Raw genomic sequence first — 48,191 nt, forward strand, 5'->3', positions numbered from 1 at the left:
CGTCGTCGATATGTTTGCAACCGATGCGAACGGTGCGTTGCAGTCGATGGGCGGTCTCTCGGCGAACACGGCCGGCAAGTTGGCTCTCTCCCAAGGCACAACCTACTACTTCCACGTCGTCTCGACGGGAACGGTTGACCCGGCTGCCAACTACCACCTGCAAGTCAGCCGTCAAACGACGAGAATCGGTCTGAACACGATCGACTCCGATCCGAATATTACCGGCTACGTCAACTATGACAACGGCCCCAGCATGTACAAATGGCGCGTACAGCACTGGATGACCGTCAACGGTTCGATGCGAGATGCGGATGGTCAAGCGATCGCCGGCATGCCGATTACCCTGCTGGTGAACGAGCGCCTCGGACAACAAAGTGCGAACGGCGTCACGGATGCAAGCGGGAACTTCTCGATCTACCTCGCGAACATGAACCCGGCAGTCGGAGACTACTCCTGGTACGGCCCGGTCAGCACGCACTATTACGACATCATCCCGATGGGCCTCGGGTCTCCGATCTCCAATTCCAATGAAACGTACGTCACCACGCTGTACCACTATGCGTACTCGATCTACCACCCGTTTTAAGTTGTAGAAAAACACCGTCCTTCCCGAGCATGTGGAGGACGGTGTTTTTTTGTATTCGACATAAAAAATAGGCATTTCATACTTTTATGTTAATATTTGGAATTAATTAATATGCAAGTTTATGAATTAATTCTTGTCCGAATTTTTGGTGATAGAGTATACTAGGGTTGTTACCAGATGATGAACTTTGTTAAAAGGTAACTTACTTTCTACACCAAACAGATAAAGGGAGGATCACCAAAATGAAAAAAACCAAAGTTCTTGTCCCGACCATGCTGGCGGTTTTCAGTATGGCATTGCTCCCGGCTGCATCCATGGCCGCCCCGGTCTCGAGCAACGCTCACGTTCAACTCAAAGGCAATGAAGCTGTTGCCGCATCCCACGGCACCTTGAAAGCTCACAAAAAATCGACCGACGTCGTCTCCGTCACGCTCGCACTGAACCTGCGCAACGCAGACAAACTCGACGCCTATATTGCAGACCTGTACACCCCGACGTCCTCGAATTACAAGAAATTCCTCACGCCGGACGAATTCCAAGCGAAATTCGGCCCGACGGCTGCTGATGTACAAAAAGTAACCGACTTCGCGACATCCAACGGCCTGACCGTGACCGGCGTTGCGAAAAACAACCAATCCGTCACCGTCTCCGGCTCTGTTCAACAACTGGAAATCGCATTCGGTGTCACGCTCAATGAATACACCAACGCCAAAGGCGAGAACTACTTTGCAAACGCGAACACCCCGTCTGTTCCGTCTGAATTGGCAGGCGTGATCAACTCCGTCACCGGCCTGAACAACGAAGCTCTGCACCACAACAACGCGGGCAAACCGGATCTGCAAACTCCGCATGTCGGCTCCGGCCCGTCCGGTGGATACACCCCGACCGAACTGCGCAGCGCGTATGATGTGGCACCGCTGGCAGGCACGTACAACGGCACGGGTCAAAACGTGGCACTCGTTGAATTCGACGGCTACGTGGGCTCGAACATCACCACTTACTACAACCAATACGGTCTCGGGTCTCCGGCTCCGCAAACGGTTCTCGTCGATGGGTACAGCGGCGCTGCAGGTTCCGGCCAAGGCGAAGTGGAACTCGACATCGAAGTGATCAACGCGATCGCACCGAAAGCACAAGTCTACGTCTACGAAGCTCCGAACAGCGACCAAGGCGAACTGGACATGTACCAAAAAATCGCGAACGACAACACCTCGAAGACCGTCTCGATCTCGTGGGGCCTCTGCGAATCGTCTGCAAACGCTGCGACGATGAACTCTCTGCACAACATCCTCTCGCAGATGGCGGTGCAAGGCCAATCCGTATTTGCAGCGTCCGGTGACGATGGCGCGTACGACTGCGGAACCAAGAAGCTCGACGTTGACAACCCGGCGAACGATCCGTACGTAACCGGCGTTGGCGGCACCAACTTGACGCTGACTTCGGGCAACTACGGTGCAGAAAAAGTATGGTCGAACACCACCCGCAGATACGGCGGCGGCGGCGGTCTGTCCAAAGTCTACACGATGCCGAGCTGGCAAACCGGCCCGGGCGTGCAGAACTCCTACAGCACGGGCTACCGTCAAGTTCCGGACGTCTCGGCTGATGCAGATCCGAACACCGGCTACTCGATCTACTCCGCAGGTTCTTGGACCGTTTACGGCGGCACGTCTTGCGCAGCTCCGCTCTGGGCAGGCATCGCAGCTGTGAACAACCAATACGCAGCAGCTCGCGGCAAAGCAAACCTCGGCCAAGCGAACCCGACCCTCTACAAAATGTTCAACACCACGCAAGCGTACAACGCGTACCACGACATCACCTCCGGTTCCAACTTGTACTACCCGGCAACGGCAGGCTACGACCTGGCGTCCGGCATCGGGACCCCGGATGTGTACAACTTGATCCGCGACATCAACGGCCTGTAAGGCGTGATGGAAAAAAGGAGCTTCCCACGGGAGGCTCCTTTTTTACTGAAGAAATGCTTCACCAAAACTTTCTACCGAAAACCACTTGTACAAGCGTAAGAAATCCTGTATATTAGATTCTGTCACCACGACATTTCATCACTCACGAAACGCTGTCATAGCTCAGTTGGTAGAGCACCACCTTGACATGGTGGGGGTCACAGGTTCGAGTCCTGTTGATAGCACCATACGCGGTCATAGCTCAGTTGGTAGAGCACCACCTTGACATGGTGGGGGTCACAGGTTCGAGTCCTGTTGATCGCACCAATACGCTGTCATAGCTCAGTTGGTAGAGCACCACCTTGACATGGTGGGGGTCACAGGTTCGAGTCCTGTTGATAGCACCAAATAGATTTGGAGAGACGCCGCTCCTTCGCTTTCATGCGAGGGAGAGGCGTTTTTTTGGTCTCCTTCGGTTCCATTCACAGTTTTCTCACAATTTATCGCAATGAAATTCTATTTATGCTATACTTTAGGGGAGGTTTTTGTTGGAAGGGCCCTGACAATGATTCCTCACCTAACAACTGAGACATACATCCTTGGACAATATGATCCTTTAGGAGGTTATTCCAGTGGAAAAAATGTTCGATCTCGACGTTCAAGTAATGTCCGCTGTAAGCGATGTAAGCGATGGTGGAGATCTTTCCGGGTACACGTCGTCCTGTTTTTGCACGATCGCCAGCTGCCGGCCTTAAACGCGTTATTTTGAAAAAAGGGACTCCGTCGAGTCCCTTTTTTTTGCGTCTTCAACACAGTTGGTTGAGCACCACCTAGAATAGGTTGAAGTCATAGCTTCGAATCCTGTTGATAGCACCAAATGGATTTGGAGTAACCGACTCTCCTACGCTTTCATGCGAGGGAGGGGCGTTTTTTTGTGGGGTTAAGGGCAATGATGACGGAAGACGTTAAGGTACTTTATGAGCATTTTCGGGGATAGGTATTCAACTTGCTACTGTTTCCGGTAGAAGCCTGCATGAGCTAGAGTATCATTAAGTTGGTCGTGATGAACTGCTGGTAGTTTCATAATTCGTCCTTGGTGAACTGAATTATGCGAAAAAAGGCGATATAGTACGTGCGGTATGAAGTCCTGCCCAATGTCATACACGAAAAAAAATCGGACAAAAAGTGACATTCAAGCACGCTGATCTTTCGGCGTGTTTTTTGGTCAGCACAGTTTGTTGTGAATGTATCTGCTCTTATGTTAAAACTGTATACACGCTTGTAATCGTTCGGTATAATAATTATTGGAATTACTGATCAATTAGGGTGGGTGTCAGATATGCTAGTAGATAAGTCGCTTTCCATTGGGCAGCGCTTTAAAGAAATACGGATTGAAAAAGGTTTTTCGCAAGAGTCGTTGGCGGATGGACTTTGCCATTTCACTACCGTTAGTAGGATTGAGAACGATCGCAGCTACCCTTCTGCGGCACTTTTGGGTAAACTGGCCGATAAATTAGGCGTTCCTCTACGAGAAATCATGGGTATGCAAGAGCAACAGTTGGAAGCTGACTTTCAGATCGAGATGGTCAGAGTATATATTGAAAAGGCCGATTATAACCATGCCCTCGACCTAATTCAACAATTGGATCAACGCGAAGACCTGTTGGGACATCAACGAGATGGATTAGTAAATTATCGTACAGAATGTCAGTTAAGGGCGGGGATGTTTGAGAAGGCAGTAGAACAACTACTGCCTTTCTTACAAACTCAACAGGTCCAACAAACGATAAGTGATGAGATTTTGTGCGACCTATATAATAAACTCGGGAATGCTCATCATCGTCTAAATGGTTTTGAAAAGGCGTACTCAGCATTTGAACAAGGCTACAGGGTTAGCTTACGTATTGCGGAGTTTGGAGCGATCTCTGCAAGGGTGACGAAAAACTTCGGCTTGGCTTGCGTGCAATTGGGATACAAAGATGACGCCAAAATATATCTTGAGAAGGCTTACTCCTTTTTCGAAAAAGTAGCCGACATGAGGGAAGTTGCAAATACCCTTTTCGATATGGCACGAGCTACGGGAAACACCGAACACATGACACAAGCTCGTTTTTTATTCGAGAGTCTAGAACTGGTGCGAGAGGCAAACCTAGCAAGACAGTACTATGAGTTTCATGTTCGATCCCAAGTTGATTATAAACAAGCAGTTGTGGAGCTTCACCAGATTGCATCGGAGTTTGAAAAAATGGACGATCTCGGTATGAGCTTTTTTACGTTGTCGAAGGCCGTCATGATAGCAATTCAAAATAGAGATCTACCCTTAGCAGGCGAGTGCCTTGCAGAAGCTAATGTAAGAAGAGATGCACTAACCGTGGAGAATCCGAGATATTTAGGTTACTACTACAGAGCTAAATCGGAATACAACTTCATCGTGAATGAATTTGATGAATGCGTAAAGCACTCAATAATGTCAAGTGAGATGTGTGCTATAATGGGCATGTACGCTGAAAGTGCGGAATCATTACGTTTGAGTACAAAGGTGTACCAATTACAGGGCGATTTTCAGAAGGCGTTCGAGGTTTCCATGAAGATGGTAGAAATGCTGGAGAAGGGACAGAGGAGGTAATCAGGGTTGAAGAAGATTCTCGGAATTGCTCTTGTTGCTGCTGTAGTATGTGGCGTGGGGATGTGGGCTAAGAACACAAATTATGTTGCATATGACATTGGGCCTGATCCAACTTTTGCCCACAAGATGGTATCAATTATTGGGACTGGGTCGGACACCATTACTAAAAATGTATAATACATTCGCCGCCTTCTTCGTTGATGGCGGTTTTTCTTTGGAAAAAATACGATAGAACCCCCAATGTAAAGTGCATGATTGCCGGTGAATGTTGCTAATTTTAGCGGGGAGGCAATTCCTGACGATTTGGAAAAACAAATACATCGGGGCCAACAATGGCTCACCGGCTTTAGGGCACAGGGGGTTCATATCGTTTCACCCATTCTGGGGGAGTAGTTGCGGAACCTTACCAGATTCCGCCGGGGTCTTACATCGGGTAGCACCCACATTCAAGTGCCACCATGCTAGTTATGATACGTGTCAATCTATCCTTTCACAGGTCTATTATTTTTAGTTATTTATTCTTGTTTTATGTGAAAGTAGACTAGAAACACAAGGTTTTTTATAGTGTAAGCAAAAGATACAATCATCGGTGTAAGGATTTCCTTGCATCGGTGTTTTTTTATTTTGTTTGACAGGAGGGGTAGGAAATGGACAATTCGAGCGGTGACGATAAAAACATAGTACATGAAGGGTACGTCACGCTAGGTGAACGCATTCGAGATTTGCGAATGACAAAAGGCTTGACCCAAACCCAAGTCGCGGAAGGAATCATCACACCGTCCATGATGTCTCAGATCGAGACGGGAAAAGCGCTCCCAAGCTATGCAACCATCGCGGCCATCGCGAGAAAGTTGGAGACGCCATTGTCCTCGTTGTTCGAGGGCCTTAGTTTCAACAAAATGCAGCTCTTGGGCTATAAGTTAGCCATGTCTCATATGGCAATGGGTTCGTATCGTTCTGCCCTTCCTGTTCTTCAGGAGCTTTTCGAGGCAGAACACCTCGATGATGAGATACAACTCAATGAGTTGAAACTAAACCTTGCAATCTGTTGCCGGGAAACGAAGAACTTCCACGAGGCTATCCGTTTAATCATGAGTCTGGTGGATGAATACTCACGTTCAAGCAAGCGCAGCGATCAGCACAAACTCGTGCATCTTCACCTTCATCTGAGCGAGACCTTCGAAAACAACCTCATGTACTTCGAAGCATTACGATCCGCTCTCAACGCCCGCGATACATACGAACTTCAAAAAAACGATCCATTGCTAGAGGGCAAGATTTTGATGCATCTCGCGGATTTAAACAAGAGGCTTCACCGGTTCGAGGAAGCGAATGCTTACTACAAGCAAGCCTTGGAAGTCTGCAATCAACTGACCGATAACGTCGAGGAACTTGGCATCCTCTATCAGCGAATGGCGGAACTTCAGTACGCAGTAGGGGAGCCGGAACTTTGCATTGACCTTGCAAACAAGGCCATCGGATTGCTTCAAGAGGCGGGTCGGATCACGAATTACCGCGAAACCAAGAGATTGATCGTGATGGAGCAGGCTAACAAGGAGAATTGGCAAGACTCCATCGCAGTCTTGCTCAAAATGGCGACGATGTACGCCGTAGAAGACCCGCAGAAAGAAGCCGGCCTGTACTTGGACGTGGCTCAAATTTACATGATGGTTCAGAACTTTGAGGAATGTCAGGTCTTTTGTTTGAAAGCCTTGGGCTTGCTCACGGACATTGAACAACAGGTACTCACCAAGTACGACATGACCACCAAGCATGAGCGCAAGCAACAAGAGAACTTCCTGTTGATCGGTCGGGCAAACCTCCTCATGGCGTCCGTCTATCTGCACCGTCAAGAGCACGGCAGAGTGATTCACTTGTTAGAAACCGCGATCCCGATCTTCAAGCAACAAGTGAGACTTGACGAGTTGTACACGGCTGCCTCCCTGCTCACGAAAATTGTGAAGAACGGTGAAAAAAATGAGCAAGCCTGGGAGTTGATTACGGGCTGCCATGACTTCCTCTTCGTCCATTTGCGTAGACAGGGGATTCTCTGACGTGACACTCGTTTTCTGGGCAGACGATGACAAGTGGTTCAAGATTTTCGTGAATGGTCACTTTGTCTGCGAAATCTTGGCGGTGAATCTCCAACATGCCTACTTGAAAGCCCACCACGAATGGGCCGTGAAAAAGTTTTTGAAACAAAAGGGGGTTGAGAATACCTTCATGTTGGTTTGTGAGGAGTCCGTTGCAGGAACCGAAACAGAAGATGAATCTGTGTATACGAATCAACTCGCAAGTCGAATTGTTGCTTCGCCGTTGTTAGCACGGATTTTCAAGGGATGGAGGGAGAAGAATCGTGGCGGAACGTGAACTGTACGATAGATGTCCCGGGGAAATCGAAGGATTTGATCTCGTTACAATTGTTTGGTCGGATGAAGACGAGGCGGATTATAAAATTTCAGGTCTGCTCATCACGGATCGGGTGGCCATGACGATTCTCGCGGGTAAAGTAGAAGTTTGCTTTGTGGAGGGCTTAACGAACGGCGAATACGAGATGGTTCAATGCATCGCTCCATTGTTTCATATAGGAGAAAATGCAAAATGTCGCCCAGAAGTTTGCAAGAACTTGAAAAACCTTTCGCTGTTCGAGTTTGTCGGAGGTATCAAAGATTCGATCTGCTGGTAGAAGATGTTGGAACTGAAAAGGGACGTGAGACAGAATGCAAAAACTTGAGGCCATGACTTTCGGAGGGAAAGTCGAAGTGGACTTTGGTAGGGGATTTGTTACGAATCCATATTAACGGTCAGCTACGAAAGACGGTGTCATTTGACGGCCCGGGAACTATCACCAACACGAATTACAGTCCAAACGCAGTTTCCTAGTATCCTTTTGAGGGGTTCCGCTGGCCTCTTGCTGTATTCGAGGGAAGCAGCAGAGGACGGACATTCGAAATTGAGAGAATGGATCGGATCAAATTGTACATGCCTCGGGCCAAGTGTCCGAGGCTTTTTGTATGCTGAAATACGACTACCTATGTGTGCGTTCCTTCAATTAATAATACGCTCTAGCTCCTGCCTAGACCGTATGACCGCTGCATACTTTACGGTGGAGTCCGTTGGAGCACAACACATCCAATCAAGATTTCGATAATCGCAAGTGTTACAAAGCCAATAACGGCGGGTCTTCGCATCTCTTCCAAACGGAGAGGTACCGAAGTGGTCGTAACGGGGCGACCTTGAAAACCGTTAGGGGGCAATCCCACGCAGATTTGAATCCTATCCTCTCCGCCTGTTGATATGTAAGGCTTTCGTGAGCTTTTCCACAGTTTGTGAATAGACCGCAAAAACGGATCAGTCTACGAAGTGATAGTCTTTTGGGGTTGTCGGTCTACTGGGGTCTTGAGTTCGTCAGTGTACGTCACAGGTATTTTTGCCGGTGGTGTTTTTGTTTTTGTCGAGACTCCAACGTACCAGAGTCAATAGGAGGGTTTACGTTGGAAAAGAAGACGAGACGCAAGACGGAAAAGAACGCATCGGGCGTTGGGATTGGATACGCAGGAAGTTTTCATGAACGCGAAGATTTCCGAACGATCCATTCCCTATACGATTCGCGATTACGAGACTCATTTCCGTTATCTGCGAAACTGGCTTGACGAACGTTATAGATTACTCTTCCCTTTATGCAAAAATATGAAATATAGATGACCACCGAAAAGGAGCAGTTTGACGTTCATTCGCAACTTTGAACGAAACGGGGGATTAGTGAATTGTCGATCTATGACGGTCAATAACTGATTTAGAACCATGAGGGAGTTCTTTCTTCAATTGGTGCGAAATAAAAGGGAATTTCAAGAAGCCGTTGTTGCTGACATAATAGCTTATAGGTTGACGATGACCGCATTAGTTTCATATACGAAATCAGCTAATTGGGGGTAGTCTTATCTTCGGTAAAGTAGTGTTTGTGAAACGGCCCCTACAAACAGGCAAAATCGTAAAGGCTAGAGAGTTTAGATAGGTGGCGTGACTTATTTTACAAAATACTAGTATTTGATATATTATAACTAGTAAAACTAGAGTTTTAGGAGGCAAGATCGTATGACCTATAATATATTCCTTAGTCATGCTGTGGCAGATAAGGTCTTAGTACAACGGTTTGTGGAGTTCTTAAAACTAGGGTTAGACTTACGAAGACAGGATATCTATTGCACATCACTAGGAGCTATTCCAACCGGACAAGATTTTATTGAAAATATCCATACGCATGTTTCTGAGTGCAAACTCATTATTATGCTAATTACTGAGAATTTTTTGGAAAGCAAATTTTGTTTGTGCGAACTTGGTGCAACGTGGGCACTTGGTAAATCAATCTACCCGATAATTGTCCCCCCCTTGAATTATGATTGTTTAGATAGCACGCCATTAAGAACAACTAATGCAATTAAATTAGATAACGAAGAGCAATTAGATAAAATGAGTAATGAATTTTTGCAGAGAAATATAATATCTTCTATCGATTCTGTTGAGTTTAATAAGAGTAAGAAGACGTTTCTTCGTGATATACCAACTGTATATAAAAAAAGTATTCGATATGTTCCTATTGAAGAGCACAATGAGCTTTTGTCTAAAGTTAGTAAATTGAGTAATGAATTGTTGGAAAAGGAGAAATTGATCAAAAGTAATAAGCTTACAACATCAAAGCAGAATAGAGACTCTTCAGTAGTTGAATTGGTAACTGGTGGTTCAAAGTCACTACAAGAGGCAACAACAAATATGTTAAACAAGCTGAAAGAAGCGGAGACTTTCAAGACAACTATAGATAGAATTTTAAATCTAAAAAATGCGGAACGGATTTATAGTAACCCTTCATGGACCAATACTCAATCTGATGGCGAAGTGACCGAAACAAACGTTTCAATGCCATCAGGGGATTTTTGTTTTTACTTCGTATATGGAGATGATGGATTCATTGACTATTGCCTATTACTCTGCATCTGTCGAACTGAGGAACAGGTGTATAATTGTTTACCGGATATTACAATTACGGTACAATCTTACAAAAGTATAAGTAATATGCAATTCGAGTTTGTCATTGCCTATGCTGGTGACAATAACTTAATGAATACTAAAGCTCAAGAATTTTTCGATAATGTTGTGAAAAAGTACAGAGTAAAAAGTAAAGGTATATTCTATTTTGATATCTGGGATACCAATCGAGTAACAGATTTAGAGAAACAGTATGCACTAAGAGTAGAGGGGCGCTGATAATCAAAGTGTAACTTATTTGATTGCACCAAAGAAGCAAAAGGAGCCTCCTACACTGGCAAGCTCCTTTTTGCTCAGTCTTTAATGGCTTTGATCGGCACTCCGGTTACCAGTGAATGCTGGAACAAGTTCTGCGACAGTTCGACTGTATGCATCCGATTCGACTGGATTACGAAAATCTTTGTTTCGGAATATTCAAGAGCAAGGGCTAACGCCAAGTCGTTATTGAATCAATCTGATTTGTTGTTACATAGAGACCTTTTGTAGAAAGACGTGTGCTTATAAATAAGTGATAACAAGGAGACTACAGGATGGGTCGTCTCTTTATTATAGTTAATTCATAGGTGGAAACCAGCGCAAAGAAATTCGTTAGATATGATTCATGTTATGTAAAAATATAAAATATAATATGTCATTGTAGTGGAGGAGAGTTCTGGTTTACTTAATTTATGATTTAATATTATGAGGTGAAACAGAACTGAAGTTTGATGCTTAGGAGGGGAATTCATGTTTGATATATCGAAAATTCAGACTATTAGATACGTTTTTTTGCAGAAACTGTATGAGAAATATATTATTGACCAGGCCCGTTATGTCTCGACAAATACAATTGCTGGCGAAATGGATTTGGAGTTAGGTAAAGTAAATAGTATTGTTCATTATTTGGAGGAGGAGGGCTTGATACGAATTCTTGATGACCAAGCGAGCGTGGTTTCGATCACGCACGATGGTATCAAAAAAATTGAAACGCCCTTACCGAATTTCAGACCACTGCAGTCTACAATCCCTGAGGTTCAAATCAAAGAGCAGTTAGGATCTAAAGTTGATTTGGGAGGGGCCAAGATGAAAAAGAAGTTACAAATATTTGTTTCATCAACGTATACCGATCTTATATCTGAGAGGCAAGCAGCGGTAGAAGCAATTCTGAAGGCTGGACATATACCTGCCGGTATGGAGCTTTTTAAAGCAGGCAAAGAACAGCTTGAAACTATTTATAGATGGATTGATGAATCCGATATATATATGCTTATTCTTGGTGGAAGATACGGTAGTGTAGAAGAGAAAACTGGGAAAAGCTACACACATCTTGAGTATGAGTATGCTTTAGATAAAGGCATGCCCATATTTGCCGTTGTTATAACCGACAAATATCTAAGCGAGAAGGTCAAACTTGCTGATAAAGTGGACGATGTACGAGAAATCGTTAATCATGAAAAGTACGTCGGTTTCAAAAAGCTTGTTGATAGCAAGCTTAGAGAAAGCTTTGATGATTTGAAAGACATTGAATTAGCCGTACACAAGACTATAGCAGACTTAAAAGAACAACATTCTTTCACTGGATGGGTTTCTGGGAAATACGCTGTCAATACCGGTGATATTGATGCACTTCAAATCGAAAATAGACGGCTAACGGCTGAGATCAGTAAGAAAGATCAAGAGAATAAATTGTTAGTGGATCAACTATCTATACTTACTAAAAAAGACAAGGACAATGCTTCTTCTACTATGGGCAAGTTTTACGAAATTTTAAATGATATTGCCAGAAAAGCCTTGAAAAATTATGATGAGTACGAAATAACTTCAGATGAATTTGAAGAACTGTACAGAATGATGCTAAAGGAGGGGTTTGTAGAGGGAGGTACGGTAGTAACAGGAGGACCGGGGAACTATATGGAAATTTTTTCCACAGATGACACCAGAATAACCTTTATTGGAATGCAAATGTTGGTAGCTAACGGATATTAGGAAATTTTTGGTTAGTATAAAAATAAATACTAGCTTACAAGGCATAATGGCTGAACTTCTCTCGTTCTGGGGTTTGATCCAACGTTTTCCTATAACCGATGTTTGCATTTATGATCTAAACAAATTCATGGTTGTGTTTCGCAACTGAAAAGTGTAGAGTATCGCGGCGAGGGAATATTCTCCTTGTGGTATAAAATTCGTACTTTACATTGAGCCTCTATGGGCGTGATTGCTGGGCGAAGCGACCCTATAAGGGTTCGCTATGGCAACCTAGCCTATCACGCCCACCTCTCCATATAAAGTACGAATTTTAATACAGGAATCGTTGTATATACAGTGACCGCGATACTCTGCACTTTCAAAATGCGACACACATCATGGTGGTGCGCCTAAAGTTACTATATAGAAAGAACGAAGGAGATCCCTTCGGACTGACGTAGGAAAAACGTTGACGTAAAGCGGTTTCATATGCGCCTATTTATCCCGGTCATAGCTCAGTTGGTAGAGCACCACCTTGACATGGTAGGGGTCACAGGTTCGAGTCCTGTTGATAGCACCAAATGGATTTGGAGAGATGCTCCTTCCTCGTTTTCATGCGAGGGAGGGGCGTTTTTTTGTGACCTCTCGATTGTTAAAATTGTGAAGTGTACTGGTATTTGGTCAAGAGTGAGGGGCAGACGACATGCGAACTTTTTTGTCCGATTATTTTGATCTACAGGAACTGGATGCCGGTATCTTTGCGGCGATCTCGAAGGGCGAAGCTGTTGTTAGTAATACGGGGATCGTGGATTTGGGAGATTGGACGCTGGTGCTGATTCTGTCGTAATCTCCACGACTATGGCGAAGCAATTTGTTCACGATGAGGATTCCAACTACATCGAACGATACAAGGAAATGTGGCGAAACATCATGGACAAGACGTCACAGGAGAAAATTTCCATCATCGGCGGACCTCATCGTCCTTCGGAGGCAAGCCGTGGTTGGGGGAAGCCATTCATGAAGAGTGGCTGCTGGCCCTCCGGTGACGATTTATGACGTAGAGGTTGTGGAAGAGGTCCTTCGAGCCCATTGGAAGCAATAACCTATGTAGAAATCAAAGTCATTCAGGTAGCTCAACCGGGCCATGATGGTAGTTGATATGTATCTCTTATTAATAATTGGTTCCACAGCATGGAGTTTGATCTCCTTTATCTCTGCAGTTTAAACATAGATTCGCCCCGCAAAATTCACACTCTCCGTCAAGGACATCTAACTCGAAGCTAGTATGACAACCTTCGCAGACAAACTTTGCATCTCTCACAAAAAACAACTCCTTTTTGGTTTTGTATTTTATAGTGTAAGTGAAATGTGTAGAATGGGAAAGGTATTAATTCGCAAGGAGGCTGCGATGAATGCACACAAGGCAGTTAGGGACTTCCGATCTAAAAATGGATGGCTTGGTAACCGCTTGCTTTGAAAGTGGCAAAACGGCTACCCCGTTGCGATTCATAAAACAAATACTGGAGGAGGCAGAGGCACGAAAGATGAAAGAGAATGTCCTGTACCCAGTACTTGATCTATCTTTGCCTACACGTCTAAGACTGTTTGCATTCAGATACTCTCGACCGTTCTTGCAAGAGCAAATTGTTTATTTTAATGTTCGATTAGAAGTTCCTAAGGTTGTGAGGTTTGTAGAGCTCCGTAATGAAATAGAAGAACAGGTCCCATCACTTACAGAGCCGAGTACGAGTAGCGTGTCTAGTAGACGAAATCGAGAGGAAAAGTTCAAAAATCTTGTAAAGCGTCTATATGATGATCGCTGTGCAGTCTGCTGTTCTTCTCTACGAGACCCGGATGGAAATCCTGAGGTACAAAGTGCTCATATCTATCCCAAAAGTAAAAATGGTAGTGATGATCTACGCAACGGGCTTTGCCTATGTCGTATGCACCATTGGGCTTTCGACGTTGGTTGGTTTTCGATTTCGGATAGTTACGGGGTTCTTATCCGATCAGATTTGCCGCAGACTTCAGATTATGAGTTTATTCGAAGCCGAAAGGGAATGAAGATTCGATTACCAAAGGATCAAATGTTTCACCCCCATCAACTTTTTTTACAAGCACATCGTAATTTGATGGGATTTGAATGAGATTTCTCCAAAACCTGACCTCCCCGGAGATCAGGTTTTTTACGATTGCATGATCTTCCCATCTGTCATATACTCTGAGTAACGACTCACTGAGTGAGTACTCAATCTGTATCAATGGAGGGCCCCCCTTGAACGACGACCTACAGAACCTTGAACAAATCGAAGAAACAGCCGAGCAATGGACTGATAAACACTGGCAAATCCTCGAAGCCGCTGTCAAAGTTTTTTCCGAAAAAGGCTTCAACGCCTCCCGTACCAGTGAAGTGGCGAAGGAGGCGGGGGTGTCGGAGGGCACCGTTTTCAATTATTTCAAGACCAAGAAAGACCTGCTCAAAGGCATGCTGATCCCCTTGCTTCTCCGCTTCTTCCGCCCGTGGCTCTTGCGCGGCGTGGAGAAGATCTTCAACAATCGGCAGGGCCGTCCCGTCGAGGATGTCATGACCGACCTCGTTCGAGATCGCGTACACCTCGCCCAAGCAAACCTGCCTCTCATCAAAGCCATCGCGTCGGAGGCACCGTTTCAACCGGAATTGTTTGCCCCGGTTCGCGAGCAGATTCTGCCGCAAATTCTCGAAGTGGCAACGCGCTTTTTCCAAGAAGAGATGGAGAAGGGGACGTTTCGAACCATCGACCCGCTGCTGGCGTTTCGCGGGTTGCTCTCGATGTTGGCGGGCTATGTGATCATGCGCAACATCGCCCCGGAGGAGTTTCAGTTGCAAGAAGAGGAAGTCGAAATCCGACGGCTGGTCGATCTGTATCTACACGGCCTGTTGCCGCGAGAGGAGTCCTGACTTATGGAGAGAGATCAACAAGTGGTAGTCGAAGTACGAGGTCTGGTGCAGGAATTTGGCAAGCGCCGCGTGTTGGACGACATCTCGTTCGCCGTGCATCGCGGTGAAATTCTCGGTCTGCTCGGTCCGTCCGGTTCGGGAAAAACGACGCTGGTCAAAGCCATCGCCGCCATCGGCACGTACACAGCAGGAGAAGTCACGGTGCTGGGCGAACGCATGCCGAGCCTTGGCAAGATCGGTCGCATCGGGTACATGGCGCAAGCAGACGCCCTCTACCAAGACCTGACCGGGCTCGATAACCTGCACTTTTTCGGCGAGCTCTACGGCGTCCCGAAAAAGCGACGCACGGAGCGCATCGCAGAACTGTTGGAACTCGTGCAGTTGACCGACGCCGCCAAGCGTCCCGTTCAGACATACTCGGGCGGCATGAAGCGCCGTCTGTCGCTGGCGGTCGCACTTTTGCATCAACCTGAACTTCTCATCCTCGACGAGCCGACCGTCGGGATCGATCCGGTGTTACGAAGGGATTTCTGGCAGGAGTTCCTGCGCTTGCAAGCACAGGGGGTCTCGATCATCATCACCACGCACGTCATGGACGAAGCGGAACATTGCAACCGTCTCGGTCTCGTGCGCGATGGAAAAATGATGGCACTGAACACGCCGGAAGCTTTGAAAACACAAACGGGAGCCTCTACGATTGAAGAAGCGTTCCTGTGCTTTGGAGGTGTTACGCTGTGAGAACATGGGCCCTTTGCAAACGCGTCGTCAAACAACTCGGCCGTGACAAACGCACGATTGCGATGCTTTTCGTCGCACCGCTTCTCGTCCTCTCGCTGTTAAGTGTCGTCATGACGAATTCGGCGACGACTTCGAAGATTGATGCCGTCAACTTGCCGGCACCGCTCGTCGAACAACTCAAGAAAACGGACGCCACGATCCACGAAGTCTCGCTCGATTCTGCCAAGCAAGACCTCAACGATCTCAAAGCCGATGCGTATCTGGAAGTCCGAGACGGCAAGCCTCATCTGATGCTCGAAGGCTCCGATCCGGTGGTCAACCGCGCCGTTCTCCAAGCGCTCCAAGAGGCGCAACGCAGCCTCTCGCCGAACCAACAGACGCCGGAAATTTCTTATCTCTACGGCGGAAGTGACTTGACGCAACTCGACAACCTCGCGCCTGTCCTGATTGGATTTTTCATTTTCTTCTTTGTCTTCTTGCTGTCGGGAGTTGCGTTCTTGCGGGAACGCACCGCGGGGACGCTGGAACGAGTCTTGGCCACGCCGGTCCGCCGCTATGAGATCGTGCTGGGCTATTTCCTCGGATTCGGAATCTTCGCAGCTCTGCAAACTCTCTTCGTGCAATGGTTCGCGCTCTACGTCCTCGATGTCCGCTCGGTCGGGAATTTCGGGTCGGTTCTGTTGACGAACTTGCTGATCGCCACCGTCGCCCTGTCGCTTGGCACGTTGCTCTCGGCCTTCGCACGCAACGAATTCCAGATGGTGCAGTTCATCCCGCTCGTCGTCGTCCCGCAGATTTTCCTGAGCGGCATGTTCGACATGCGCAACTTCCCGGACTGGGTCACGGCGCTCTCGAACATCTTGCCGCTCACCCAAGGAGCGAATGTGTTGCGCTCGTTGATGCTGCGCGGGCAGGGTCTTGCGGACAATGGAGTTTCGCTGTGGATTCTCGCAGGGTACGGCGTTCTGTTCCTCACCCTCAACACAATCGCGTTAAAACGTTATCGCCGCGTGTGAAACTTTTACATTTGCTTCAACCCAGCTCCATACTCGATTGGTAGAGTATGGACATAGACAAGACACCAAGGGTTGGAGGAATGTAAACCATGAAGAAAAAAGCTCTGCTCCCGGTACTGGCACTCTCGCTTGCGATCCCGTTCTCGGTACCGGCTCATGCTGTCACCAACGCACCGATCACGGTAAAGTCTGTCGAGTTCCTGGGCACCGACGCTTCGAACAACGCCGCCGACATGGCGAAGGTTTACACGAACGCATCTGTAAAAGTTACCTACAGCAACGGTGTAGAGAAACTCTACCCGCTGACGTATAAGACGCTTTTCAAATCAACAGACAAAATCAACGGCACTCCGGCAGGACTCTCCGTGGATGCAAAGGGCAAGCCGATCCTGGACAACTCGATTCCGACCGACCCGCAACCGTTCGTATCGGACGACCCGGACTCCAACTCTCTGCTTCAAGTGCAGGGCATGGCTCCGACCGCATTGGGTGGCAACCCGCTGTCGCTCGTCACGCATTATGAATACATCACCAAGGACAACGCAGGCACGTCCGCGTACGGCATCATCCCGGCCTCGATGTCTCTGACCACGATCGACCAAAACAAAACCAACGGCATGCTCAAAGCCACCGATCTGAAAAAAATCGACTTCTCCGGCGTGAACGGCCTTTGGATCCCGTGCAACGGCTCGCTCTCTCCGTGGAACACCCACCTCGGTTCGGAGGAGTACGAAGCGGACGCTCGCGCATTTGCCGCCGATCCGACCAAAACCTACGTCGCGTCGTACACGCAAAGCTACTACCAAGACAAGACCAAGAGAGGCAACCCGTATCTCTACGGCTACATCCCGGAAGTCACCGTGAACGCGGACAACTCGACCTCCGTCGTCAAGCACTACTCCATGGGCCGCTTCTCGCATGAACTCTCCAAAGTGATGCCCGACAACCGCACCGTCTACTTCGGCGACGACGGCTCCAACACGATGATGTTCATGTACATCGCCGACAAGGAAAAAGACCTCACCGCCGGCACCCTCTACGCGGCGAAATGGCACCAAACCTCCGACCAAAACGGCGGTGCGGCCAACCTCGAATGGATCAAGTTGGGTCACGCGACCGACGCAGAAGTGAAAAGCTATCTCGACAAGGGTTTGACGTTCAACGACTTGTTCGAAACGGCTGACAAGGAAACCCCGGGCTTCACCAAGATCAAAACCTACCCGTCCGGCACCGTTGAATATCTGAAAGTCAAACCGGGCATGGAGCAAGCGGCTGCGTTCCTCGAAGCTCGCCGGTACGGTGCGATCCAAGGCGCGACCTACGAGTTCAACAAAATGGAAGGCGTCACCCTGAACGCCAAGGACAAAAAAGTCTACGTCGCCATGTCCTACGTGGAAAAAGGCATGACGGTCGACTCCAAAAACGAACTCCAAGACGACATCAAACTGCCGAAAATGTCCTCCGGCGTCACCTACGAACTCTCCTTGCAAGGCGGGCAATCCGACCGTTCCGGCAACCCAATCGACTCCCAATACGTCGCAGGCACCATGCAAGGCCTGATCGTGGGCGAAGACCTCGCGAAACCGGACGCGCTCGGCAACTTGGCGAACGTGGACAAAGTCGCCAACCCGGACAATCTCTCGTACTCGGAAGACATGCGCACGCTGTTCATCGGGGAAGACTCCGGCCTGCACATCAACAACAACGTCTGGGCGTACAACATCGACACCAAAAAACTCTCGCGCCTCGTCTCGCTTCCGGCGGGTGCAGAAGGCACGGGTCTGCAGATGGTCGACAACCTGAACGGCTACTCGTACCTCATGTCGAACCTCCAGCATCCGGGCGACTTGGAAATCAAAGTCTCGGACAGCCTCAGATCGGAACTCGACCGCGAGATCAACAAAAACTTCGTCAACAAAAAAGCCGGCGTCGTCGGCTATCTCTCCGGCATGCCGGCGTTGGAAAAGGAAGTCGATCCGGAGTCTCTGAAATCCACGCTGACCCCGGTTCGTACCGCAGCTGAAGCCAAGGGCGCAACCGTTGCTTGGGACGGCTCCACCAAAACCGTCACGATCACCAAAGGAACGCGCACCCTCACGTTCATCGTCGGTGACAACGTCGTCGTGATCGACGGCAAGGAACAGGCGCTCACGGAGCTGTCCAACTTCCAGAACGACCGTGCCGCACTCCCGATGAACGTCCTGAACGACTTCTTGAAGTAAGAACGAACGGCCGAATCAAAAAGAGCCTGTGTCCCTTCCCTGAGGGTCACAGGCTTTTTTCATCACATCGGCAGGAGCGATCTCAACAATCGAAACTATCAGTTTCACGTATGACTTGGCTCCGTGCTACGATACTTCCAACATCTGTTGAGGAGGTTTTTCCTATGTACGAAAGCAAGACCCTGGCCCATCCTGCCGCCGACCCGCAGGACGCGAATCGTTATTTTTTGACGAAGTTGTCTCTGGAAACGGATGTCGCCGACGTGATCGTCGATTTGCAAAACGGCCCTCTGCCATACGTTCTGCTCGACGCCCGCAGCACGGCACATTTCGAAGCGGGGCATGTCCCCGGCGCGGTCTCGTTGCCGCAAACGCAGATCACGGCGGAAACCACCGCGCACTTTGACCGTCAGCGTCTCATCGTCACCTACTGCTGGGGCCCTGCGTGCAACGGAGCAACCAAGGCGGCCGCGAAACTGAGCGCCCTCGGGTTCCAAGTCAAAGAGATGATCGGCGGCTTCGAATACTGGCAAAAAGAAGGCGGCCCCGTCGCCTATCAATAAAAAAAAGCTCACGGCCGCAGAGGTCCGTGAGCTTTTTTCATCAGCGAGAACAGCAGGGGGGAGCAGATGCAGGTCACGATGCCGACGACGAGCATCGCTTCTTCGATCTCACGCGGAATGACGTGCAGTTGCACGCCGATCGAAGCCGCCACGATGACGAGCGTCATCCGAGACGAAAGCAACAGTCCGCCGGCCAGTCGTTCCCGCAAAGGCATCGCGCCGCCAAACCAGAGCATCGGCAGGAGCTTCACCCCATAGGCGCACAGCAAGAGCAGCGGCACCCACGTTCGAGCCGTCTCCGAGGCGAAGAACGCCCCGAGATCAAACTGCGCCCCCACCGTCACGAAAAAGATCGGAATCACGAAACTGTACCCGATGCTCTCCATCTGTTGACGCAACGGATTTTTCTCCGGCAGACGGAAGCTGGACACCAACAGCCCGACCAAGAAACTTCCCAAGATCGGCTCCGACCCTGTCCAATCGGTCATGACCCCGAAGAGTCCGAGCAAGGCGAGCACGCCCTGCATTTTCAAAACGCCGTTTCCGCCAAACCAAGAATCCCAGAACTTGCTGCGGTACAGTCGCAGAATCGCCACATAGAACGCCGCAACCAGCGGAATCAACAACCCGACCGTCAACTGTCGCCAAGAGAATCCGTTCTTGACCCAATCGGCTGCCACAGAAATGCCGAGCATCGTCAGCAGATCGGCAAGCAGCGCCGCCGTCAGCAGGGTTTGCCCGTAGACCGTTCGCAACAACCCGCGCTCTTTCAAAACCGGCAAGATGATGCCAAGCGACGTGGTCGAGAGAATCAACATCATCATCCACGGTTGAATCTGCGGGTCGATCACATGCATGCCCCAAGCGAGTGCATACGAGAGCACCGCCGTGGCTGCAAACAGCAAGAGGGCTTTCTGCAACAACTTCGGCCCGTCACGACGCGGTACGAGCAAGCGCAAGTCCACTTCGAGCCCCGACAGAAACATCAGGTAGAACAGCCCGAACTGACTGACTCCGCCAAGCCAACCGCTCTGCTCCTTCCAAATCGGCGAGACCGTCTGCCCGAGGAACAGCCCGAACAAGATATACGCGATCACCGTCGGGATGCGCAACCACGGCAGATGCGCCGTCGCTCGTTGCAAGAGAAACGCGGACAGCAAGATCCAGAACAGCGGGAGCAACACGCTTTGTCCATCGATGGGAACCACCTCCCTGTCCCCATTTCTATTCCCAACCCGAAATGTCTATGAAAAAAGCTCGTGTCCGCACCGGGGCGGACACGAGCTCTTTTTCCTAAACCGCGAGGAACGGCAGGATGTTCAACTCAAACGCGCGTTGCATGAACCAGATCAGACCGAACAGAGCGACGCCGCCGGAGATGCCGCGCACGACCCAGACGTTCCAGTTGAAACGACCGATGTAGAGGATGATCGGCAGCAAGACGATGACGACCAGCAATTGTCCGATTTCAACCCCGACGTTGAACGTCAGCAGGGCTTCGAGGAAGTGGTTCTTGGGCACTTGCGTTTCGGCAAGCGCTCCTGCGAATGCAAAGCCGTGGACGAGGCCGAAGAATCCGGTCAACACCCAGCGGTAGTTCGTGTTTTTGATAAATTGGTTTTCAATGCCCACGTAGAGGATCGTGACGGCGACCAACGATTCGATCAAACGGGTGGGTAGCGTAACTACGCTCATCGCCGAGAGAATCAGCGTCACGGAGTGGGCGACGGTGAAGGACGTGACGATTTTCAAGATGTTCTTGAAGGAGCCGCCGAGGATGATCAAGGTGAGCAGGAACGCCAGATGGTCGTACCCGGTCAAGATGTGCTCGATGCCCATGAGCACGAATTGTCCGAGCGTGCTCCAGAAGGAGAGTTCAACGCCCGCTTCCATCGCGAGGTGACGGGTGGAGTTGGTGAAAACGAACTCGTCGGTTTTGTCGCCGTTCTCGATGGTGGCGACGTTTTTGTGCATGCCGTTGGAGTTTTCGAAGAAGATGTTGTAGTCGAAGTCGATCTTGTCGATCAGCTCGTCCGAGGTGAAGGTGAGGTCGAATTGGACGTTGGCAAGGTCGGGTACGGAGACGGCTTCGAGTGCTACAGGCATCTCCTTGCCGTTGTTCTTGACGTGGAAGCCGGACTTGATATAGTCGAACGATTTGTCCTTGATTTGCGACGAGAGTTTCGCCTCGTCGAGCGATTGCGTTTTCTCAATGTCAAAGCCGTTGATCTCCAAGATCGATTTCTGGTCGATCAGGAGGGACACGTGCATTTTGGTGTTCTCAAATGTGATCTTCGAGGAAGCCAGGGACTGTTGATGGGCGGATGCCGGTCGAGCGAGCAATAGGCTAAACAGGAAGAAAATTGAGAGAATTGCGGAGATTGTAGATCTCGTTCTCACAATAAGCGGCCCCTTTCTCTAGTAAATAGATATAAAAACATTGTAGCACAAGATTCAAGTCTAGAGAAAGTTTCGAGAACTATCCATTTGGAGGGTTGCCAAACCTCCTGTTTCGTAGGAAACTCTCTAATAAGAGAGTTTATCTGAACTATACTATTGAAATATGAGAACATCTACGAATGGAAAACTCCCTTCCAATTTACTCTTGTTCGCATCCTAGCAAGAAGCGTACAAGTATACAAGCTAATTCACGCGCATACAATGAGGAATAACACCACGGATCGACAGAAAGTCTTGAAAGGGGTGACCCCATTGAAAAAGTTTACGATTGGCGCTGAAAAGTTTGCGGAAGCGCTGGGCGGCTGTCTGCAGGAAGCGGATGACAAATTGAAGGAACTGGGAGTGTCGTTGCAAGGAGAGCAATTCACGCGAGGCACCTACACGTTTTTTACATATCGATTGGGCGGGACGACCGAAGGGAAACCCGATGAGTTGACGGAACTCGTCGTGCGTACGCTCTCAGAGGCTGTGGGCGAATTCATCACCGACGTCTGGGAACGCTCGGAGATGGAGCGTATCGTCGCGAACGACTTCTATTACTATGCCGCCGATGAAGTCGAATATCTCGCCGACTCGGCGGTGCGGATGCTGGCGGAACTCAAAGATGCAGACGGGATGTCTCTGCGCCGCCGACACATCGTGGATTCGGTGGCGGAGCAGTTGGCGAACTCCCGAGAGTTGTTGGTGGAAGGGTTGCTGCGGTTCCGGATGCATGCGTTGCAGGCTGACTTGCATCGTGTGATCGAGCAGGCGATCGATGAGTACTTGATGGAGCTTGAATATCAAGAATTCGTCAAGTTGCTCCGCTATTTCTTGCAAGCCCAAGAACCGGGGGTGCCGCTTCTGCACATGGTCTGCCATGAGGAGGGAGTTTCTCCGCGCTTGTTTGACGGGGAGGGACGACCGCTTGTGCTCGATGAGATCGAAGGCGCCAAGCAGCAGCAGAATTTGCGCGACTGCGGCGTCATGATCGAAGAGACGATGAGCGCGTTGATCTCCGCCGCTCCGCAGAAGGTTCACATCCACTTGGCGCACGGCCGGGACCTCGTCCCGCCGATCGTGGAGACGGTGAAAAAAGTCTTCGCCGAGTCTGCCGTCCTCTGCTCCGACTGCCCGCTTTGTGAAGAAGCGCGCACGTGGCACCCGACGACGAATGCCGTCGACCGCAAAATGTGACAAGTTTTGCAAAAAAGTGTTGACATAGGCAGGCTGGTTGTTTATATTGATTACAAAGCAAGACGGATTCTCTAGTACAAGTTGCTGTCAGCGCTTTTGCCTTTGCTGCAGGGAGCAGAGGTGGGGGCGCTTTTTTACGAAATTTGATCTGTATTGCTTGACTGTGACTCTGAGTCATGGTACGATGCAATACGGAAGTTCATATGGCACATGACCACAAGCAGAAGCACTCGCGCTTCTCGCCCAGGAACGCTCGATGAGCAGTGAACGGGTTTTGGAGTTTGAATTGTCACGACCGAAATGTCGTCTTTTCATATGCGAGTGTATGACTTACACGTCATGCACTCGCATATTTGTTTTTCTGCAAGGTTTTGCCCAGAACTTCAGGAGGTGACAGGTTATTAGCAAAGAAGAGGTTCAAATCAATGATGGCATCCGTGCTCGTGAAGTACGGTTGATCGACGCGAATGGTGACCAGCTCGGGATCAAGTCTCTGCGTGAAGCGATGCAGATCGCAGGTGAGAAGAACTTGGACCTGGTCAACGTGGCTCCGACCGCGAAGCCGCCGGTTTGCCGGATCATGGACTACGGCAAGTTCCGCTACGAGCAGAGCAAGAAGGAAAAGGAAGCCCGCAAGAACCAGAAAATCGTCTCCATCAAGGAAGTTCGCATGACCCCGAACATCGAGGAACATGACTTCCAGACCAAGTTGCGCAACACCGTCAAATTCCTCAAGGAAGGCGACAAAGTCAAAGCATCCGTCCGCTTCCGTGGTCGTGAAATCACGCATACGGAAATCGGTCAGCGCGTTCTGAACAAACTCGCTGAGGAATGTGCAGACATCGCAACGGTTGAGCGTCACCCGAAGCTCGAAGGCCGCAGCATGATCATCATCCTGTCGCCGAAAACAACCAACTAATATTTAGACTCGATTTGGAGGTCACGCAATCATGGCTAAGATGAAAACTCACCGCGGCGCGGCGAAGCGTTTCAAAAGAACTGGTTCTGGCAAACTGAAGCGTTCCCACGCTTACCGTAGCCACATGTTCTCCAACAAGGAAACCAAGGTAAAACGTCACCTGCGCAAATCCGCGATGGTTCACCCGTCCGACCAAAAGCGCATTGAGCAAATGCTCACCTACCTGTAAGACCATTACATCCACATACGCAACGTTTTTGATTGCATAGGAGGTTACTGAAATGCCGAGAGTTAAAGGTGGTACCGTTACCCGCCGTCGTCATAAAAAAGTCCTGAAGCTGGCACGCGGTTTCCGCGGTTCCAAGCATCGCCTGTTCCGTACTGCTAACCAGCAGGTCATGAAATCCCTGATGTACGCATACCGCGACCGTCGCCAGAAGAAGCGCGACTTCCGCAAACTGTGGATCGCTCGTATCAACGCGGCAGCTCGCCTCAACGGCCTGTCCTACTCCAAGCTGATCCACGGCCTGAAAACCGCTGGCGTCGAAGTCAACCGCAAGATGCTGGCTGACCTCGCTGTTAACGATGCAGCAGCTTTCGGCGAACTCGCTACCCTCGCAAAAGGCAGCAAGTAAGCCAAAGCAAATGAAAAGACCTGACCTTCTGGGCCAGGTCTTTTTTTTCTGGGCAAAATGGGGTAGGCTACGAAGAGATACATATACGCAGGGATTGGGATTTGTGGAGGAGGCGAAAGGACGCAGATGGCACAAAAGCAATTTGCGGTCATTGGGTTGGGGCGTTTTGGCAGCAGTGTCGCTCGGACGTTGTATGAAATGGGGTATGATGTGCTCGGCATCGATATGGATGAAGAGCTCGTGCAAGACTCTGTGGATACTGTGACGCATGCTGTGGCGTGCGACTCGACCGATGAGAGTGCGTTGAAGTCGATTGGGATTCGCAATTTTGATGTTGTCGTTGTCGCGATCGGGGATGATGTGCGAAGCTCCATCCTGACCACGCTGATCTTGAAAGAGATGGGCGTGAAGATGATCGTCGTCAAAGCGCAGGATACGATGCATGGCAAGGTGTTGGAGAAGATCGGGGCGGACCGTGTCGTCTATCCGGAACGCGATATGGGCGCGCGTGTCGCTCACAACCTGATCTCGCCGAACATTGTGGATTATATTGAGTTGGCCGAAGATTACTCGATCTTGGAGATTCAAGCACCGAGTAAGTTCGTGGGGCGTTCGCTGGAGCAGATTGATATTCGCCGGAAGTATGGGTGCAATGTCATGGCGATCAAGCATCGGACGCATATTAACATTGCTCCCATTGCAAGCGACATCATCCATGAAGGGGATGTGTTGGTCGTGGTGGGCCGCAATGAGGATCTGGATGAATTGGACGAAACGAGATAAGGTGGCGTAGCAGATGGAACAGATCATCTCAACGAAGAACAACAAGGTTAAGCAGTGGGCGTCTTTGAAGCAGAAAAAGTTTCGGAATTCGACGGGGCTTTATCTGTTAGAAGGGGTCCGTTTGGTTGAGGAAGCGATTGATGCGGGGGCTCCGGTTGTCGAAATTTTGATCAGCGGCGATCCGCAGTCGGGGCGTTTTGACCGGATTATTACCGGCGCGACCGGGCTTGGGGTTGAGCTGTACGAGGTTTCGGAGTCTGTGCTCGAACATGTGGCGGATACGCAGTCGCCGCAGGGGGTTATCGCGGTCGTCAAGAAGAGCGAGGGCGATGCGTTTGCCTTTGTTGCGAATAAGGAAAAACCGTTGTATCTGCTGCTGGATGGGATTCAGGACCCGGGGAATTTGGGGACGATGATCCGTACGGCCGATGCGGTTGGGGCGACGGGTGTCTTTGTCGGTGCTAGTTGTGTGGATGTGTACAACCCGAAAGTTGTTCGCGCGACGATGGGGTCTATGTTCCACCTCCCTGTGTTTGATGTAGAGCTGAAGGAACTGCTGCCGAAGTTGAAAGAGTTGGGTGTGTCGGTGGTGGGGACTGCTGTTGATACCGATCAGACTGTGTTCGCGGCAGACTTTGGTGGGGCGGTGGCTTTGGTCATTGGTTCCGAGGCTCACGGGGTTTCCGATGAGATCGCCGGATTGGTCGATACTCAGGTCATGCTGCCTATGCCGGGCAAGGCTGAGTCGTTGAATGCTGCGATTGCGGCTTCTGTTATGCTGTATGAGGCTTTGCGTCAGCGGATTTAGGCTGGGTGGTACGGGGGAGTGGGGTTGGGGGGCGGTCGGGTTCCGGTAGAAGTCCCCTCCCTTTGATTGAGTTTTTTGTAGGTACGGGAGGGGACTTCTAAAGTCACCACTCCCTGCCCCCCAACCCCCCTCCCCCTAAGCACAAACTCCCACTCATAAAGGGTTTTAGGGATAAGGGCAATTCAAGAGCAAGTTCTAGGGCAAGACCTCCATGAAAGGGGGTCTTTTTGTTTTTGGGGCCCTTTTTTTGAGATCCTTTTTTGAGTTCTTTGGGTTTCGTGGCCGGAGGGGGCTTGCAGCGGAGGGCGGGGATATCGTTGGAGGAGCGAGTTCTCTAACGAGGCGGTTTTCCTCGTTAGGGTGTCTGAGCGGGGCAACGATGTCCCCGACCGGAGCCGACCACAAACTCTCATAATAACTCTGCTCTCCGGGCATCCTCTTAGTATCATAGGAGGTGCTAGGGAATGAATCAGGTGCTAGGCTTCATCGTAAAGTACCTTCTGACGGTGGCATGTATTTATTTTGTGGCATTGTTCACGCCGAGGCACGGGTATTTGAATCTGGCCCACGCCCTCGTGCTCGGTCTGATCATTACCGTTGTGAATTTTGTGATTGACGCCATCGTGCCGAAAGCGGTCAATTCGATCCTGGCTGTTACGTTGGAGTTTGTTGTGACCGTTTTGGTTGTGAAGTTTGGGGATTTGTTGTTCTACAATTTGAGTGTGAACTGGTACTTTGCTCTGTTCTGCGGGTTGACGGTCGCTCTCGCCGAAGTGTTTTATCACCAGAAGTTTGTGCGCAAGGCGGAGATGTAAGTTTTTACATGGATGAAGTTGCATTTGGATGTGGGGTATACTATACTAAGTAGCAACAATTGAAGATGGTGTATCAGCGATGATGGAGAGAGTAGGCATTATGTTGGAACGTATCAGGGAATGGGTGTCACCGACTGCAAGCACCCTTGCGCATCCGAATGCTGAAGTTCACTCCGTAGCTGCTCGCTTGAAGGAGCTCCCTTTTACCTGGAGCTTTGGGTAGGGCGTGCCGGTGTGTCAACACCGTTATCTTGCAATGAAGTGGAGTTTTTAGGCATGCGTTTTTTGTGCCTATTGCTCAATAAGGGTGGTACCGCGAAGACCTTTTCGTCCCTTGTGGAGGAAGGGTCTTTTTTATTTTTCTAGGAGGGAATTTGACATGAGAGAACAGCTGCAAGCGCTCAAGGAACAAGCGCTGACCGATCTGCAAGCTCAAGATTCGTTGCAAGCACTCGGCGACTGGAAAGTGAAGTATCTGGGAAAAAAAGGGGAACTGACCGCCATCTTGCGCGGCATGGGCGGCCTCAGCGCCGAAGAACGTCCCGTCATCGGCCAACTGGTCAACGACGTCCGCGATGCTCTCGAAGCGGCTCACAATGAGAAGGAAGCCGACTTCAAGAAAGCGGAGCGCAACAAACGTTTGGCTGAGGAAGCGATCGACGTCACGTTGCCGGGCCGTTCCATCTCCGTGGGCTCCGAACATCCGTTGAACCAACTGATCCGCGATATCGAAGACATTTTCGTAGGGCTTGGCTTCACCGTCGAGGACGGGCCGGAAGTCGAGTACGACTACTTCAACTTTGAAGCGATGAACGTGCCCAAGAACCACCCGGCACGCGACATGCAAGATACGTTTTATGTGACCGAGGAGATTTTGATGCGTACGCAAACGTCTCCGGTCCAAGCTCGCGTCATGGGCGCCAAAGCGGCAGAAGCTCGTGCCAAAGGCCAGGAATACCCGGACCCGATTCGCATCATCTCGCCGGGCCGCGTCTATCGTCGCGACGATGACGATGCCACTCACTCCCATGCGTTCATGCAGATCGAAGGTCTCGTCGTCGATCACAACATTCGCATGAGTGACCTGAAAGGTACGTTGCTGACGTTCGCTCGCGAGATCTTCGGCGATTCGGTGCAAGTGCGTCTGCGTCCGAGCTACTTCCCGTTCACGGAACCGTCTACCGAGGTGGATGCAACGTGTCACAACTGCGGCGGTAGCGGGTGCCGGACTTGTAAGGGAACGGGCTGGATCGAGATTCTGGGTGCCGGCATGGTGCATCCGAGCGTGCTCGAAATGGCCGGCTACGACCCGAAAGTATTCTCGGGCTTCGCGTTCGGGATGGGCGTGGAACGCACCGCGATGCGTCGCTACAGCATCGAGGACATTCGTGGCTTCTACCAGAACGATGTGCGCCTGATGCAGAACTTCAAGTCGCGGATGTAGGAGGAGAGACAGACTATGAAAATTAGCTACCAATGGCTGAATGACTATATCGACATCGCGGACCTCACGCCGCAACAACTGGGTGACAAACTCACCGAAGCCGGGATTCCGGTTGAAGTGTTCACCGAACTGAACCAAGGCATCACCGGCGTCGTCGTCGGTCATGTCCTCGAAACCCGTCAACACGAAAACGCCGACAAACTGCGCGTCTGCACCATCGACGCAGGTACCGGCGAGAATTTGCAAATCGTCTGCGGTGCCCCGAACGTTGCACCGGGTCAAAAAGTTCCCTGCGCCGTCGTCGGCTCGGAACTGCCGGGTGACTTCAAGATCAAAAAAGCCAAGCTCCGTGGCGTCGAGTCCCAAGGGATGCTCTGCTCCGCCAAAGAACTCGGCATGGATATCAAATTGCTCCCGAAGGAACAGACCGAAGGCCTCTACATTCTCCCGACCGATGCTCCGGTGGGTGCAGAGATTGCTGACTACCTGCACCTGAACGACACCGTCATGGAACTGGAATTGACCCCGAACCGTTCGGATGCTCTCAACTACCGCGGCGTCGTGTACGAAATCGCCGCGATCCTTGGGCGCGAAGTGAAGATGCAAGAGGAGTTCAAAGCTCCGCATCTCACCCCGACTCCGGTGACGGTCAAGATCGAATCGGACAACTGCACGAAGTACTCCGCGCTCGTCGTGAAAGGTCTCACCGTTGCGGAATCCCCGCTCTGGCTGCAAGCGAAGTTGCTGGCGGTCGGCGTGCGCCCGATCAACAACATCGTCGACGTGACCAACTTCGTCATGTTCGAACTGGGTCAACCGCTTCATGCATTTGACCTGAGCAAAGTCGCAGATGACACGATCATCGTCCGCCAAGCGCAGGACGGCGAAACGCACGTCACCCTCGACGGCGTCGAACGCAAACTGGATTCCTCGATGCTCGTCATCGCCGATCCGGAAAAAGTGATCGGTCTCGCAGGCGTCATGGGGGGCGAGAACTCCGAAGTCGATTCCAACACGACCACCATCGTTCTGGAATCTGCGTACTTCGATCCGGGCACAACCCGCAAAACGGGCAAAGCGCTCGGCTTGTTCTCGGAAGCACAGAAACGCTTCGAAAAAGGCATGATCGACCAAGGCATGGTCACCAACTCCCTGTTGCGCGCGGCGCTTTTGATCGCCGAACTCGCAGGCGGCGAAGTGGTCGGTTCTCCGGTCGAAGTGGTGAAGCAAGGTGCCGAACCGCAAGTGCTGGACATCGCGCTGGAACGCGTCAACAACTACCTCGGCACCTCGATTTCGGAGGGCGAAATGGTGGAAATCCTCACTCGACTCGGCTTCGAAGTTTCCGGCTTCAAAGTGGACGGCGCTCATCGCGTCACCGTGCCGACCCGTCGTCCCGACATCACCCGCGATGTCGATCTCATCGAAGAGATCGCCCGCATCTACGGCTATGACAAAATCCCGGCGACTCTGCCGCAGGGTCAACTGATCCGCGGCGGTCTCTCCCACGAGCAACGTCTGCGCCGCCATGTGCGCGAACTGCTGATCAACAGCGGGTTGACCGAAGTCATCACCTACACGTTCCAATCTCCGGCAGCACTCGATCGTCTCGGCTTGGCGGACGATGAGCAACTGTCGAACCGTCTCGCGCTGATGCACCCGATGTCGGAGGAACGCAGCGTTCTGCGCACGCACATGCTGCCGTCTCTACTGGAAGTGGTCGAGTACAACCGCAACCGCAAAGCGAACGACCTCGCGTTGTTCGAAGTCGGTCGCGTGTTCTTCCCGGATGCAGATGCTGCTCAACTCCCGACGGAGCGCACGCGCATCTCCGGGATCTTCACAGGCAATTTCAGCGCCGTTGGCATCGGGGAGAAGCCGCGTCCGGTTGATTTCTTCACCGTCAAAGGCGTTGTCGAAAACGTCCTGGCGGGTCTTGGCATCGACGGCGTCACCTACAGTGCTGTAGAGATGGCGAGCATGCATCCGGGCCGCACCGCTGATATTTGGAAAGGCGATCTGTTCCTCGGCTACGTCGGCGCTCTGCATCCCGAAGTGGAAGAAGCGTGCGACTTGCCGCCGACCTACTACTTCCAATTGCATCTCGAAACTTTGCTGGAAGCGCGCGTAGGTCGTGAAGTCACCGTCGCTCCGCTGCCGAAGTTCCCGGCGATGGAACGCGACATCGCGGTTCTCGTCGATGTTCACATCCCGGCAGGTCATATGCTGGGCACGATTCGTTCGGCGGCGGGTGATCTGCTGGAGAGCGCTCGCGTGTTCGACTTCTACCAAGGGCCGCAAGTACCGGCCGGCAAAAAGTCGCTCGCCTTCGGTCTCGTCTACCGTTCTCCGGAACGGACGCTGACGGACGAAGAAGTGACCGAACGCCACAACCGTGTGCAAGAAGCGTTACAAGAGGGCTACGGAGCAGAACTTCGCGCGTAAGAAGGAGTTTATGACCTGCGAAGCGAATTGTGCAGGGAGACGAGAAAGGGGCGAATTCCCTTGCTGAAAAATCCCAATTCCAACAGCGCCGACGTGAACAAGATCAAAGCTGTGATTTACGGCCAAGATTATCAGATAAAGGGCAGAGCCTCCGTGGATCAACTCCGCATGGTAGCGATGCTCGTGGATCATAAAATGAAGGAAATCGGTGAAGCAAACCCGCGACTCGACCTCAACCGTGTCGCGGTGCTTGCCGCCGTCAACGTGGCGGACGAATATTTGAAACTTCGCCAAGAGTACGAGGACTTGTTGCGCATCCTCGAACAGGCGCAGCAACTTGGAGGAGGAGAGCAAGAGTGACCGATCTGGTGATCGGCGTCTTCCTGTTGCTTGCCGCCTTCAACGGGTGGAGAACGGGATTGGTGCGGCAGATCATCTCGCTGGTTGGAATGCTTGCGGCCTACTTTATCGCCAAGACGGTGTATCCGTCCTTCGTTCCGGTTGTCGCCAAGTACGTGTCGGTGACTGCAGGAACGAACGACAACCCGGTGGCGGTCTTGATTGAGAAGGCTGTCCTCAAGAACTTGCATCAAGCGATTGCGTTTCTCGTGCTGTTTTTCCTGAGCTTCTTTGTTGTGAAATTCATCGGGAAACTGCTCGATCTGCTCGCCAACCTGCCCGGCCTCTCCATCGTCAACCGTTTCTCCGGTGCCTTGATTGGCTTGACGCTCGCGGTGTTCATCGCGGCACTCGTCGTCAATGTCATGAACTTGATGCCGCAAGAATCGGTGCGGAGTCTGTTGCACGATTCGAAACTGGCGTCCTTGCTCATCACGGAGTTCAAAGGTTTCTTGCCGTTGTCATGACCACTTTTCTTTCCTACGTCGAAAAAGCCCTAGTCCGATTCAGATCGGCTAGGGCTTTTTCGTATCACTCGCTTTTAGTCAGTTTTGCGGGTTAGTCGTCGTGACGGTCACGCAAGCGTTCTGCAGCACCGTGACGGTTGCCCAAGACGTTGCCTTTGACATCCCCCGGTACGAACAGGTCGATCAAACCGATGACCAGCGACGCAAGGATTGCACCGAACAGGGTCACATGCATGCCCGGTACGAACAGTTGAGCGAGGTAGATCACAACGACGCCGCTGATGAAGCCGACGATCCCACGGCTGTACGGAGAAATTCGGCGACCAAACAGCAGTTCAATCACCCAACCCATAACGGCAATGACTACCGCAGCGATCAGTGCGGACGTGAACGACAGACGGCTGAATCCGGGGACGAGCATCCCGATGACCATCAGGACGATGGCCGATACGATAAAACGGACGATAGCACCCAAGACTTTCACGTGTACATCTCCTCCTTTAGCTGTTTTGATGTCAGTAAGGCGTTGCGAGTGTAGAAATAGAATGTCCCTTTTTCGCACGGAAAATGTGTTATAATTGTTTTCAAGATTTTGGGGGTGACCGCAATGAATGAACGAGTGCTGCGCGTACTCGAATACGATAAAATCCGTGAGCAAGTGGTCTCCATGGCCTCTTCCTCGCTGGGCAAAGACATGGCGCGGGACTTGTACCCGTCCACACAATTGGAGGAAGTGGAAACTTGGCAGCAACAGACGGCGGAGGGCGTTACCGTCTACCGTTTGCGCGGCTTGATTCCAATGGGCGGCATTCACGACAACCGGGGTCCATTGCGTCGCACGACGATGGGCGGCACATTGACGGCGCTTGAGTTGCTCGACATCGCCGACACGATCATGGGCGGCCGTCGTCTGAAAAAATTCCTCCACGACACGCATGAGGAGGAAGCGCTTCCGCACTTAATTGCGATCTCCGAAGTGATTCCTGAATTGCGCGATGTCGAAGAGGATGTACGCTCTTGCATTGACGAAAACGCCGCCGTCCGCGACACGGCGTCGCCGGAACTGCGCCGCATCCGCGGTGAGATTCGCACGATGAACGCTCGGATCAAGGACAAGCTCGACAATATCATGCGCTCGTCTTCGTATCAAAAAATGTTGCAAGAACAACTGGTCGTTCAACGCAACGACCGCTACTGCGTTCCGGTAAAGATCGAGTTCCGCGGGTCGTTTGACGGGATCGTGCATGACCAATCCGCGTCGGGGAACACCCTGTTCATCGAACCGGCGGCCGTCGTGCAGATGAGCAACAACTTGCGCGAATTGGAGATCAAGGAAATTCGCGAGATTGACAAGATCCTCGCCCGTCTCTCCGGCGAAATCGGACAGCGTGCTCATGAACTTTTGGATGCACAGGATGCGCTCGCGGAACTCGATTTTATTTTTGCCAAAGCGACGTACGCCAATGAATTGCGCGCCACCCGTCCGGAGATGAACGAGGACGGCGTGATCAACATGCGCCGTGCGCGACATCCGTTGATTCCGCGCGATGTGGTTGTGCCGTCCGACATTCGGTTGGGCGAGGATTTCTCGCTGCTCGTCGTCACCGGCCCGAACACCGGCGGTAAAACCGTCACGTTGAAAACGTACGGTCTCTTGACGCTGATGGCGATGTCCGGTCTGCACGTACCGGCAGACGACGGCTCCGTGGTTTCGACGTTTGACGAAGTGTTTGCCGACATCGGAGATGAGCAATCGATTGAGCAGTCGCTCTCGACGTTCTCTTCGCATATGACGAACATCGTCCGTATCCTCGAACACGTCGACTTCCGCAGTCTCGTGCTGTTTGACGAATTGGGTGCCGGAACCGACCCGACGGAGGGTGCAGCGCTGGCGATGGCGATCCTCGACTTCCTCAAGGAGCGCGGAGTCAAAACGGTTGCCACCACGCACTACAGCGAGTTGAAAGGCTATGCCTACAACGAGCCGAGCGCGATCAACGCGTCTGTCGAGTTCGACGTGGAGAGCTTGCGACCGACGTACAAATTGCTGATCGGCATACCGGGTCGTTCCAACGCGTTTGCGATTTCGCAACGCTTGGGTCTGCGCAGCGACATCATTGAGGAAGCGAAAGCCCGTCTGAAGACCGAAGACGTGGAAGTCGACTCTCTGATTCGCAAGTTGGAACAAAACCAACTCACCGCAGAGAAGGAACGGGAGAAAGCAGAAGACCTGCGCCGTGAGATGGAGCAGATGATGGCGGACTTCGAGCAGGAGCGCGAAGCGTTCCTCGCACAGAAGGACAAGATCATGGAGCGTGCCGAGCAAGACGCACGCCGTGCCGTGCAGAAAGCGGATCGCGAGGCGAAGGAGATCATCGAAGAACTCCGTCGCATCGCCGCCGAAGAGCGCGGGCAAGTCAAGGAGCACCGTCTGATCGAACTGCGTAAGCAGTTGGAGGAGTCCGCTCCGCAGATGGCCCGCGAATCTCGCGCCGCCAAAGCGAAACCGTCCGCTCGTCCGCTGCAGGTCGGCGATCATGTCCGCGTCGTTCACCTGAACCAGAAAGGTGACATCGTGGAGATGAAAGGCAAGCAAGCGATGATCCAGATCGGCTCGATGAAGACCAAAGTGTCGATCGATTCCCTCGAACTTCTGCCCAAGGAAAAAGCCCCGACCCGCACGGTCGCCGGCCGCAAAGGTTCGGAGCCGAAATCGATGGGGTTGGAACTCGACCTGCGCGGTTTCAACATCGAGGACGGCATTATCAAAGTCGACAAATACATCGACGACGCCATCCTCTCCGGCATGGGCATCATCCACATCGTGCACGGCAAAGGCACAGGTGTGTTGCGCAACGGCATTCAGGACTACCTGAAATCGCACCGCTACGTGAAATCCTACCGCTACGGCGGCGAGGGCGAAGGCGGCAACGGAGTAACGGTCGTGACGCTGAAGTAACGACAGCGTGAAAAGAGCATCAGGCCTCAACAGAGGCAGGATGCTTTTTTCATGCACGAAAAAAGGCACCGCCCTCATCACGAGAGGGGGTGCCTTTTTTTACATCGTGGCGCTGGCGGACGGAGACGGAGAAGATGTGGAGCCGTCTGCGTTGACCGAGCGAACGCGGTAATAATATTTCTGTCCGGGTGTTGCCGAGGCATCCGAGTAGGTGGTGTCCGACACGGCACCGATCTGCATCCAAGTCGAACCGTTGGTGCTTCGTTCCACCACGTAGCTTTTCGCACCTTGCGCAGATGTCCAGTTGATCACGAGGGACACGCCGGTTTTTTGCGCGCTCACGTTAGCGGGAGCAGTTCCTTGCGGTTGACCGCCGCCGTTGCCGTTTCCATCGCCGGAACCGTTATTGTCGCCGCCATTGTTTCCGCTGCTCAGCACAGTTCCTTTGACCGGAGTCGAAGCGTTCGACTCTTGGGTGCCGGCCATCGACGTGATCTTGTAGTAGAACGTCGCGCCGGGCAAGGCCCCGACATCGGTGAAGGCGGTGTCGGAAGTGGCACCGACTTTTTGGTAGGTTCCGCCCGCTTCCGTGCTTCGGTAGATCGTGTAGCCGGTTGCATTGGGCACGGCGCTCCACGAAATCGTCAACCCAACGGCAGCCGGTGCAATCTGCACACCGGACGGGACGGCAAGCGAGACTTGACCCGCCGTGACGCTGACGGTCGAACTCGGTGCCGAGTGTGCGCCGTCGCTGTCCAAAGCAACGATTTGATAGGAATACGACTTGCCATTCTCAACCTTGCTGTCTGTGAACGCCGAATCGGTCACTTCCTGCAGGATTTGGAACGGACCCGCTTCGCTGTCCGCTCGCAACACGAGGTAGCTTTTCGCGCCCTCTACGGCATTCCATGTCAATCCGATGGAAGTCGCGGTGGAAGCGGAGACTTTCAAGCCGTTCGGGGTCTTGCTGGACTGCACGGAAACGCCGTCCTTGAGATCGCCCTCCGGCAATTCCATCTCCCAATCGGAGGGGCGATAGGAGTTGTTGTTATCGGGCAGTTCGTAATGATCGCGTTTGATGAAGATTCCTTCCTTGACCATGTAGGAGGGGGTGGAATTGGTGGCGAGGTACTTTTTGCCGTTTGCTTCGTAGTACTTGGCTTTGACCAGCACATCGTCTTGCTCACGCGGTTCTGCGCCTGCCGGGAACAGTTCGGTTTTGACCGCTTTCTGTGCTTGGCAGAGCTCGGAAGGCAATTTGCCGGAGTACGTGCAGATCGCAATGGAGCGCACACCGCCCGGATTCGGGAAGAAATCGGCCGTGCGGTCCTTTTGCGTCGGCAACACTTGGCCCATGATCTCGTTCCAGAGCTTCTTGGGACGGTTGCCTTCGCCGCTCAGCAAATTGTGCGGGATGTTGTAGCCGACCCAGATGCCAAGCGTGACGTCCGGAGTGTAGCCGATGAACCAAGCGTCTTTGTCTTCGTTGGTCGTCCCCGTTTTGCCCGCGATCGGGTAGCTTGGGAACTTGCGACCGACTTCGCTTGCCGTACCTTTGCGCACGACGTCCTCCATCATGTCATTCATGATGTAGGCGGTGTTGGCGTTAAACACTTGGTCGGTCTTGGATTCGTGCTTGTAGATCGAATTGCCGTCGCGGTCCTTGATCTCTTCAATCATGTAGGCGTCTCGGTAGACGCCCGCATTCGGGAAGGTCGTGTACGCCGACGTCGCTTCCAAAACGGTCAAGCCTTGCGACAAACCGCCGATGCCGGCTGCGAGGTTTTCATCGGTGTCAGCAATGGTGGTGACACCCATCTTGCGCACATAGTCGAGACCGACTTTGGGCGTGATGTCATGAAACACTTTGAGCGCCGGGATGTTATACGATTGCTCCAGCGCAACGCGAGCGGTCATCAGCCCGTGGAATTTTCGGTCCCAGTTCATCGGGAAGTATTTGCCGTTGGCGGCGTTTTGGTCCGGCCAGACCATCGGCACATCGTCGATGACGGAGCCGGAACCGAGTTTTTTCAAATCAATCGCCGGGCCGTAGACGGCAATCGGCTTCATCGTCGAACCCGGCTGACGGGGACGGGTGGCGTGGTTGATCTGGTCTTGCTCATAATTGCGACCGCCGCCCATGGCGAGCACGCGACCCGTTTTGTTGTCGATAAGCGATGCGCCGGATTGCTCCATGGCGTTTTCCACATGCGTGGTCTTGCCTTTGTTGTCCGTCACATCGTAGGTGAGGTTCTTCGGGTAGAAGTCGGCATTGTTCAACACGTTGTCGATCGTGGTTTGCATCGTGCGGTCGATCGTCGTGTAGATTTGGTAGCCGCCGCGGAACAGGGCTTGTCGCGCTTGGTCGAGCGTCTCGTACTTGCCGGTTTTGAGCAATTCTTCGGCAGCGCGGGTTTCGATCTCGGAGTTGAGATACGGGAAACTGCCGGCGACGACTGCCTTTTTTTGCGAGACTGCTTGAATTTCGGCGGTCACGTCGAATTTTTTCGCTTCTTCGTATTGGGCGGTGTCGATGTACCCGTTCTGCAACATCTCGCGCAAGATATACTCTTGGCGGTCTTGGACGTTGTCCATGTTCTCGTAGACGTTGTACATGCTCGGGTTGTTCGGCAGAGAGGCCAACACGGTCGATTCGGCGAGGTTCAAGTCTTTCGAAGGCTTGTTAAAAATCGCCTTCGACGCTCGTTCGATTCCGTAGAGGTTCTCGGTGCCGGACTTGCCGAAGTAGATCCAGTTGAGGTACGTGGTCATGATCTCGTCCTTGGTCAGTTGTTTCTCCAACTGGATGGCGAGGTACCCCTCTTGGATTTTGCGCTCCCATGTGCGGTCTTGCTCCGGGAACATGGCGTTTTTGATCGTTTGCTGCGTGATCGTGGATGCCCCGGACTTAATGGAATGACCGATGGCGTTCTGTGCAAACGCACGAGCCATCGCGTATGGATTGATACCGAAATGAGAACGGAAGTTTTTATCTTCGGCTGAGATAAAGGCGTTGACGACAAATGGCGAAACATCGTCCACCGACTTGATCAAGTCGCGGTTGCCGTCTCCTTGCAGGGAAAACATGAATTGCTGACCCGAATCGTAGACTTTCGTGGTCGCGGCCATGTTCGTAATTGCGTTCAGGTCGAGTTCCGGCGCTCGTTTTGCGACCGTTACGACATAACCGGCCACAGCACCGCCGCCGATGATGGCAGCAGATAGGGAAACGAACGTGAAGATCTTGAAGGCTTTCCAAAAACGCCCTCGCTTCTTCTTGGTCTTCGTCGGGGTCGCGTCGGAAGATTTGCTCTTCTCAACGCCGCCGTGACGATCACTGCGGGAACCCGTAATTTGTTGGTCGTCCATGAATGTTGTACCTCCCCCTCGCTTTCCCTATTATACCATACGACAATATACGTACAAGAAAAGGCAAGAGTTGACACGAGTTACTAGCTTTATTTTTTGGCAAAGTGTGGGAGTTCATGCAAGCATGCTCATTTTTTTGCTTGTAAATATTGCTGGATTGAGGTTAAGATATGGTTATCTAATAAGATGGATGGTGAGCGAGTGTGGCGGCTATGAGCAAGCAGGAAATCATTCGCGGAATCCTCATCACGCTATTTTTCAACTTTGTTGTTCCGCTGGGAGTCTATGAATTGTTGCAAGACCACATGTCGGGCGTCACTGCGTTGGCGATTGCGACGACCATTCCGTTGGTGGAGAACATCTGGCTGTTCGTTCGTCACCGGCAAGTGGATGCATTCGGGAGTTTCATGCTGTTTGGATTCTTGGTGGCGATTGGGGCCGCGCTGATCAGCGGAGATGAGAAGCTCTTGTTGGCGCGGGAGTCGTTTGTCTCGGTGGCGCTCGGGTTGCTGTGTTTGGGCTCGATTGTGATCGGTCGCCCGTTGATCTTCGCGTTCTCGAAGCGGTTCGCGGTAGGCAACGACCCTGTTGCGCGTCGAGACTATGACCGCAACTGGCAGTACGCGTACTTCCGCAAAACGATGTACCGGATGACGCTGGTCTGGGGCATCGTCTGCTTGGTGGAGGCCGTCGTGCGGACAAGCTTTGTGTACGCGATGTCGGTCGAGGGCTTTTTGGCGGTGTCCCCGTTTATCACCGCGATCTTCTTCGGCGGGGCGGCCGTTTGGAACGTCGCTGCAGCTCGTCGGATGCGCAGTGAGATGGGCAAGATCAAAGCAAGACGGCAATTGGTATAGAAAAGAGACCCGGCCCTGGGTGGGCGGGTCTTTTTTTCGTTGCCTCTATTTAAAGGGAGAAGTTGTTTTCGAACTCGTCGAGCGACTGCCCGAAGTGGTTTTGGAACGCGTCCTCCACTCCCACCTTCGCAATATCGGCGAGGAACGCTTTGTACTCGTCCTCTCCGTAGGTTTCAATCAATTGCTTCACGGCGAGGTAGTCAACCCATTCGACGTTGTATCCGGCGGTCAGGATGTCGTCTTCGCTCGCTTCGAGAGGAAGGAGGCGGCCTGCTTGTGCGACTTTGGCGACCGCTTGGTTTTCACGGTTGACTTCTTGCTGGACGGCGGACGGGCTGACTTGTTGTTCTCCGGTCAGGCCGATGTTCCAGGCGGTCCCTTCGTTGATCCAAGTCGGAATCGAATTCCCGAAGCCCTGCTGGTTGAAGACGATGTGCGTCAGTTCGTGCGTGAGGACGTTGGTGAGGTCGGACTCCGATTTCAAGTTGTAGAGCGGAATCCAGACGGTGTTTCCGATCGTAATCCCGCCGGTATTGGCAACGATGGCGGCAATTTGATCGCGCGGGACGCCCGCTTGGAGCAAGGCTTGACCGTAGGAGCGTTGCGAGGAGAACAGCGCAACTTCCGTGTCGGTGCTGGGCTTCGTGCCAACTTCTGTTTGCAACGTCGGGAGTGCGACTTTTTCAATAATCTGTGCCGCCGTTTGCAAGGTGTTCTGCGAGACGCCGTTGTCCCCGGCTGCGAGTTTGAGGCCGTTGGTGACGCTTTGTTGAGCGCGGCCTTTGGACGACTGACGCGGGAGTTTGCGAACGCCAAAGCGCTGGACCGTCGATTGGTCGATCATCATCTGCTGCTGTTGAAGCTGGTTCATTTCATTGAGAATCTGGTCGAGTTGCTGTTGCATCTGGCGTTGGTTTTGACTGCGGGAGAACATGTTCTGGAACATCTGCATGTCTTGCATGAACTTCTGTTGCCATTGATCGACCACCGAGTAGTGGGCGGGCGGTTGGGCCGCACTTGCCGGTTGTGCGGGGTTGAAGAGTGCTGCAAGCGGTACGGAGAGGATCAGGCCGGTGAGCAGAAAACGTTTCATTTGAGATTCCTCCATTCTATTGATTCGCGAGTTGTTGATTTCAGGATAGTAGATAAATCCGGCAGAATTATGGAAAGGACGGGCAAGATTTGCGGAAAAAATGTGAATTCGTCTGCAATCCGCGATGAAAAAGAGCCGAGACCCATTTGGGCACTCGGCTTTTTTACGGATGATTTTCATGTGGCTCTAATATTTTCTTGAAATTTATGAAGCTATTTATAATGGTAATAGTCTGTGAATTGCAACATTTTCAGTAACTAGACTGCCTCGTATAGCGAATAGTTACGGGTATCGAAATACTTTTGAAATCGTTTGCACTTGCTAAACATCCTAGAGAGATCAATATCGAGCTGATTTTGAACTTTTTCATTGAATTCAATCAATCAAACAATTACCAAAACGTGTTAATTAATATTGTTTTTAAGCGTTTGACATTGTATTCATGCCAAAATATCATAAGATATCGCCACAACACGAACTGGTGGAGCGAACAGAAATTAGAGACAACGAGGAGGAACTAAAGCGATGAGTTTGCAACTGATTGATGTCACCTTGAGAGAATCTGTGCATGTACCGGATACGCCTTTGAAAATGGAGGCAGCGAAGCTGGTTGTCAACGGTCTGTCGGCCGCAGGTATCGATTTCATTGAGATCGGGTATGTGGTAGACGAACATGATTCGTATATCCCGGCGTACTCCCCGATGGAGTACATCGAAGAACTCGCTCAGTCTCTGCAACCGGGTTCGCGTACCAAGCTTGTTCTCATGATTCATCCCCATCAGTACACCCCGAACATGTTGGAGCGCATGAAGCATCCGGCGGTCGGCATGATTCGTCTGTGCATTCCGCTGCAAAAAGTGGACGCTACGCTTCCGCTGATTCAAGAGCTGAAAGCAAACGGGCTAAGCGTGAGTGCGAACTTGATTCGCGCTTCTCATGCGACGCTTGAAGAGATCTTGGCCTTCACGAAAAAAGTGGAGGAAGCGGGTGCAGACTACATGTACCTCGCCGATTCCAACGGGGCGATGCTTCCGGCACACGTTCGCTCGCTCTACGAAGGCTTGTCTGCAAATTCCGATCTGAAACTGGGCTTCCATCCGCATAACAACCTGCACTTGGCTTCTGCGAATGCCTTGGAAGCAATGACCGCAGGGGCGCACATCTTGGATGCCAGCATGTACGGATTCGGCAAAGGGGCCGGCAACCTGTGCATCGAGTCGTTCGTCGCTTGCTTGAAGCGCATGGGGTTGGCGGGCAACTACAACCTTGGGAAACTGATATCCACCTCGAAAGCGGCGTATGAGTTGTTCATCGAAGCAGTCGACGGTGAATCCTATTTCATCGAGGAAGAGGGCATCTTGACGGGCTACCACAACTTGAACCTCGATGTGCAAGACCGCATGGAAGAAATGGCGAAACACAAGGGAACTTCGTTGCTTGATTTGTTGTTGACCTTGGAGAACCAATCCTGGATTGATCGTGCCAACATGGTGCTGACAAACCAAGAGACAGAGAAGCGGACCGTATCCGCGTAAGAGGTTGATCGGAGGGGAAAGAACTTGCCATATACCACATCTACGTTGCGTCCATGGTGCTTGGAAATGGGTGAGGGTCAAAAGTTGACCCTCATCCTCCCCCGCATGGACACGGAAGCGATCACCACCCAAGAATGGGAAGCTACGTTGCGTCCTTTTTGGAAGGAGTCGCGTTTTTTAATTCTTGATATGCCGGAGAAGCTCGTGCAGGAGAACAACGGACCTGTGGAATTCACCGTGCGCGAACTGGCCGTTTTTGTCCATCAATTTTTGAAAGAGCAAGGCTTGCAACCGGACTTGATCTGGGGATTCTCGCTGGGCGGGATGATTGCGCAAGAGCTGAGCGTCTTGCCGGAGATGGAACAAATTCCGGTGCTGCTCGTGAGCACGAACGCATTTGCTGACACGACGCTTCGAGCGGTGTTCTCTTCGTGGTCGCTGATGACGCATGCGTTCGGTGAAGCGGCGTTCCAAACGAGCTTGATTCCTTGGATTGCCCAAGCGGGTCAATTGCCGATCTTGCAGAACCCGACTGAGGTTGGAGCGGGCTCCGGCGACCCGTTGGCACTCGCAAAAGCAACGTCGAGTCTGAAAGCGGTCGCTTTGCACGATGCGCGGGAGAGACTGTCGCGGGTAAAAGCGCCGATGATGGTGCTGTTCGGAGCGGAATCGGTTCTGTTGCATGAAGAGCATGCAAAAGTTTTCCGCGAGTTGGTGCCTCATGCAGAGGTTCTTTTTGTAGAAGGAGCAGGGATGCGAATCATGGGTGATAATCCGGAAGTCGCGATCTCACATGTCAAAACATTTTATGGAGCTCGGATAGTATGAAAACGACAGCACAATCTGTAGGGTATCGAGGCATGGTCGGAGAGTTTGTCAATCTGTCCGTGCCTGTTATGTTGCGCGGCGGGCTGCAGTGGTTGATCTCGACGATCGAGTTGATTTGGATCGGGATGATCGGCAGTGTGGAAGTCGCGGCGGCGGGGGTGGCGACCACCCTGTTGACGTTTTTCCTCGCGATCTTGCGAATTCCGTCTGTGGGTGCGATCTCGACGATGTCGCAGCTTTTTGCCAGAGGGGATTCGGAATCGGCGCATCGCCAGTTTAAAACGGCAGTGCTGATGAGTTTGTTTGCAGGTGTGATCTTCGCGGTTTTGGTGGCGTTGGCGGGCGACTGGGTCGCTTCGTTTTTTGCTGATCAAAGTCTTGCGGCGAAAGTCGGCGAATATCTGCTCGGTTTTGCATGGGGGCTTCCGGCTTGGGGCTTGATGCCGCTGGTACAAGCGGGGATGGTCACGGCGAACAATGCAAAATTGTCGCTGTACGCGGCAACCGGCAGTGCGGTTACGTTCGTGCTGTTCCTCGGGCTGAACTTCGCCGGAGCTTTCGATGCGGCCGGGTTGTCGGTCGGTCTGACGGGAATCGGGGTCATGACTTCGATTGCCAACTGGGTATATGTTGTTCTGGCCTTTTCCTTCATGAATTCGAAGCAAGCGAACTTGAAATGGTCGTTGACGCTCAAAGCGAAAGTGACGGCCGCTGATATCAAAGCGATCATGGCGACGGGTGTTCCGGGAAGTATGGAGAACATCATCACGTCGTTTGGCTTGAATTTCTTGCTCAAAGGGATGTCGCTGTCGGGACCGGAAGTCATGCACATCGCCTCGGTCGGTCTGCGGATGTTGGAGTTGGTCTGGTTGCCGTTCTGGTACCTGAGCGGGATGGTCACTCGTTTCATGGCGGGCAAATTCTCCACTCGCAAGTTGGACCTCACGATTCCTGCTCTGCGTGTGGTGACGTCGATTATCATCATTCCGATGATTCTCATCGCGCTGCTGTATCTCGCCATCCCGGATGGCATGTTGCACGTCATTGGTCGTGACTCCAGCAACTTGACGAGTCAGACCCGTTGGGTCTTTATCTTGGTTGGTTTTTATCAATCGGTTACCGTTGCGATTATGTCTCTGTCTGCGATCCTTCGCGGTCTGACGCTGTATACGTATCCGATGCGCACGCAGGTCGTTTCGACTTTGATTTCCTTGGGCTTCCTCTATGTAATGAAAGACCACGTGGGGCCGGCGGTACTGGTTTCGTTCTTCGTCATCGTCGGGATCGTTCAAACGTATGTGCTGTACCGCAAGGGAGCGAGCTTTGCTAAAAAAGAATGCTCGCCGAGCCAAACTTCCAATCAAGTGATGAATGCAGGAGGAGTAAAAGCATGAAGACTTTGCGTCTTGCCGTCTTGCCAGGCGATGGCATCGGGATTGAAGTAACGGAAACGACGCTTCCTGTTTTTGAAAAATTGGGTGTGCCGGTCGATGTACAATTCGGGGACATCGGGTGGGAGTTTTGGAAAAAGGAAGGCAATCCGGTACCGGAGCGGACGTGGGAGTTGATCGAGTCGTCGGATGCGACGATGATTGCAGCGATTACCTCCAAGCCGCATGCTCAGGCGATGGCGGAGTTGTCGCAGGAATTGCGCGAGACGGGCGTGTCTTATCTCTCGCCGGTCATCCAACTGCGTCAACGTCTGGGGCTGTTTGCGAATGTTCGCCCGGTGTTCAGCATTCCGGGGAACCCGAGACAGATTGCCGACAACATGAACTTCACCGTCATTCGTGAAAATACGGAAGGGCTGTACGCGGGGTTTGACTTTTCCCCGATTCCGGACGAGTTGTTTGAGTTCATTCAACGCAAAAAAGGCGCGAGAAGTTCGTGGCAGATGGAGAGCCCGATGGATGGTGCGGTGGCTCTGCGTCTGATGACGCGCGACGGTGTGAAGCGTCTGCTGCATTTCGCGTTCCAATGCGCACGAGACCAAGGGTATCCGCGTGTGACGTGGGTAGACAAACCGAATGTCATGCGTGAATCCGGGCAGTTCTGCCTCGACATCTTGGAGGAAGTGGCGGCCGAGTATCCGGGCATTCCGTGGGAAGTGCAGAACGTCGATGCGACGGCGATGTGGATGGTACGCGACCCGGGGCATTTCGGCGTCATCGTCAGTGAAAACCAATTTGGCGACATCCTCTCCGATCTGGGCGCAGGGCTCATGGGTGGCTTAGGACTTGCTCCCAGTGCAAACTTGGGCGCGGAAAAAGCTTACTTCGAACCGGTTCACGGTTCGGCACCGAAGCATGCGGGTAAGGGCATCGTGAATCCGTCAGCTATGTTCTTGACGACTTCGCTCACGTTGAAACACCACGGGTATACGGACCAGGCGGACGCGATCCAACGTGCCGTTGCTTCAGTGATCGAAGAAGGCAAGGTGTTGACGTACGACTTGGGCGGCAACGCAACCACTCGTGAAATGGCAGATGCGATTTTAGCTCGACTGTAAGAGAAAGGGCGGAGACGAATGACCGATCAATGGATGGAAGAATTGCGCGATTTGGATACGGCCAGCATCTCGGATGCGTTGGACAGTCTCGGAGTCAATGGCGGTTTGGAAGGCCTCGTGCCGCGCTCGGCCAATGTGGATCTCTGTGGGCGTGCTTTTACAGTCGAATTCGGGTTGCCGAGTGAGGAAGAAACGAAAGTCGCGACGGCTGCAGATTATATTGATGAAGTGTCGGCCGGCGAAGTTGTCATCTTGGCGAACAACGGTCGGACGGATTGCACGATCTGGGGTGGCATTTTGACGACGATGGCGACGATCAAGGGTGTTGCGGGGACTGTCATCGACGGAGCTTGCCGAGACGTGGAAGAGATTCAAGAGAAAAACTACGCGATGTACACCAAGTCCGTTTATATGAAGACGGGCAAAGGTCGTGCGAAAAAACGGAACCATCAGGTTCCGGTGCGCGTCAATGATGTCGTGATTCAACCGGGCGACTATGTGCGCGGCGATGCGAACGGCGTGTTGGTGATTCCTCAAGACATGATTGAAGAAACGGTTCGTCGTGCCAAAGCGATTCGAGATACGGAAGCGAACATCGTCGAAGCGTTGCACAACGGGGTACGTCTGGAAGATGCGCGGGTTCAGTTTAAATACAACCGTCCGTGGGAGAAGGTTGGGGTTTAGAGATGTCGATTCCTTTTTTTGATCTGCATGTTCACTCGGAACCGGATACCTATTCGCGTCGCTACTCGCCGCTTTCATTAGGACAAGAAATGAAAGCAGCGGGGGCAGGCGCCGTTTTAAAAAGTCATCTGACGGCGACGACTTCCGTTGCGCGGATGGCACGGGAACAAGGGTATCCGATTTATGGTTCGATCACGTTGAATCAATACGCGGGCGGCGTCTCGACGCAAGCGGTTCAAGCGGCGCTTGCCGCCAATGGTCAGGACGCTCCGATGGTGATCTGGTTCCCAACGCTTACCGGTCATGGTGCAAAGCCTCGACTGTCGCAGCCGAAATGCCATCCGGTGCTCGATACGTATCCCGTTAAATTGGAGCGGGTCAGTGAGGAAGGACGATTGCGTCCGGATACGATTGATGTCATTCAGTTGGCTGTTGACTTTGGGATTCCGATGGCGACGGGACACTCTTCGAAGGAAGAAGTGTATATGTTGGTGGAGGAAGTCGACAAGCGCGGCGGACGGATTATGCTCACTCATCCCTGTCATTCTTGTACCGGGTTTACAACGTCTGAAGTGGCGGAGTTGTTACAATCAAGCCATGTCTGGGCGGAAGTGGCGATTTTGATGACGAAGCTCGGGTATGAGAGTCCGGACGATGTGCTGGACTTGTTGCAAGCGATTGATCCCGGCCGAGTCTGCGTGTCTACCGATTTCGGTCAACTCAAAAACGAAACGGTAACAGAAGGGTACGCTTGGTTTATCGAACAAGTGCGGACAAGCGCGGCTTCGAGAGGGCTTGAGATACCCGATTCGTTGGTGGAACAAATTTGCCGGACGAATCCGATGAAGTTTTTGGGCGTCTAGTGCGGGAGAGGGGGATGCTCTGTGAATGCGGAGATCATTGCGGTTGGGACTGAGATTTTGCTCGGTCAGATTACCAATACCAACGCGCGGTATCTGTCTGAACAGTTGGCGGTGGCGGGCGTGAATGTGTTTTTCCACCAAGTGGTGGGGGATAACATGAAACGCCTGACCGATGCTATCTCCTTGGCGCAATCGCGGTCGGATTTGATTTTTCTCTGCGGAGGGTTAGGGCCGACGGAAGACGATCTCACTCGGGAAGCTCTGGCTGCTGTGCTTGGGCGTTCGTTGGAGTTGGATGAGCGGGTTCTGGAGCAGTTGGTTCAGCTGTTTGCGCGCTTGGGGCGGGAGATGACTCCGAATAACCGTCAGCAAGCGATGCGAATTCAGGGAGCCTTGATTCTGGATAACCCGCGTGGGACGGCGCCGGGGCAGTATGTGGAAGCAGAAGGGCGTCATTATGTGCTTCTGCCGGGGCCGCCGACGGAGATGATCCCGATGTTTGTCGAGCAAGTCCTTCCGCTGCTCCATAAGCTGAGCGGGGAGAGTCAGACGATTCGCAACCGGGTGCTTCGAATCTTCGGATTGGGCGAACCTGCCGTGGAGACGAAGGTGGCCGATCTGCTGGAGAGCACGAACCCGACGATCGCGTCGTATGCTTCCGAAGGGGAATGCAAGTTGCGGGTAACCGCCAAAGCAGACTCGGTGGAAGCGGCGGACGACTTGATTGCGGGGTTGGAAATGCAGGTTCGAGAGCGGTTGGGTGGCTTTATCTACGGGGTGGATGATGAGAAGCTGCCCGTTGTAGTGGGGAAACAGTTGATCGAGAAAGGTTTGACTCTCGCCGTGTATGAAGGGGTCACAGGTGGTGTTCTCACCTCGATGTTGCATGAGTATCGTGGAGTCTCTTCCTATATAAAAGAAGCGATGGTTCTCGCAGATGGAGAATTGTTGAAAACGAGGCTCGGATTGCGCGAGTACAAGACTTTGGAGGAACGAGCGGGTGTGATTGCAGAGGCGATGAGACGGTACGCGGGGGCTGATTGGGCCGTTGCGGTTTCCGATCTTGTTACGCCAAATGAAGGCTCAGCAGCGGCAAATATGCGAGATGTGTATTTTGCTGTATCGGGGCCTCAAGCGAACGACACAAAAGTTGTTCGCATCCGGGGAGATCAAACTCAATTGCGGATTCGCGCCGCGAAGCACGCATTGCATCTGTTGATTCAGTCTATGGAAGCGTGAGGACGTATGGAGTCGAGCCGATGAGGTCTCGGCTCCTTTTTGTTTGGATTTGTTTCGCGGAGGAAGTGGAGTCCGAGGAGTGCTTTATGATAGTATGAGTCTTGTCGCCGCGAGAGATGCGGTGATGAAAGAAAAGAAGAGATTGGTAGTTGACAGATTTGAAACTGTTATGGTAAGTTAGTTGAGCCGCTTCGGTGGCACACGATTGATCCTTGAAAACTAAACGAGTGATAGATGAAGATCGATTCGAGTCAGAACCAAACTTTTATTGAGAGTTTGATCCTGGCTCAGGACGAACGCTGGCGGCGTGCCTAATACATGCAAGT

Annotated in this window: 42 protein-coding genes, 3 tRNA genes, 1 rRNA gene and 1 other annotated feature (1 of these 47 cut by a window edge); of the genes, 41 read left to right on the forward strand and 5 right to left on the reverse strand. The window is 51.9% G+C overall.

Translation table 11 applies throughout. The features are described 5' to 3' along the window. From JJB07_RS06670 to JJB07_RS06765, 20 genes are all read left to right on the forward strand, one after another. Positions 1–586 carry the 3' end of a carboxypeptidase-like regulatory domain-containing protein gene (locus tag JJB07_RS06670; protein ID WP_201632497.1) on the forward strand. It extends 800 nt beyond the left edge of the window, so 586 of the gene's 1,386 nt are visible here — the last part of the coding sequence; its start codon lies beyond the left edge, outside the window; it ends in the stop codon at positions 584–586. A 242-nt stretch (positions 587–828) separates the two neighbouring features. Further along, positions 829–2,508 (forward strand): S53 family peptidase, encoded by a 1,680-nt coding sequence (locus JJB07_RS06675; RefSeq protein WP_201632500.1) that lies wholly within the window; start codon positions 829–831, stop codon positions 2,506–2,508. A gap of 151 nt (positions 2,509–2,659) precedes the next feature. Beyond that, positions 2,660–2,735: transfer RNA gene (locus JJB07_RS06680), tRNA-Val, on the forward strand. A 3-nt stretch (positions 2,736–2,738) separates the two neighbouring features. Then, positions 2,739–2,814 (forward strand) — tRNA-Val (locus tag JJB07_RS06685). 4 nt (positions 2,815–2,818) lie between these two features. Beyond that, positions 2,819–2,894: transfer RNA gene (locus JJB07_RS06690), tRNA-Val, on the forward strand. A gap of 234 nt (positions 2,895–3,128) precedes the next feature. Next, the gene (locus tag JJB07_RS24485) at positions 3,129–3,242 is read left to right on the forward strand and encodes an FDLD family class I lanthipeptide (protein ID WP_430727217.1); all 114 of its coding nucleotides are present in this window, start codon (positions 3,129–3,131) and stop codon (positions 3,240–3,242) included. Between the two features lie 584 nt (positions 3,243–3,826). Beyond that, on the forward strand, positions 3,827–5,113 hold the full coding sequence (locus JJB07_RS06700) for a helix-turn-helix transcriptional regulator (protein ID WP_201632505.1): 1,287 nt from the start codon (positions 3,827–3,829) through the stop codon (positions 5,111–5,113). Between the two features lie 6 nt (positions 5,114–5,119). Continuing rightward, entirely contained in the window at positions 5,120–5,290 is a 171-nt protein-coding gene (locus JJB07_RS06705) for a hypothetical protein (protein ID WP_201632508.1), read from the forward strand. 470 nt (positions 5,291–5,760) lie between these two features. Further along, positions 5,761–7,167 (forward strand): helix-turn-helix domain-containing protein, encoded by a 1,407-nt coding sequence (locus JJB07_RS06710; RefSeq protein WP_201632511.1) that lies wholly within the window; start codon positions 5,761–5,763, stop codon positions 7,165–7,167. A 1-nt stretch (position 7,168) separates the two neighbouring features. Further along, complete coding sequence (locus tag JJB07_RS06715; RefSeq protein WP_201632513.1) at positions 7,169–7,483, forward strand: hypothetical protein; 315 nt, start codon at positions 7,169–7,171, stop codon at positions 7,481–7,483. Beyond that, a complete protein-coding gene (locus JJB07_RS06720) occupies positions 7,470–7,799 on the forward strand; it encodes a hypothetical protein (protein WP_201632516.1) in 330 nt (109 codons plus the stop codon). Before JJB07_RS06715 ends, JJB07_RS06720 begins: the two co-directional genes overlap by 14 nt. 1,409 nt (positions 7,800–9,208) lie before the next feature. Further along, positions 9,209–10,375 (forward strand): toll/interleukin-1 receptor domain-containing protein, encoded by a 1,167-nt coding sequence (locus tag JJB07_RS06725; protein ID WP_201632518.1) that lies wholly within the window; start codon positions 9,209–9,211, stop codon positions 10,373–10,375. A 507-nt stretch (positions 10,376–10,882) separates the two neighbouring features. After that, entirely contained in the window at positions 10,883–12,121 is a 1,239-nt protein-coding gene (locus JJB07_RS06730) for a DUF4062 domain-containing protein (protein WP_236587632.1), read from the forward strand. Positions 12,122–12,803: 682 nt separating this feature from the next. Next, complete coding sequence (locus JJB07_RS06735) at positions 12,804–12,947, forward strand: hypothetical protein (protein WP_201632521.1); 144 nt, start codon at positions 12,804–12,806, stop codon at positions 12,945–12,947. 697 nt (positions 12,948–13,644) lie between these two features. Beyond that, positions 13,645–14,247: an HNH endonuclease gene (locus JJB07_RS24490; protein WP_430727218.1), complete on the forward strand. Its 603-nt coding sequence runs from the start codon at positions 13,645–13,647 to the stop codon at positions 14,245–14,247. A 128-nt stretch (positions 14,248–14,375) separates the two neighbouring features. Continuing rightward, entirely contained in the window at positions 14,376–15,038 is a 663-nt protein-coding gene (locus JJB07_RS06745) for a TetR/AcrR family transcriptional regulator (protein WP_236587633.1), read from the forward strand. A gap of 3 nt (positions 15,039–15,041) precedes the next feature. Further along, complete coding sequence (locus JJB07_RS06750; protein WP_201632527.1) at positions 15,042–15,776, forward strand: ABC transporter ATP-binding protein; 735 nt, start codon at positions 15,042–15,044, stop codon at positions 15,774–15,776. Further along, positions 15,773–16,792, forward strand: coding sequence for an ABC transporter permease (locus JJB07_RS06755; protein WP_201632530.1), 1,020 nt, complete (start codon positions 15,773–15,775; stop codon positions 16,790–16,792). The genes JJB07_RS06750 and JJB07_RS06755 overlap by 4 nt, the downstream gene beginning before the upstream one ends. An 89-nt stretch (positions 16,793–16,881) precedes the next feature. Beyond that, positions 16,882–19,014: an alkaline phosphatase PhoX gene (locus tag JJB07_RS06760; protein ID WP_201632532.1), complete on the forward strand. Its 2,133-nt coding sequence runs from the start codon at positions 16,882–16,884 to the stop codon at positions 19,012–19,014. Positions 19,015–19,178: 164 nt separating this feature from the next. Beyond that, positions 19,179–19,577, forward strand: coding sequence for a rhodanese-like domain-containing protein (locus tag JJB07_RS06765; RefSeq protein ID WP_201632535.1), 399 nt, complete (start codon positions 19,179–19,181; stop codon positions 19,575–19,577). Positions 19,578–19,585: 8 nt separating this feature from the next. Here the strand turns inward: JJB07_RS06765 and JJB07_RS06770 are convergent, their stop codons facing one another. Beyond that, on the reverse strand, positions 19,586–20,785 hold the full coding sequence (locus JJB07_RS06770) for a cation:proton antiporter domain-containing protein (RefSeq protein ID WP_201632538.1): 1,200 nt from the start codon (positions 20,783–20,785) through the stop codon (positions 19,586–19,588). 85 nt (positions 20,786–20,870) lie between these two features. Continuing rightward, the gene (locus JJB07_RS24375) at positions 20,871–21,977 is read right to left on the reverse strand and encodes a HupE/UreJ family protein (protein ID WP_201632541.1); all 1,107 of its coding nucleotides are present in this window, start codon (positions 21,975–21,977) and stop codon (positions 20,871–20,873) included. A 312-nt stretch (positions 21,978–22,289) separates the two neighbouring features. Between JJB07_RS24375 and ytxC the strand changes: the two genes are divergently transcribed. The 11 genes from ytxC to JJB07_RS06830 all read left to right on the forward strand — a co-directional run bounded on the left by ytxC (position 22,290) and on the right by JJB07_RS06830 (position 31,928). After that, positions 22,290–23,213, forward strand: a complete 924-nt coding sequence (ytxC, locus tag JJB07_RS06780; protein ID WP_201632544.1) for a putative sporulation protein YtxC — start codon at positions 22,290–22,292, stop codon at positions 23,211–23,213. Positions 23,214–23,613: 400 nt separating this feature from the next. Further along, positions 23,614–24,132, forward strand: coding sequence for a translation initiation factor IF-3 (gene infC / locus JJB07_RS06785; protein WP_201632782.1), 519 nt, complete (start codon positions 23,614–23,616; stop codon positions 24,130–24,132). Between the two features lie 31 nt (positions 24,133–24,163). Beyond that, a complete protein-coding gene (gene rpmI / locus JJB07_RS06790; protein WP_109688517.1) occupies positions 24,164–24,361 on the forward strand; it encodes a 50S ribosomal protein L35 in 198 nt (65 codons plus the stop codon). 52 nt (positions 24,362–24,413) lie between these two features. Then, the gene (gene rplT, locus JJB07_RS06795; RefSeq protein WP_201632547.1) at positions 24,414–24,767 is read left to right on the forward strand and encodes a 50S ribosomal protein L20; all 354 of its coding nucleotides are present in this window, start codon (positions 24,414–24,416) and stop codon (positions 24,765–24,767) included. 126 nt (positions 24,768–24,893) lie between these two features. Further along, complete coding sequence (locus JJB07_RS06800) at positions 24,894–25,550, forward strand: potassium channel family protein (protein ID WP_201632549.1); 657 nt, start codon at positions 24,894–24,896, stop codon at positions 25,548–25,550. A gap of 13 nt (positions 25,551–25,563) precedes the next feature. Continuing rightward, entirely contained in the window at positions 25,564–26,358 is a 795-nt protein-coding gene (locus JJB07_RS06805) for a TrmH family RNA methyltransferase (RefSeq protein ID WP_201632552.1), read from the forward strand. Positions 26,359–26,822: 464 nt separating this feature from the next. Next, entirely contained in the window at positions 26,823–27,173 is a 351-nt protein-coding gene (locus tag JJB07_RS06810) for a DUF2512 family protein (RefSeq protein ID WP_201632555.1), read from the forward strand. Between the two features lie 70 nt (positions 27,174–27,243). Beyond that, positions 27,244–27,511, forward strand: a binding site (T-box leader). A 41-nt stretch (positions 27,512–27,552) separates the two neighbouring features. Next, a complete protein-coding gene (gene pheS / locus JJB07_RS06815; RefSeq protein WP_201632557.1) occupies positions 27,553–28,617 on the forward strand; it encodes a phenylalanine--tRNA ligase subunit alpha in 1,065 nt (354 codons plus the stop codon). Positions 28,618–28,632: 15 nt separating this feature from the next. Beyond that, positions 28,633–31,062: a phenylalanine--tRNA ligase subunit beta gene (gene pheT, locus JJB07_RS06820; protein WP_201632559.1), complete on the forward strand. Its 2,430-nt coding sequence runs from the start codon at positions 28,633–28,635 to the stop codon at positions 31,060–31,062. 60 nt (positions 31,063–31,122) lie between these two features. Beyond that, a complete protein-coding gene (zapA, locus tag JJB07_RS06825) occupies positions 31,123–31,422 on the forward strand; it encodes a cell division protein ZapA (protein ID WP_236587638.1) in 300 nt (99 codons plus the stop codon). Further along, positions 31,419–31,928: a CvpA family protein gene (locus tag JJB07_RS06830; protein WP_201632562.1), complete on the forward strand. Its 510-nt coding sequence runs from the start codon at positions 31,419–31,421 to the stop codon at positions 31,926–31,928. The genes zapA and JJB07_RS06830 overlap by 4 nt, the downstream gene beginning before the upstream one ends. Before the next feature lie 91 nt (positions 31,929–32,019). Here JJB07_RS06830 and JJB07_RS06835 read toward each other — a convergent pair whose 3' ends face one another. Further along, the gene (locus JJB07_RS06835) at positions 32,020–32,412 is read right to left on the reverse strand and encodes a DUF2512 family protein (protein ID WP_201632565.1); all 393 of its coding nucleotides are present in this window, start codon (positions 32,410–32,412) and stop codon (positions 32,020–32,022) included. A gap of 123 nt (positions 32,413–32,535) precedes the next feature. Between JJB07_RS06835 and JJB07_RS06840 the strand changes: the two genes are divergently transcribed. After that, entirely contained in the window at positions 32,536–34,887 is a 2,352-nt protein-coding gene (locus JJB07_RS06840; RefSeq protein ID WP_201632568.1) for an endonuclease MutS2, read from the forward strand. A gap of 99 nt (positions 34,888–34,986) precedes the next feature. On the opposite strand, the gene JJB07_RS06845 is transcribed toward JJB07_RS06840, so the two are convergent. Then, complete coding sequence (locus JJB07_RS06845; RefSeq protein ID WP_201632570.1) at positions 34,987–38,256, reverse strand: PBP1A family penicillin-binding protein; 3,270 nt, start codon at positions 38,254–38,256, stop codon at positions 34,987–34,989. 212 nt (positions 38,257–38,468) lie between these two features. On the opposite strand from JJB07_RS06845, the gene JJB07_RS06850 reads away from it, so the two are divergent. Further along, positions 38,469–39,113, forward strand: a complete 645-nt coding sequence (locus tag JJB07_RS06850; protein ID WP_201632572.1) for a VC0807 family protein — start codon at positions 38,469–38,471, stop codon at positions 39,111–39,113. A 49-nt stretch (positions 39,114–39,162) separates the two neighbouring features. On the opposite strand, the gene JJB07_RS06855 is transcribed toward JJB07_RS06850, so the two are convergent. Next, the gene (locus JJB07_RS06855) at positions 39,163–40,206 is read right to left on the reverse strand and encodes a hypothetical protein (protein WP_201632574.1); all 1,044 of its coding nucleotides are present in this window, start codon (positions 40,204–40,206) and stop codon (positions 39,163–39,165) included. Positions 40,207–40,731: 525 nt separating this feature from the next. On the opposite strand from JJB07_RS06855, the gene JJB07_RS06860 reads away from it, so the two are divergent. From JJB07_RS06860 to JJB07_RS06895, 8 genes are all read left to right on the forward strand, one after another. Further along, on the forward strand, positions 40,732–41,742 hold the full coding sequence (locus JJB07_RS06860; protein WP_201632576.1) for a beta/alpha barrel domain-containing protein: 1,011 nt from the start codon (positions 40,732–40,734) through the stop codon (positions 41,740–41,742). Between the two features lie 24 nt (positions 41,743–41,766). Beyond that, on the forward strand, positions 41,767–42,570 hold the full coding sequence (locus tag JJB07_RS06865; protein WP_236587639.1) for an alpha/beta fold hydrolase: 804 nt from the start codon (positions 41,767–41,769) through the stop codon (positions 42,568–42,570). After that, a complete protein-coding gene (locus JJB07_RS06870) occupies positions 42,567–43,964 on the forward strand; it encodes an MATE family efflux transporter (protein ID WP_201632579.1) in 1,398 nt (465 codons plus the stop codon). Before JJB07_RS06865 ends, JJB07_RS06870 begins: the two co-directional genes overlap by 4 nt. Continuing rightward, positions 43,961–45,079 carry an isocitrate/isopropylmalate dehydrogenase family protein gene (locus JJB07_RS06875; protein ID WP_201632581.1) on the forward strand — a complete coding sequence of 373 codons (1,119 nt, stop codon included), beginning with the start codon at positions 43,961–43,963 and terminating at the stop codon, positions 45,077–45,079. Before JJB07_RS06870 ends, JJB07_RS06875 begins: the two co-directional genes overlap by 4 nt. Before the next feature lie 18 nt (positions 45,080–45,097). After that, positions 45,098–45,763 carry an RraA family protein gene (locus JJB07_RS06880; protein ID WP_201632584.1) on the forward strand — a complete coding sequence of 222 codons (666 nt, stop codon included), beginning with the start codon at positions 45,098–45,100 and terminating at the stop codon, positions 45,761–45,763. A 2-nt stretch (positions 45,764–45,765) separates the two neighbouring features. Then, complete coding sequence (locus tag JJB07_RS06885) at positions 45,766–46,626, forward strand: DUF6282 family protein (RefSeq protein WP_201632587.1); 861 nt, start codon at positions 45,766–45,768, stop codon at positions 46,624–46,626. Positions 46,627–46,647: 21 nt separating this feature from the next. Next, a complete protein-coding gene (locus JJB07_RS06890) occupies positions 46,648–47,865 on the forward strand; it encodes a competence/damage-inducible protein A (protein ID WP_201632590.1) in 1,218 nt (405 codons plus the stop codon). A gap of 264 nt (positions 47,866–48,129) precedes the next feature. After that, a 16S ribosomal RNA gene (locus JJB07_RS06895) occupies positions 48,130–48,191 on the forward strand; the annotation flags it as partial.

Source organism: Tumebacillus amylolyticus (assembly GCF_016722965.1).
Taxonomy (GTDB): domain Bacteria; phylum Bacillota; class Bacilli; order Tumebacillales; family Tumebacillaceae; genus Tumebacillus; species Tumebacillus amylolyticus.

Bases quoted from the DNA above. Each gene is read 5' to 3' on its own strand.
- JJB07_RS06675 (WP_201632500.1), top strand. From the start codon at position 829: ATGAAAAAAACCAAAGTTCTTGTCCCGACCATGCTGGCGGTTTTCAGT.
- JJB07_RS24485 (WP_430727217.1), top strand. From the start codon at position 3,129: ATGTTCGATCTCGACGTTCAAGTAATGTCCGCTGTAAGCGATGTAAGC.
- JJB07_RS06700 (WP_201632505.1), top strand. From the start codon at position 3,827: ATGCTAGTAGATAAGTCGCTTTCCATTGGGCAGCGCTTTAAAGAAATA.
- JJB07_RS06710 (WP_201632511.1), top strand. From the start codon at position 5,761: ATGGACAATTCGAGCGGTGACGATAAAAACATAGTACATGAAGGGTAC.
- JJB07_RS06725 (WP_201632518.1), top strand. From the start codon at position 9,209: ATGACCTATAATATATTCCTTAGTCATGCTGTGGCAGATAAGGTCTTA.
- JJB07_RS06730 (WP_236587632.1), top strand. From the start codon at position 10,883: ATGTTTGATATATCGAAAATTCAGACTATTAGATACGTTTTTTTGCAG.
- JJB07_RS06735 (WP_201632521.1), top strand. From the start codon at position 12,804: ATGCGAACTTTTTTGTCCGATTATTTTGATCTACAGGAACTGGATGCC.
- JJB07_RS24490 (WP_430727218.1), top strand. From the start codon at position 13,645: ATGAAAGAGAATGTCCTGTACCCAGTACTTGATCTATCTTTGCCTACA.
- JJB07_RS06750 (WP_201632527.1), top strand. From the start codon at position 15,042: ATGGAGAGAGATCAACAAGTGGTAGTCGAAGTACGAGGTCTGGTGCAG.
- JJB07_RS06760 (WP_201632532.1), top strand. From the start codon at position 16,882: ATGAAGAAAAAAGCTCTGCTCCCGGTACTGGCACTCTCGCTTGCGATC.
- JJB07_RS06765 (WP_201632535.1), top strand. From the start codon at position 19,179: ATGTACGAAAGCAAGACCCTGGCCCATCCTGCCGCCGACCCGCAGGAC.
- rpmI (WP_109688517.1), top strand. From the start codon at position 24,164: ATGGCTAAGATGAAAACTCACCGCGGCGCGGCGAAGCGTTTCAAAAGA.
- rplT (WP_201632547.1), top strand. From the start codon at position 24,414: ATGCCGAGAGTTAAAGGTGGTACCGTTACCCGCCGTCGTCATAAAAAA.
- JJB07_RS06800 (WP_201632549.1), top strand. From the start codon at position 24,894: ATGGCACAAAAGCAATTTGCGGTCATTGGGTTGGGGCGTTTTGGCAGC.
- JJB07_RS06805 (WP_201632552.1), top strand. From the start codon at position 25,564: ATGGAACAGATCATCTCAACGAAGAACAACAAGGTTAAGCAGTGGGCG.
- JJB07_RS06810 (WP_201632555.1), top strand. From the start codon at position 26,823: ATGAATCAGGTGCTAGGCTTCATCGTAAAGTACCTTCTGACGGTGGCA.
- pheS (WP_201632557.1), top strand. From the start codon at position 27,553: ATGAGAGAACAGCTGCAAGCGCTCAAGGAACAAGCGCTGACCGATCTG.
- pheT (WP_201632559.1), top strand. From the start codon at position 28,633: ATGAAAATTAGCTACCAATGGCTGAATGACTATATCGACATCGCGGAC.
- JJB07_RS06840 (WP_201632568.1), top strand. From the start codon at position 32,536: ATGAATGAACGAGTGCTGCGCGTACTCGAATACGATAAAATCCGTGAG.
- JJB07_RS06845 (WP_201632570.1), bottom strand. From the start codon at position 38,256: ATGGACGACCAACAAATTACGGGTTCCCGCAGTGATCGTCACGGCGGC.
- JJB07_RS06850 (WP_201632572.1), top strand. From the start codon at position 38,469: ATGAGCAAGCAGGAAATCATTCGCGGAATCCTCATCACGCTATTTTTC.
- JJB07_RS06855 (WP_201632574.1), bottom strand. From the start codon at position 40,206: ATGAAACGTTTTCTGCTCACCGGCCTGATCCTCTCCGTACCGCTTGCA.
- JJB07_RS06860 (WP_201632576.1), top strand. From the start codon at position 40,732: ATGAGTTTGCAACTGATTGATGTCACCTTGAGAGAATCTGTGCATGTA.
- JJB07_RS06870 (WP_201632579.1), top strand. From the start codon at position 42,567: ATGAAAACGACAGCACAATCTGTAGGGTATCGAGGCATGGTCGGAGAG.
- JJB07_RS06875 (WP_201632581.1), top strand. From the start codon at position 43,961: ATGAAGACTTTGCGTCTTGCCGTCTTGCCAGGCGATGGCATCGGGATT.
- JJB07_RS06880 (WP_201632584.1), top strand. From the start codon at position 45,098: ATGACCGATCAATGGATGGAAGAATTGCGCGATTTGGATACGGCCAGC.
- JJB07_RS06885 (WP_201632587.1), top strand. From the start codon at position 45,766: ATGTCGATTCCTTTTTTTGATCTGCATGTTCACTCGGAACCGGATACC.